Origin of the sequence: Rhizobium leguminosarum (genome assembly GCF_019798305.1) — a bacterium.
GTDB classification, from domain to species: Bacteria; Pseudomonadota; Alphaproteobacteria; order Rhizobiales; family Rhizobiaceae; genus Rhizobium; species Rhizobium leguminosarum_U.
The window spans coordinates 1-52,286 of record NZ_JAAXDD010000013.1; the positions used below are offsets into that span (position 1 = coordinate 1).

The 52,286-nt window shown below is 61.8% G+C and carries 39 protein-coding genes and 1 riboswitch; of the genes, 15 read left to right on the forward strand and 24 right to left on the reverse strand.

Going from position 1 to position 52,286, the window contains the following annotated elements:
- Positions 1-212, forward strand: a 212-nt coding sequence (locus HFO99_RS22465; protein WP_222358238.1) for a transposase, incomplete at its 5' end; no start/stop codon positions are given.
- 103 nt (positions 213-315) lie between these two features.
- Here the strand turns inward: HFO99_RS22465 and HFO99_RS22470 are convergent.
- The 5 genes from HFO99_RS22470 to HFO99_RS22490 all read right to left on the reverse strand — a co-directional run bounded on the left by HFO99_RS22470 (position 316) and on the right by HFO99_RS22490 (position 6,512).
- A complete protein-coding gene (locus tag HFO99_RS22470; protein ID WP_222363709.1) occupies positions 316-2,319 on the reverse strand; it encodes an aldo/keto reductase in 2,004 nt (667 codons plus the stop codon).
- A 38-nt stretch (positions 2,320-2,357) separates the two neighbouring features.
- Positions 2,358-3,440 (reverse strand): ABC transporter ATP-binding protein, encoded by a 1,083-nt coding sequence (locus tag HFO99_RS22475; protein ID WP_128401109.1) that lies wholly within the window; start codon positions 3,438-3,440, stop codon positions 2,358-2,360.
- A 20-nt stretch (positions 3,441-3,460) separates the two neighbouring features.
- On the reverse strand, positions 3,461-4,297 hold the full coding sequence (locus HFO99_RS22480) for a carbohydrate ABC transporter permease (RefSeq protein WP_063476083.1): 837 nt from the start codon (positions 4,295-4,297) through the stop codon (positions 3,461-3,463).
- On the reverse strand, positions 4,294-5,154 hold the full coding sequence (locus HFO99_RS22485) for a carbohydrate ABC transporter permease (RefSeq protein ID WP_017992298.1): 861 nt from the start codon (positions 5,152-5,154) through the stop codon (positions 4,294-4,296). Before HFO99_RS22485 ends, HFO99_RS22480 begins: the two co-directional genes overlap by 4 nt.
- 83 nt (positions 5,155-5,237) lie before the next feature.
- A complete protein-coding gene (locus HFO99_RS22490) occupies positions 5,238-6,512 on the reverse strand; it encodes an extracellular solute-binding protein (RefSeq protein WP_128401108.1) in 1,275 nt (424 codons plus the stop codon).
- 86 nt (positions 6,513-6,598) lie between these two features.
- Here HFO99_RS22490 and HFO99_RS22495 point away from each other — a divergent pair, with 86 nt between their 5' ends.
- The 8 genes from HFO99_RS22495 (at position 6,599) to atzF (ending at position 17,526) form a co-directional block, all read left to right on the forward strand.
- A complete protein-coding gene (locus HFO99_RS22495) occupies positions 6,599-7,516 on the forward strand; it encodes a helix-turn-helix domain-containing protein (RefSeq protein ID WP_128401107.1) in 918 nt (305 codons plus the stop codon).
- Positions 7,517-7,728: 212 nt separating this feature from the next.
- Positions 7,729-7,837: riboswitch (guanidine-I (ykkC/yxkD leader) on the forward strand.
- Positions 7,838-7,911: 74 nt separating this feature from the next.
- A complete protein-coding gene (locus HFO99_RS22500; protein WP_128401106.1) occupies positions 7,912-8,985 on the forward strand; it encodes a putative urea ABC transporter substrate-binding protein in 1,074 nt (357 codons plus the stop codon).
- 65 nt (positions 8,986-9,050) lie between these two features.
- Positions 9,051-9,869: an ABC transporter permease gene (locus HFO99_RS22505; protein WP_128401105.1), complete on the forward strand. Its 819-nt coding sequence runs from the start codon at positions 9,051-9,053 to the stop codon at positions 9,867-9,869.
- Positions 9,866-10,696 (forward strand): ABC transporter ATP-binding protein, encoded by an 831-nt coding sequence (locus tag HFO99_RS22510; RefSeq protein WP_128401104.1) that lies wholly within the window; start codon positions 9,866-9,868, stop codon positions 10,694-10,696. Before HFO99_RS22505 ends, HFO99_RS22510 begins: the two co-directional genes overlap by 4 nt.
- On the forward strand, positions 10,693-11,514 hold the full coding sequence (locus HFO99_RS22515) for an urea amidolyase associated protein UAAP1 (protein WP_128401103.1): 822 nt from the start codon (positions 10,693-10,695) through the stop codon (positions 11,512-11,514). The genes HFO99_RS22510 and HFO99_RS22515 overlap by 4 nt, the downstream gene beginning before the upstream one ends.
- Before the next feature lie 11 nt (positions 11,515-11,525).
- The gene (locus HFO99_RS22520) at positions 11,526-12,176 is read left to right on the forward strand and encodes an urea amidolyase associated protein UAAP2 (RefSeq protein WP_018516560.1); all 651 of its coding nucleotides are present in this window, start codon (positions 11,526-11,528) and stop codon (positions 12,174-12,176) included.
- Positions 12,177-12,179: 3 nt separating this feature from the next.
- Entirely contained in the window at positions 12,180-15,719 is a 3,540-nt protein-coding gene (gene uca, locus HFO99_RS22525) for an urea carboxylase (RefSeq protein ID WP_222363711.1), read from the forward strand.
- 1 nt (position 15,720) lies between these two features.
- Positions 15,721-17,526: an allophanate hydrolase gene (gene atzF, locus HFO99_RS22530; protein ID WP_222363713.1), complete on the forward strand. Its 1,806-nt coding sequence runs from the start codon at positions 15,721-15,723 to the stop codon at positions 17,524-17,526.
- 97 nt (positions 17,527-17,623) lie between these two features.
- Here atzF and HFO99_RS22535 read toward each other — a convergent pair whose 3' ends face one another.
- The 3 genes from HFO99_RS22535 to HFO99_RS22545 are packed head-to-tail and all read right to left on the reverse strand — an operon-like array spanning position 17,624 to position 20,171.
- Positions 17,624-18,034: a VOC family protein gene (locus HFO99_RS22535; protein WP_222363715.1), complete on the reverse strand. Its 411-nt coding sequence runs from the start codon at positions 18,032-18,034 to the stop codon at positions 17,624-17,626.
- A gap of 18 nt (positions 18,035-18,052) precedes the next feature.
- A complete protein-coding gene (locus HFO99_RS22540) occupies positions 18,053-19,150 on the reverse strand; it encodes a Gfo/Idh/MocA family protein (RefSeq protein WP_222363717.1) in 1,098 nt (365 codons plus the stop codon).
- Positions 19,151-19,160: 10 nt separating this feature from the next.
- Complete coding sequence (locus HFO99_RS22545; RefSeq protein WP_222363719.1) at positions 19,161-20,171, reverse strand: Gfo/Idh/MocA family protein; 1,011 nt, start codon at positions 20,169-20,171, stop codon at positions 19,161-19,163.
- A gap of 367 nt (positions 20,172-20,538) precedes the next feature.
- On the opposite strand from HFO99_RS22545, the gene HFO99_RS22550 reads away from it, so the two are divergent.
- Positions 20,539-21,699, forward strand: a complete 1,161-nt coding sequence (locus HFO99_RS22550; RefSeq protein ID WP_222363721.1) for a fumarylacetoacetate hydrolase family protein — start codon at positions 20,539-20,541, stop codon at positions 21,697-21,699.
- Positions 21,700-21,762: 63 nt separating this feature from the next.
- On the opposite strand, the gene scpA is transcribed toward HFO99_RS22550, so the two are convergent.
- The gene (scpA, locus tag HFO99_RS22555; RefSeq protein WP_168325072.1) at positions 21,763-23,901 is read right to left on the reverse strand and encodes a methylmalonyl-CoA mutase; all 2,139 of its coding nucleotides are present in this window, start codon (positions 23,899-23,901) and stop codon (positions 21,763-21,765) included.
- A gap of 231 nt (positions 23,902-24,132) precedes the next feature.
- On the opposite strand from scpA, the gene HFO99_RS22560 reads away from it, so the two are divergent.
- Positions 24,133-25,491: an LLM class flavin-dependent oxidoreductase gene (locus HFO99_RS22560; RefSeq protein ID WP_222363723.1), complete on the forward strand. Its 1,359-nt coding sequence runs from the start codon at positions 24,133-24,135 to the stop codon at positions 25,489-25,491.
- Position 25,492: 1 nt separating this feature from the next.
- Here the strand turns inward: HFO99_RS22560 and HFO99_RS22565 are convergent, their stop codons facing one another.
- The 5 genes from HFO99_RS22565 to HFO99_RS22585 all read right to left on the reverse strand — a co-directional run bounded on the left by HFO99_RS22565 (position 25,493) and on the right by HFO99_RS22585 (position 30,628).
- Positions 25,493-26,146: a methionine ABC transporter permease gene (locus tag HFO99_RS22565; protein WP_222281181.1), complete on the reverse strand. Its 654-nt coding sequence runs from the start codon at positions 26,144-26,146 to the stop codon at positions 25,493-25,495.
- The gene (locus HFO99_RS22570; protein ID WP_222363725.1) at positions 26,127-27,215 is read right to left on the reverse strand and encodes a methionine ABC transporter ATP-binding protein; all 1,089 of its coding nucleotides are present in this window, start codon (positions 27,213-27,215) and stop codon (positions 26,127-26,129) included. The genes HFO99_RS22565 and HFO99_RS22570 overlap by 20 nt, the downstream gene beginning before the upstream one ends.
- A gap of 360 nt (positions 27,216-27,575) precedes the next feature.
- Complete coding sequence (locus tag HFO99_RS22575; protein WP_222363727.1) at positions 27,576-28,415, reverse strand: MetQ/NlpA family lipoprotein; 840 nt, start codon at positions 28,413-28,415, stop codon at positions 27,576-27,578.
- 242 nt (positions 28,416-28,657) lie between these two features.
- The gene (msuE, locus tag HFO99_RS22580) at positions 28,658-29,218 is read right to left on the reverse strand and encodes an FMN reductase (protein ID WP_222363729.1); all 561 of its coding nucleotides are present in this window, start codon (positions 29,216-29,218) and stop codon (positions 28,658-28,660) included.
- A gap of 207 nt (positions 29,219-29,425) precedes the next feature.
- Positions 29,426-30,628 (reverse strand): MFS transporter, encoded by a 1,203-nt coding sequence (locus tag HFO99_RS22585; RefSeq protein WP_222363731.1) that lies wholly within the window; start codon positions 30,626-30,628, stop codon positions 29,426-29,428.
- 356 nt (positions 30,629-30,984) lie between these two features.
- On the opposite strand from HFO99_RS22585, the gene HFO99_RS22590 reads away from it, so the two are divergent.
- Both HFO99_RS22590 and HFO99_RS33555 read left to right on the forward strand, forming a co-directional pair.
- Positions 30,985-31,443 carry a helix-turn-helix domain-containing protein gene (locus HFO99_RS22590; RefSeq protein ID WP_222363733.1) on the forward strand — a complete coding sequence of 153 codons (459 nt, stop codon included), beginning with the start codon at positions 30,985-30,987 and terminating at the stop codon, positions 31,441-31,443.
- Between the two features lie 27 nt (positions 31,444-31,470).
- Positions 31,471-31,842: a hypothetical protein gene (locus tag HFO99_RS33555; RefSeq protein WP_261323282.1), complete on the forward strand. Its 372-nt coding sequence runs from the start codon at positions 31,471-31,473 to the stop codon at positions 31,840-31,842.
- A 302-nt stretch (positions 31,843-32,144) separates the two neighbouring features.
- Here the strand turns inward: HFO99_RS33555 and HFO99_RS22600 are convergent, their stop codons facing one another.
- Positions 32,145-32,291: a DUF1127 domain-containing protein gene (locus HFO99_RS22600; RefSeq protein WP_222363735.1), complete on the reverse strand. Its 147-nt coding sequence runs from the start codon at positions 32,289-32,291 to the stop codon at positions 32,145-32,147.
- A 711-nt stretch (positions 32,292-33,002) separates the two neighbouring features.
- On the opposite strand from HFO99_RS22600, the gene HFO99_RS22605 reads away from it, so the two are divergent.
- Positions 33,003-33,932: a TauD/TfdA dioxygenase family protein gene (locus HFO99_RS22605; RefSeq protein ID WP_222363738.1), complete on the forward strand. Its 930-nt coding sequence runs from the start codon at positions 33,003-33,005 to the stop codon at positions 33,930-33,932.
- Positions 33,933-34,689: 757 nt separating this feature from the next.
- Positions 34,690-35,895: an MFS transporter gene (locus HFO99_RS22610; protein ID WP_261323283.1), complete on the forward strand. Its 1,206-nt coding sequence runs from the start codon at positions 34,690-34,692 to the stop codon at positions 35,893-35,895.
- A 79-nt stretch (positions 35,896-35,974) separates the two neighbouring features.
- Here HFO99_RS22610 and HFO99_RS22615 read toward each other — a convergent pair whose 3' ends face one another.
- The 9 genes from HFO99_RS22615 to HFO99_RS22655 form a co-directional block, all read right to left on the reverse strand.
- Complete coding sequence (locus HFO99_RS22615; RefSeq protein ID WP_222363742.1) at positions 35,975-37,777, reverse strand: adenine deaminase; 1,803 nt, start codon at positions 37,775-37,777, stop codon at positions 35,975-35,977.
- A gap of 185 nt (positions 37,778-37,962) precedes the next feature.
- Positions 37,963-39,168 carry an L-2-hydroxyglutarate oxidase gene (lhgO, locus tag HFO99_RS22620; RefSeq protein WP_222335621.1) on the reverse strand — a complete coding sequence of 402 codons (1,206 nt, stop codon included), beginning with the start codon at positions 39,166-39,168 and terminating at the stop codon, positions 37,963-37,965.
- Positions 39,169-39,356: 188 nt separating this feature from the next.
- Positions 39,357-40,793 (reverse strand): HlyD family type I secretion periplasmic adaptor subunit, encoded by a 1,437-nt coding sequence (locus tag HFO99_RS22625; RefSeq protein WP_222335619.1) that lies wholly within the window; start codon positions 40,791-40,793, stop codon positions 39,357-39,359.
- On the reverse strand, positions 40,790-42,934 hold the full coding sequence (locus HFO99_RS22630; protein ID WP_064246387.1) for a peptidase domain-containing ABC transporter: 2,145 nt from the start codon (positions 42,932-42,934) through the stop codon (positions 40,790-40,792). Before HFO99_RS22630 ends, HFO99_RS22625 begins: the two co-directional genes overlap by 4 nt.
- A gap of 42 nt (positions 42,935-42,976) precedes the next feature.
- Positions 42,977-43,285 (reverse strand): hypothetical protein, encoded by a 309-nt coding sequence (locus HFO99_RS22635; RefSeq protein WP_222335617.1) that lies wholly within the window; start codon positions 43,283-43,285, stop codon positions 42,977-42,979.
- 57 nt (positions 43,286-43,342) lie between these two features.
- A complete protein-coding gene (locus tag HFO99_RS22640; RefSeq protein ID WP_222363744.1) occupies positions 43,343-44,575 on the reverse strand; it encodes a GTP-binding protein in 1,233 nt (410 codons plus the stop codon).
- A gap of 22 nt (positions 44,576-44,597) precedes the next feature.
- On the reverse strand, positions 44,598-49,937 hold the full coding sequence (locus HFO99_RS22645) for a DUF4082 domain-containing protein (RefSeq protein WP_222363746.1): 5,340 nt from the start codon (positions 49,935-49,937) through the stop codon (positions 44,598-44,600).
- A gap of 344 nt (positions 49,938-50,281) precedes the next feature.
- Positions 50,282-51,466 (reverse strand): GTP-binding protein, encoded by a 1,185-nt coding sequence (locus HFO99_RS22650; protein WP_222363748.1) that lies wholly within the window; start codon positions 51,464-51,466, stop codon positions 50,282-50,284.
- 106 nt (positions 51,467-51,572) lie between these two features.
- Positions 51,573-52,286, reverse strand: a 714-nt coding sequence (locus HFO99_RS22655) for a DUF4082 domain-containing protein (protein ID WP_222363749.1), incomplete at its 5' end; no start/stop codon positions are given.

A 52,286-nucleotide genomic window follows, 5' to 3' on the forward strand; every position in this document is an offset into this window, starting at 1 on the left:
GCAAGGCCGGCGCCCGATTGTTCTTCCTGCCGCAATACTCTCCCGATCTCAATCCGATCGAAAAGCTCTTTGCCAAGATCAAGCACGAGCTGCGTAAGGCGCAGGCCCGAACCCGACAGGCTGTCGATGACGCGCTGGCAGCCACCCTTCAAACCGTCTCGCCGAAAGAGTGCCAAAACTACTTCAGGGAAGCCGGATATGAACAGACCTAAAACAATCCCGCTCTAATGGACGACGCGGCCAGGAAGAAAGCTTCCGAGCCGCGCAAGTAGAAAAACAAAGGGCGCGGTTCAAACCGCGCCCTTTCCTGTTGCTTCAGCCTTCCAGCCACCTCACCTGATCGGGTGTCAGCTTGATGTCGAGCGCCGAGAGGCTGTCTTCCAGTTCGGCGACGGTGCGCGGCCCGATCAGCGGAATGACCGGGAAAGGCTGGGCGATCACATAGGCGAGCGCGATGTGGATCGGATTGCGGCCGAGTTTGTTGGCAAGCTCGATGGCACGGTCGCGGCGTCCGAAGTTGCGCTCGGAATACCAGACCCGGACGATCTCCTCGTCATCTCGCTTGTCGCGGCCGGCGCGGTCGGTAAAGAAGCCGCGGCCCTGGCTCGACCAGGCAAAGTTCGGGATCTGCTTCTCGTTCAGCCACTTTTTCCAGTCGTCATCGGAAGCGGCAACGCAGCCGGCCCAGATCGGATCGAGCATCTCGGCAAGCGAGAAGTTGTTGGAAAGTGCTGCTGGCGCCGTCTTGCCGGTCTTTTCGGCATAGGCGATCGCCTCGTCGAAGCGCGCCCGCGTCCAGTTCGAGCCACCGAATATGCCGCGGATGCGTCCACGCTTGACCTCGGCATCCATGGCATCGACGAACTCGCCGACGGGCACGTCGGTATTGTCACGATGCATGAAATAGATGTCAACATAGTCGGTCTTCAGCCTCGAAAGCGACTGGTCGAGCTGCTTTGCGATCATATCGGGATAGCAAAGCGGCGAATGCGCGCCCTTGCCGATCAGCACGATCTCCTCGCGCGGCACCTTGCGGCTCGTGTGCCAGTCGCCGAAGATCGCTTCCGTCTTGCCGCCGCCATAGACATAGGCCGTGTCGAAGGCGTTGCCGCCGGCCTCGTAGAAGGCGTCGAGCGTCAGCGAGGCGGCGGCGAAGTTCGGGAAGAACTCGAAGCCGAGCGTCACGACCGAGGCCGGCTTGGAAATGCCGGGAATTTGACGCTGCGGAACGCTGTTGCCGCGCGCGATCGCGCCGCCGGCAATGTTTGTCGTGCGTTTGCCGGCTTTTTCCACGCCGTATTCGAGGCCGACCGAGGCACGCCACTGGTCGAGTACACGCAGGTTTCCGATCGAATCTGCCCAGCTCATGCCGGGAGAGCTGAATTCGGTCTTGCCGGCGCGGATGGCATCGCCGGCCGCGTCCGCCTCGAAGGAATAGAGCCAGCGATCCTCCCTGAGTTCGACGGTTTCTCGGCTGCCGCCCTTGAAGATCTCGATCTTGCCGACGCCACCCTTGTGGCCGGAGGCAAACCAGAAGTCCTGGACCTCGATCCGGCCTTCCGAGCCGATGATGCGCAGCACATTGTCCTGCTGCGCCATGATCGAGCAGGAGACTTCGGCGATGATCTCGTTCGGGAACTTGAGCACGGCAGATGCCCATTCATCGACGCCGCTCTGGCCGAGATGGGCGACGCCCGAGACCTTCTCCGGTTCGAGGAAGGCCTTGCCCTCTGCAGCGCCGGCAATCAGCCTGGCCATCGAGACCGGATAACCGCCGACATCGAGAATGCCGCCGCCGGCGGTATCGTTGGCGAAAAGCCGGTGTTCCGGCTTGTAGCTGCCCATGTTGAAGCCGAAGCTTGAGCGGATGATGCGAACGGTGCCAATGACGCCGCTTTTGACGAGTTCGACCAGCTTCTCTGTCTGCGGATGCACGCGATACATGAAGGCTTCCCCGGCAAAGACGCCGGCTTTTTTCGCCTCGTAATAAACCGCTTCGGCATCATAGGCCGACAGCGCGATCGGCTTTTCCACCAGGATGTGCTTGCCGGCGCGTGCAGCCTTGATCGCCCATTCGGCGTGGCCGGTATGGGGCACGGAGATATAGACAGCATCAACCTCGGGGTCGGAAATCAGCGCCTCGTAGCCATTGACGATGCGGGCGCCGGGGAAGCTTTCGGCAAGGCCCGGCTTTGCCGGATTGCGGGTAGCAATCGCCACCAGTCTGCCGGTGCGTGAATGGGCGACGCCGTCTGCAAAGGTGCGGGCGATGGTGCCGGGGCCGATGATGCCCCAGCGGATCGGTTGATCTGAAGTCATGGAAAATCCTCTTTCGTCTTTCTGTCCTGGGATTTGGTTCAGCGAAGCCGTTTACCGGCGCCGTCGAAAAGGAATGTGCGGTTGGCGGGAAGGCCGACTGTCAGCGTTTCGCGATTGCCGGCGACGCGCGATTCCGGCCGCTCGATGATCAGTTGCTCGGGACCAATGGTGGCGTAGATGTAACTGGTATTGCCGAGGTGTTCGGCGACGTCGATGGTGACGGTGAGGTCGGCATCGCCCATGCCCGCATCGACGAAATGTTCGGGACGGATGCCGAGCGTCACCTTGGCGCCGGCAGCGACAGGATCGGCGACGGGCAGCGACAGGCGCGTATTGGGATCACTTTCCAGCCCGATCACCGCCCGGCCCGGCTGCGTCTCAACCACCACGGCCTTCAGGAAATTCATCTTCGGCGAGCCTACGAAACCGGCGACGAACTGGTTTGCGGGGTCGTCGTAAAGGTCGAGCGGCGCGCCGATCTGTTCGATATTGCCGGCGCGCAGCACGACGATCCTGTCGGCGAGCGTCATCGCTTCCGTCTGGTCGTGGGTGACGTAGATCATCGTCGTGCCGAGCTGCTTGTGCAGTCTTGATATTTCGACGCGCATCTGCACGCGCAACTCCGCATCGAGGTTCGACAAAGGTTCGTCGAACAGGAAGACCTGGGGTTCGCGGACGATGGCGCGGCCAATGGCGACGCGCTGGCGCTGGCCGCCGGATAGCTGCTTCGGCCGCCGCTTCATCAACTCGGTGATCTGCAGGATCTCGGCGACATGGCGCACGCGCCGCTCGGTATCGGCTTTCGGATTGCCGTTCATGCGCAGGCCGAAGCTCAAATTCTCCTCGACCGTCAGATGCGGATAGAGTGCATAGGACTGGAACACCATGGCGATGCCGCGATCGGCCGGCTCGACGTCGTTGACGACCCTGCCGCCGATCTGAAGCTCGCCTGAGGTGATATCCTCGAGGCCGGCGATCATCCTGAGCAGCGTGGACTTGCCGCAGCCGGAGGGGCCGACGAAGACGACGAATTCGCCGTCCTTCACCTCCAGATTGGCGCCGTGGATGATCTCAAAGCCGCCGAAGCGCTTGACAATGTTGCTGAGTGAAAGCTCTGCCATGCGGCCTCCCTATTGTTCGATTATTTGATTGCGCCGGCCGCGATGCCGGCGATGAAATGGCGCTGGAGAGCCACGAAGACGACGAGGATCGGCGCCGTCAGCAGCACCGCGCCGGCCATGATGCCGCCCCATGACACCTTGGTGAGGCCGATCAGCGTTCCGAGCGCCACCGGCGCCGTCATCATTCCCGGTTTGGAATTGATCAGCAGCGGCCAGAGATAGTTGTTCCACGAGGCGAGGAAGAGGATGATCGCCAGTGCCGCCATAGTCGGGCGTGCCAGCGGCAGGGCGATGCGCAGGAAGATCTGCCATTCCTTGACGCCTTCGACCCGGGCCGCATCAAAGAGCTCGCCCGGCATCATCGAGAAAGATTGCCGCATGAACAGCACGCCGAGCGAATTGAACAACGGCGGTACGATCAGCGCCACCCAGGTGTTTGCCAGCTTGAATTCGCGTGCCACCATGATGAATTGCGGGATGACGACCACCGAAAACGGCAGCGTGATCGTGCCGAGGATGATGGCGATAACGATGGAACGGCCGACGAAACGGTAACGCGCCAGCGCCCAGCCCGCCATCGAGGTCAGCAGTACCGACAGGACCGTATAGATGAGCGCGACGCCGACGGAGATCACCATGGCGCCGATGAAATCGGTATCGGCCTGCAGGTTCTTGAAATTCTCGACGAAATTGGTCGATGGCCAGAGCACGATGTCAGGGCTGAAGATGCCGTTGTCGGGCATGGTCGAGAAGACGAACATCATCCAGAGCGGAAACAGCCAGATGATCGCGAGCGGAGCCAGTGCGGCATGCAACGCGATCTGGCGCAGCAGAAGGGATTGCGATTTGGATTTCATTTCGGATCCCTCCCGACCCAGAGATTGAGAAGCGAGATCGCCACGGCAAGGGCAGCCATCGTATAGGCGATCGCCGAGGCATAGCCGAAGTTCAGCGAGGTGAAGCCCTGGCGATAAAGCAGCAGGCCGAGGGTCTCGGTGCCGCCGCCGGGACCGCCACGATTGGTGATCAGGAAGGGCTCGGTGAACAACTGCATGGTGCCGATCACCGAAAGAACCACGCAAAAGAGGATGATCGGTTTCAGAAGCGGCAGGGTGATATGAAAGAATTGCTGGATCTTGCTCACCCGGTCGAGTGTCGCTGCCTCGTAGACATCGTCGGGAATCGATTGCAGACCGGCGAGGATGATGATGGCGTTGTAGCCCGCCCAGCGCCATGTGACGGCAAGGATGATCAACGCCATGGCGGCGTTCGCGTTGTCGAACCAGGAGACCGGGCTGAGACCGACGGCCGAGATCAGCTTGTTGATGATCCCGAAATCGAGGCTGAACATCAGCCGGAAGACGGCAGCATAGGCGACCTCGCCGACGACGACAGGCGCAAAGAAGGCGAAGCGGAAGAGCGGCCGCGCTTTTAGCAGCGGCGAATTGAGCATTACGGCCATGACCGTCGCAAGCGCGATCATCACAGGCACCTGGATCAACAGGATGATCAGCGTATTGTAGAGAGCATTGTAGAAAGCCGGGTCATAGAAGAGCCGGCCCCAATTGGCCTGGAAACTGAATTTCCACGGATTGATTCGCGTGTTCTGAAACGAAATCAGGAACGAATTGATGATCGGCCAGACCCAGAAGGTGGCAAAGACCAGCAGATAGGGGGCGAGGAACGCATAGGCGCTCCGGGTTCTGAACGGCATCAAGCCTCCTCCTCACGAACGAATGACCGGCCGCTTTGCAAACCGGGGGAAAGCCGGGCGCCTGAAGCGCCCGGCATCGTCATTCATTGCGCGATCGGAAGGCCGGTCGCCGAAGCGATCTGCTTGGCGGCATCGTCGAGAGCCGCCTTCGCATCGGGATAGCCGCCGGAGAAGAACTTCGTCTGCGTTGCCTTGAAGATGGCTTCGGCATCACTTTGGAAGGCGGTGCCGCGGCTCGGCACGATCTTCGGCAGTGTCGCCAGGATATCGGCCCAGACCTTCTGGCCGCCCCAATAGGGCTGCGGCTCATTGACGAAGGGATCCTTCTCAGCCGAAAGCAGCGACGGGACCAGACCGAATTCCTTCAGCATGGTGATCTGGCCCTCATCCGTGCCGAGGGCGTAGTTGACGAATTTCCAGGCGGCTTCCTTGTTTGCGGATGTCGCCGAAATGGCGAGCGACGAACCGCCGAGATTGGCCGCATGCGGGCCATCGGCCGTCAGGCTCGGCATTCTATAGACGCCCCACTTGCCCTTGAGATCGGGAGAGGTCGAGCGCACGGTGCCCTCATACCAGCCGCCATACAGCTGGCTTGCGGCCTTGCCGGCGGTATTGGCCTGGATCTTTTCGTCCCAGTTGGCCGACGTCAGCGTCCCGGCATCCTTCATCTCCTTCACCTTTTGCAGCGAGGCGACGCAGGCCGGCTGGTTGATGGTGATATTCTGGCCGTCGGTCGAGTAGTAGCCGCAGCCCTGTTCGTTGGCGATCATGCGAAACCATTCGCTGTCGCCGTTGAAGTCGGCCTGCGCCATGACGACGCCGGGATTGGCGGCGGAAATCTTTTTGCCGGCAGCGATGAAATCGTCCCAGGTGCTGATCGTGCTCGGATCGACGCCGGCCTTTTCGTAGAGATCGCGGCGGTAGAAGACGGCGACAGGACCGGAATCCCACGGCATGGCATAGGCGACATCGCCGACTTCAAGCTCGGTGCGCTTGAAATCAGGGAATTTCGCCTGGATATCGGCCGTGTAGCCGAGCTCCTTCAGATTGGCGAAGCAATCCGGGAAACGGCTCCAGAAGATTTCAGCCTCGAAATTCTCGATGCTGACGATGTCAGGCAAGCCGTCTCCGCCGGCAGCACACGCTGCGAGCGTCTTGTCGAAGACCTGGCTGTTGCCGAGGTCCTCGACGGTGATCTTGATATCGGGAAACTGCTTGTTGAAGCCTGGAAGCGTGGACTTCAATGCCGATGCAGCGACATTCCAGCTCCAGATGGTGAGATTAGCCGACTGCGCGAATGCGGAGCCGGAAGCAAGCAATGCTACAGCTGCGGTCGCAGCGAGAAGTTTGAAGCGCATTGAAAATCCTCCCTTTTCAATTGCCGATCTTTCACGAACGCGGTTAGACTATCTGTAAGGGAGCGGGTGTCTCCTAAAAAGGGAACATGAATTTGGCGGAAAGTAAGGTCGGCACACGTGCAATCTATCAGCCCGGCGCGAGCAGCATCGAGGGTTTGCCGACAGCGCTGCAGATGTTTCATGCCCATCCACCTGTCATGGCCATGCCGCACTGGCATGCGCAGGTCGAGGTCAACTACGTGATGCGCGGCACCGTGCACTACCGGATGAGCGACCACGAATTCCGGCTGAACGCCGGCGAAATGTGCCTCTTTTGGGGTGGTCAGCCGCATCAGATGGACGAATCCTCGGATGATTCGCTCTATGCCGGCGCCCATCTGCCGCTCGTCTATTTCTTCCGGCTGCGCCTGCCGATCAACGTTTCCAGCCGGCTGATGAAGGGCGAGACGCTGCTGACCTCGGCAACGGATGCCGCCGACAGGGAGAACTTCACCCGCTGGTTCCGCTATGCCAACTCAGGCGATCCCGCCAAGGCCCAGCACGCCGTCGACGAACTGCTGCTGCGCATCGAGCGGATCGCGCTCGAACCCTATTCGATGACATCGCAGGCGGCCATCAATCTCGACGGCGATCACCCATATCCTCATTCCTCGCGCAGCGTCGCGCGCATGTGCGATTTCATCGCCGCCAATTTCCTGCACGACATCGATTCGGTCGACATCGCCCGCGCCGCCGACCTGCATCCGAAATATGCGATGAACCTGTTCAAGCGATCGACCGGTATGACGCTCAGCAAATATGTGACACTGCTGCGGCTGTCGCGCGCTCAGGCGATGCTGATGAGCGAGGGCGCCAACGTGCTGCAGGTGGCGATGGACAGCGGCTTCGGCTCGATCAGCGCCTTCAACAAATCCTTCCGCCACATCGCCGGCATGTCGCCGTCGGACTTCCGCCGCGATATCCGGCTGGTGACGACGGTCCCGGCCGGCGCTTTCCGGAACTAGCTCAGGGCCAGCCGCAATTCGGCGTTCTGTGCGTCTGCCTGCGACTTGTTTTTCACTGAGCAAAAAAGAACCAACGCCTAAGGTGGCGGCAGAATACGCACATTTTCTGTGCAAGTGCATGCACTATTGCATTTGCCAGGGAATTGGCGCCATCGCACCCTCAATAAAATCAATGATTTATAATTTGGCACACACTTTGCTTCGATAGTTGCAGAGTTGGTGGCTAGGGTTCCGGCGTCGCAAGGCGTGGCTGGTCCGAGAGCTACCACCGGCAGGGGAGACATCCCGCCGGGTGCACGGCGGGACAAAAGCCCGGGAGACCTCGTAAGCCAAGGGATTGGCGGCACGATGGTCATTGCCGATCCCTTTTGAAGAAAAGCAAAAGGGGAATTTCAATGCAGACTTTTTCGAAGATTCTATCGATTACCGCACTGACGGCGTCCCTGGCGCTGGGACTCGGCTCCATCGCGAAGGCCGAACAGAAAACTGACTTCAAGGTTGCCTGGTCGATCTATGTCGGCTGGATGCCCTGGGGTTACGCCGCCGATCACGGCATCGTCAAGAAATGGGCCGACAAATACGGCATCAAGATCGAGGTGACCCAGTTCAACGACTACGTCGAATCGATGAACCAGTATACCGCAGGCGCCTTCGACGCCGTGACCCTCACCAACATGGACGGCCTGTCGATCCCGGCTGCCGGCGGCGTCGATACCACAGCCGTGATTGTCGGCGACTTCTCGAACGGCAATGATGCCGTCATCCTCAAGGACAAAGCGAGCCTTGCCGACATCAAGGGACAGAACGTCAATCTCGTCGAATTTTCCGTCTCGCACTACCTGCTCGCCCGCGCACTCGAAAGCATCAAGCTGACCGAGCGCGACGTGAAAGTGGTCAACACCTCCGACGCCGACATGGTCGCCGCTTACAAGACGGCTGACGTGACCGCGGTCGTCACCTGGAACCCGCTGGTCTCGACCATCCTCGAGGATCCCACGGCCAAGAAGGTCTTCGACAGCTCGCAGGTGCCGGGCGAGATCATCGACCTGATGGTCGCCAATTCAGGCGTGCTGAAGGACAATCCGAATTTCGGCAAGGCGCTCGCCGGCATCTGGTATGAAACCGCAGCACTACTGACTGCCGACAGTGCCGACGGCAAGGCCGCACGCGAGGCGATGGGCCAGGCATCGGGCACCGATCTCAAGGGCTTCGAATCCCAGCTTGCCGCCACCAAGCTGTTTGCTAAGCCGGCCGATGCCGTTGCCTTCACTGCCTCGGGCAGCCTGCCGAAGACAATGGATCTTGTCCGCAACTTCCTGTTCGAGAAGGGCCTGCTCGGCAATGGCGCGCCGTCGGCCGATGTCATCGGCATTGAAATGCCGGACGGCAAGATCCTCGGCGACACCGGCAACGTCAAGCTGCGCTTCACCGAGACCTACATGAAGGCCGCCGCCGACGGTTCGCTCTGAGCGATGTAAAAGCCGCGGCGCGGCATTGACCGCGCCGCCTGACCTTCATCAGCGGAGCTTTCCTCATGCGCTGGATCAACACAAGGCCGAGCCGGGGTGCGCAACTTGCCCTGACGCTGCTGCCCTTCGTGCTGCTGATCGTTGCCTACACTTTCGGCTCGGCGGCACGATTGGCGGAAAATGCCAATGACAAGCTGCTGCCCGGTCTTGCCGGTTTTGCCGATGCGATCGACCGTATGGCCTTTGTTGCCGATCCGCGCACCGGCGAATACCTGCTTTGGTCCGATACCGGCGCGAGCCTGGTCCGCCTGTTTGCCGGCCTTAGCATCTCCACGATCACCGCGCTCGTCATCGGCATGCTGATCGGCATGCTGCCCTATCTCCGGGCGCTGCTCTCCCCTTTCGTCGCCGTTATCTCAATGGTGCCGCCGCTGGCGCTGCTGCCGATCCTCTTCATCGCCATGGGGCTTGGCGAAGCCTCGAAGATCGCGCTCATCGTCATCGGCGTTGCGCCGACAATGATCCGCGACCTTGCGCTAAAGGCGCTGGAACTGCCACGCGAACAGATCGTCAAGGCTGAAACGCTCGGCGGGTCCTCCTGGCAGATCGGCCTTCGCGTCGTGCTGCCGCAGATCCTGCCGCGGCTGATCACCTGCCTCAGGCTTCAACTCGGTCCAGCCTGGCTGTTCCTGATCGCCGCCGAAGCGATTTCGTCGGATTCCGGTCTCGGCTACCGCATCTTCCTCGTCCGCCGCTATCTCTCGATGGACGTCATCTTTCCCTATGTCGTCTGGATCACGCTGCTCGCCGTGGTCATGAATTATATCCTCGATCGCATCCGCATCGCCGTCTTCCCCTGGTCGGAACTGGAGAAGCAGGCATGAGCGAACTGGTGATCGAAAGGGTCTGGAAAGAGTATGGTGACCAGATCGTACTCGAAGATGTGTCGCTGACTGTCGCCGCGCGCGCATTCGTCGCCCTTGTCGGCCCGTCCGGCTGCGGCAAGTCGACGTTCCTGCGCATGCTGCTCGGCCAGGAGCGGCCAACGCGAGGGACCATCTTGCTGGACGGCGAAGCTCTGCCGCAGGAGCCAGGGCCGGATCGCGGCGTCGTCTTCCAGCGCTACTCGGTCTTCCCGCATCTGACCGTGCTCGGCAATGTGCTGCTTGGGCGGGAACTCTCAGCGTCTCGCTATAAGGCCAAGCTTTTCGGCGCTGCCCGTCGCAATGCCATCGACGAAGCCCGGCGACTGATCGGCGAGGTCGGCCTTTCCGGCGCCGAGGGCAAATATCCGGCGCAACTATCCGGCGGCATGCAGCAACGCCTGGCGCTGGCGCAGGCGCTGATCATGAAACCGAAGGTGCTGCTGCTCGATGAGCCCTTCGGCGCGCTTGACCCCGGCATCCGCACCGAAATCCACACATTGATGAAGCGCCTCTGGCACGAAACGCAGATGACCGTCGTCATGGTGACGCACGACATGCGCGAGGCCTTTACGCTGGCGACGCGGGTCGTCGCCTTCGAGCGCAAGCGTGACCGCCCGGAGGAAAAGGAACGCTACGGCGCGACGATCACCAAGGACATTTCCATCTGGCCGCCCAGGCTTGCCGGCGCGCCCACCGTCTTCAGCCCCGACCGGGACGGCCCGGTCATTTCTCTGGGCCTTCGCCGGGACGACCCGGCTTCCAGTCCGTCAGGAGAAAAACCATGATGCATGTCAGACGTTCGCCCGAAGAGATCGCCGCCAACCGGCAGCGTTATGAGGAACATCAGAAGAAGGGGCTGGAATTTGCGCCGAAGGCCCTGCCGGCGCCGAGCCCCCTGCCCGCCCCCGCAATCGATGCCACCGCGATCATCCATCAGGAGACCATCCCCGGCGGCTGGTACTGGTCAACCGCGCTGAAGCGCGGCGAGGCGCTCCGCATTGACCAGGGCGAAGGCGGATCGACCGTGGCGCTCGTTGCCTGGAACGCCACTGATACCAGCGAACGGCTCAATCTCGTCGATACGGTCAAGGTGCAGTGGACGACCGCTCTCGGCAAGGGCCGAGTCATCTTCTCAGACATGGGTCGAGTGATGTTTTCGCTGATCGAGGATAGTTCCGGCGCCCACGACTGCCTGATGGGCGGCTCGACCGCAGCTTCGAACGTCGCAAAATATCCCGGCGTCAAGACCCGTAACACCCGCGACAATCTCGTGCTCGTCGCCGGCAAGCTTGGTTTCACCAGGCGCGACATCCCTTCGATTCTCAATCTCTTCGCCCCCGTCCGCGTCGACGACGACGGTGGCTTCCACTGGCGCGGCAAACTCTCCAACAGCGGCGATTATGCCGAGCTGCGCGCTGAAATGGACATGATCGTCGGCCTTTCCAATTGCCCGCATCCACTCGATCCCGATCCGGTCTATGCGCCGAAGCCGGTGATCGTCACGCGCTTTCGCGCGCCCGCACCCGCAGTCGACGATCTGTCGCGCACGGCAACCGCCGAAGCCCTTCGCGGTTTCGAGAACAACGCCTCGATGCTGGCCTGAGGAGGATGACGATGACCGATTTCATCAAGACTTCAGCTTCGCGCAGCCTCGAAAACGCCGTGCAGGAACATTTCATCCCGGCCGAAGCGCCGTGGTCCGGCATCGTGCGCAAGGGTCAGACCATCCGCATCGAGGACAGCTACGGCCAACAGGCGATCGATACGCTGTTTTATCGCGCCGATGATTTTGCCGAACGTTATTCCAACCAGGATACGATGCGGGCACAAGGTGGCGCCTATATCGGCACCGGCACGAAGATCATCTCGAACGAAGGCAACGTCATGCTTGTCATGACGGCCGACAGCTGCGGCCGCCACGATACATCAGCCGGCGCCTGCTCCTGCGAGAGCAACACGGTGCGCTTTGGCCACGGCACCAAATACCTGCATGCCTGCCGCGACAATTTCGTGATCGAGGTGACAAAACACGGCATGAGCAAGCGCGACATCGTGCCGAACATCAATTTCTTCATGAACGTGCCGATCAAGCCGAACGGCGAGATGACCATCGTCGACGGCATTTCCGCGCCTGGCGACTATGTCGAACTGGTGGCGGAGATGGACGTGCTCTGCGTCATCTCCAATTGCCCGCAGATCAACAATCCCTGCAACGGTTTCGATCCGACGCCGATCCGGGTGCTGATCTGGGACGGCGAGGACTGATCAATGTTCACCAAAGTCCTTATCGCCAATCGCGGCGAAATCGCCGTCCGCGTCATCCGCACATTGAAGCGGATGGGCATTGCCTCGGTTGCCGTCTATTCCGATGCCGACCGGTTCTCGAAGCCGGCGCTGACCGCTGATGAAGCCGTCCGCCTCGGCCCGGCGCCTGCTGCCGAAAGCTATCTTGACGTCGATGCCGTCATCGCTGCCTGCAAGGCGACGGGCGCTGAGGCCGTGCACCCAGGCTACGGCTTCCTCTCGGAGAATATCGGCTTTGCCGAGCGGCTCGCCGCTGAAGGCATCGCCTTCATCGGCCCGCGCCCAGAACATCTGTCGGCCTTCGGCTTGAAGCATACGGCACGAGAATTGGCGAAAGTGAGCGGCGTGCCGCTGCTGCCCGGCACCGATCTCTTGCAGAGCGTCGACGAGGCGCTTTCGGCTGCTGAGACCGTCGGTTATCCCGTCATGTTGAAAAGCACGGCCGGCGGCGGCGGCATCGGCATGCAGCTCTGCGCCGATGCCGCCGGCCTCAAGGCTTCCTTCGAAAGCGTGCAGCGGACCGCGCGCGCCAGCTTCGGCGATGCGCGCGTCTACATCGAGCGTTTCGTTGCCGAAGCGCGCCATGTCGAGGTGCAGATCTTCGGCGACGGCAAGGGCGGAGTGATTGCGCTCGGCGAACGCGACTGCTCGCTGCAGCGGCGGAACCAGAAGGTCGTCGAGGAAACGCCTGCGCCCGGCCTTTCTGCGGAGACAAGGGCGCGCCTGCACAAGGCGGCGGTCGATTTGGGAAGCTCGGTCTCCTATGAATCGGCCGGCACTGTCGAATTCATCTATGATCCCCAGCGCGAGGAATTCTATTTCCTCGAGGTCAATACCCGCCTGCAGGTCGAACATCCTGTCACGGAAGCCGTCTTCGGCATCGACCTCGTCGAATGGATGATCCGGCAGGCGGCAGGCGAAGACGTGCTCTCGGGTGCTAAGGCCCTGACGCCGAGGGGTGCGGCGATCGAGATGCGGATCTATGCTGAGATGCCGCATGCCGATTTCCGCCCGAGTGCCGGCCTTTTGACCGAAGTCATTTTTCCGGAAAGCGCCCGCGTCGACGGCTGGGTCGAGACGGGTACCGAGGTCACGCCCTTCTATGACCCGATGCTCGCCAAGCTGATCGTGGCGGCGGAAGATCGTCCGGCGGCGATCGAAAAGCTGAAGGTAGCACTCGCCGAAACATCGATATCGGGCATCGAGACCAATCTCGATTATCTCAGGGCGATCGCCGCTTCCGAATTGCTTGCCAGCGCCAAGGTTAAGACGACGGCGCTACGCGACTTCGCCTTCGTTCCCGATGTCGTCGAGGTTCTTGCGCCCGGCGCGCAGTCAAGCATCCAGGAACTGCCGGGCCGGCTCGGCCTCTGGCATGTCGGTGTGCCGCCGAGTGGTCCGATGGACGAACGCTCCTTCCGCCATGCCAACCGGCTGGTCGGCAATGACGATGTGACGGCTGCGCTGGAGTTGACCGTTTCCGGTCCGACATTGCGGTTTTATGCCGACCAGACGATCGCGCTTGCCGGCGCGCGGATGCCAATGACATGCGACGGCATAAAATTGCCGCATGACGCCCAGGTGACAATCCGGGCGGGTCAGGTTCTGTCGATCGGTTCGATCGAAGGACCGGGACAACGCGCCTATCTCGCCGTCGCCGGTGGTTTTGCGGCTCCCGTTGTGCTCGGCTCGCGCGCGACCTTCGGCCTTGGCCAATTCGGCGGCAACGCCACCGGCACCCTGAAGACAGGGCATGTGCTGCATTTTGCTAGCCAAGTACCGGCCGAACCGGTGAGACCCGCGACGGAGGCGGCCGCCTTGACGCGCGAATGGGATGTCGGCGTCGTCTATGGCCCGCACGGAGCGCCCGATTTCTTCGAGGATAGCGATATCGAGACGCTGTTTTCGACGGCTTACGAGGTGCATTTCAACAGCGCCCGCACCGGGGTCCGCCTCATCGGCCCCGCCCCGCAATGGGCACGTAGCGACGGCGGTGAGGCGGGGCTGCACCCCTCCAACCTGCACGATAATGCCTATGCGATCGGGGCGATCGATTTTACCGGCGACATGCCGATTATTCTCGGCCCTGACGGCCCGAGCCTTGGCGGCTTCGTTTGCCCGGCGGTGATTGCCCGCGACGAGCAGTGGAAGATGGGCCAGTTCAAGCCCGGCGACCGTATCCGTTTTCATGCGGTGGCGCGGCCGGAAGACCCGATCGCCGGCCCGGCGGTGCGGCGGCCCTCGGAAGAAACAGGTTCGCCGATCCTCGGCATCAGCGAGGATGGCCCGGTTTCTGTCGTTTATCGCCGCCAGGGCGACGACAATCTGCTCGTCGAATATGGGCCGATGACGCTCGATATCGCGCTGCGGCTGCGGGTGCACCTGCTGATGCAGGCGGTCATCGAGGCCCGCCTCCCCGGCGTTGTCGACCTCACCCCCGGTATCCGCTCGCTGCAGATCCATTATGACGGCGCGCAGCTGACGCGCCGGCGCCTGCTCGGGTTGCTCTCCGAGATCGAGGCGACCCTTCCGGCAGCCCAGGAGGTCACGGTGCCGAGCCGCATCGTGCATCTGCCGCTCTCCTGGAACGATCCGGATGCGGAACTTGCCATGCGCAAGTATCAGGAGCTCGTGCGCCCGAATGCGCCCTGGTGCCCGTCGAATATCGAGTTCATCCGCCGCATCAACGGTCTTCCCGACGAGCAGGCCGTCCGCGATATCGTCTTTGATGCCAGCTACCTGGTGCTCGGTCTCGGCGATGTCTATCTCGGCGCGCCGGTTGCGACCCCGACTGATCCGCGCCATCGCCTCGTGACGACGAAGTATAATCCCGCCCGCACCTGGACGCCGGAAAATGCCGTCGGCATCGGCGGCGCCTATATGTGCATCTACGGCATGGAAGGACCGGGCGGCTACCAGCTCTTCGGCCGCACCATCCAAGTCTGGAACACATGGCGGGAGACGCCGGCCTTTGCTAAGGGAAAACCTTGGCTGCTGAACTTCTTCGACCAGATCCGTTTCTTCCCGGTCAGCAATCAGGAATTGACGGAGGCGCGCGCCGCCTTCCCGCATGGTGGCTATCCGATCAGGATCGAGGAGACGGAATTCTCCTATGCCGCCTACGAGAAGGAATTGCAGGCGAATTCGGCGTCGATCGGCCGATTCAAGGCAACGCAGCAGGCCGCCTTCGATGCCGAACGCCAGCGCTGGAAGGAAGCCGGGCTCGACAGTTTCGTCACCGACGAAGGCACGGGCGAAAGTCCGGATGGGGATATTCCCGATGGCTGCTTCGGTGTTGCCAGCGCCGTGCCCGGCAATATCTGGAAATTGCTGGTCGAGCCGGGTGCTTCGGTTGCGGCCGGCGATACACTCGCCATCATCGAATCGATGAAAATGGAAATCAACGTCACCGCCCATGCGGCAGGGCGCGTCCGCGATCTGCGCGCCGGGCCGGGAAGAAACGTCAAAGCCGGCGATATCATCGTCGTTCTGGAGGAATGCTGACATGCTGCCGACCATCCTCGATCTCTCAAGCCTTCGCGCCGCCTATCAATCCGGCCTGACACCGCTCGATGCCATCGAAGAGGTGATCTCCCGCCGCGCCGCCTCGAAAGATCCGGCAATCTTCATCACCCCGGTGCCGGATGAGGAACTGCGTGCTGCCGCGAAAGCGCTGATGGCACGTGCGCCCGAGGCAAACAGCCTGCCGCTCTGGGGCGTTCCCTTTGCCGTGAAAGACAATATCGATGCCGCCGGCCTGCCGACGACTGCCGCCTGCCCGGCCTATGAGTATCGGCCGGAGGCGGACTCCACCGTCGTTGCCCGCTTGAAGGCGGCCGGCGCCATCATCATCGGCAAGACCAATCTCGACCAGTTCGCGACCGGCCTGAACGGCACGCGCTCGCCCTATGGCGCGCCGCGATCGGTCTTCGATGCGGCCTATATCTCAGGCGGTTCGAGTTCCGGATCGGCGGTCACGGTGGCCTCCGGCCTTGCGGCCTTTGCGCTCGGCACCGATACGGCGGGCTCCGGCCGCGTTCCGGCTGCCTTCAACAATCTGGTCGGCATCAAGCCGACGCCGGGCCTTTTGGCGAACACCGGCGCGGTTCCGGCCTGCAAGAGCGTCGACTGCATCACCATCTTTGCCGCGACCGTCTCTGACGGTGTTGCGATCCGCAAGGTCGCCGAAGGCTTCGATGCCGCCGATCCTTTCTCGCGTCGCGCCAAGCCGGCGAACCTGCCTGTGTCGGGCTTGCGCATCGGCGTCCTCACCGACGCTGAGCGGGAGTTCTTTGGCGACAGGGAGGTGGAGGCGCTCTACGACCAGGCCATCGAACGTGCCAAAGCGCTCGGAGCGACCATCGTGCCGTTCGATTACGCGCCATTCCGAGAGGCTGCCGCCCTGCTCTATGACGGGCCGTGGGTTGCCGAACGTCTGGCGGCGGTGGAGACCTTCCTCGCCACCAACGCCGCCGATTTCGATCCAACCGTCAGAGGGATTATCGAGGGCGCCAAAGGCAAGACCGCGGTCGAGGCCTTCAACGGCCGATACCGACTGGAGGAACTGCGCCGCAAGACCGAGGCCGAATGGGAAAAGGCCGACGTGCTTCTGCTGCCGACCGCACCGACCACCTACACCGTCGCCGACATGCTGGCCAATCCCGTCGTGCTCAACGGCCGCCTCGGTCGCTACACCAATTTCGTCAACCTGCTCGATTGCGCGGCGATCGCCGTTCCGGCCGGCTTCGGAAAAGGTGGCCTGCCGGGCGGGGTGACGGTGATTGCGCCTGCCTTCACCGACGATGCTCTGGCGCCGCTTGCCGATGCGCTGCACCGTGCAGCAGGTTCCGGCATGGGCATCGACCGGCAGGCGGCAATACCGGAAGCGAGCCGTGTCGTGCCTGGCGATGACGGTTTCATCGAAATCGCGGTCGTCGGTGCGCATCTGACCGGCATGCCGCTCAATCACGAACTGGCAGGCTCGGGCGGGCGTCTGGTCAAGACCTGCCGCACGGCCGGGGATTATCGCCTCTTCGTCTTGCCCAATACCACGCCACCGAAACCGGGGCTGCTGCGCGAACCCGGCCATAAGGGTCAGGGGCTGGAGGTCGAGGTCTGGGCACTGCCGGCCGATGCTTTCGGCAGGTTCGTCCAGAAGATTCCGGCACCCCTCGGCATCGGTAAGCTGGCGCTCGAAGACGGTTCCAGCGTCTCCGGTTTCGTCTGCGAGGCCCATGCGGTGAAAGGTGCCGAGGAAATCACCGCACTTGGCGGCTGGCGCAACTATATCAGCGCCAAGCTGGCGAGCTGAGGGGAGCTTTCCATGGCAGCAAAGCTCATCCGGCGCCTGATCGATCTGCTGCGGGACGGTCTGACCGCCCGCAGCGAAGCGATCGGCAGCACCTGTGTCAGCCCTTGCGGTTCTGAGAGCGTTCGGCAAGCTCGACGATAATGCCGTCTGGATCGCGAACGAAGGCGATCTTGTTCAGCATCTCGGAGTGGACGGCGAAGCGCGGCCGCTCCTTGGTCTCGACGCCCGCCTGTTCAAGGCGGGCGAAGGTCTCTTCGACATTGTCGAAATGGAAGGTGAGGTGCCGGACGCCGGCCGTATCGTCAGGCACGTCGACCGCCCTCGACGCGCCGCCGGGCGGCGCAAAGACCTCCAGCATGCCGCCGCCTGCATCGAGGAACGCGACCTGCATGCCATTCGCCATCGTCTTGCGCAGCACGAGGCTGAGGCCGAGCAGGCCACAGTAGAAATCGACGGTGCGGTCCATGTCGCTGACCGTCATGCCGACATGCTCGAAGGATTTCAGCATCGGAGCGCCCTTCCCGGTTCAGACGGTGGCCGCAGCACGCCATTCCCCTGCCGGAAGCCAGGAACGATAGAGCGGATGATCGGCGGCGATCGGCATCGGCGTCGGTTGTCCGGTTCGCTGCGAGGAATAGGCGGCCGTTACCAGTTCCAGCGAATTGCGGGCATCCTGCAATGTCACCGGTGGGTCGGTGTCCTCGACGATCGCCTTGTGGAAGAGCTCGAACTGACGGGTGTAGCCATCCTCGCCAGGCACATAGGCGGCGAGCACTTCGTCGATCCGCGCCTGGTGTTCCTCTGTCCCGGCGACGAACGTCCACGGATCACGGCCCATCGTATAGGGTTCGATGATGCTTTCGGCGACGAGGTCATTGAAGCAGAAGCGCAGCCGCGAGATCTCCTTGCGCGAGCCCAGCGTCATCGACAGCGTCGCCAGCGAGCCGTTCTGCATCTTCACCGAAAGGGCTGCCGTATCCTCGACCTCAATCGGATTGACCAGCGTCGCCCCATAGGAAAACACCTCGGCGCAGGGGCCATGCACATAGTTCAGCATGTCATGAGCGTGGATGGCGTGGCCGAGAAGGCCGCCGCCGAGCTCACTCGCCCATTTGCCGCGCCACGGCACGGCATAATAATCCGGGCCGCGCCACCAATGGGTTTCGATCGTCGTCAGGAACGGCTTGCCGGCCAGGCCGCGTTCGATCAGCAGCTTCAGCTTCTGCAGACCGGAACCGTAGCGGTACTGGAAGATCGGCATCAGCTTCCTGCCGGGGTAACGATCGAGGATGCGCCCCATCTCGTCGACCTCGGCAATCGAGCCGAAGAGCGGCTTCTCGCAGATGACGTGCTTTCCGGATTCGATGCCCTTGCGGCAAAGGTCGAAATGCGAGCTCGGCGGCGTCGAAATGTCGATGATGTCGAGATCGTCGCGGGCAAACAGCGCATCCGCCTCCTGCGTGTATTCGCCAATGCCGTACTCCTCGCACAGCGCCCTGCCGCGCTCCTCGTCGAGCGAGCAGAGCACGGGAACTTCGAAAAGCTCCTTGTTCCAGCCAAAGCCGGCCAGATGCCGCGCAGCGATGCCTGCGCCGATGACGCCGACGCGCAATTTCCTGGTCATGATATCCTCCTCAGCGGGCGCCGATGCGCGCGGCTTTCGTCTGGGCTTCCAGCGAAAGACGGCAGACTTCAAAAACGTGATCCTGCGTCATCGCCGTCTGCGTGCGGTTGCCGACGTCAGCGGTGAACGCGTCGAAATAGTCAAGCTTTTCGCCGCTGCAATCGATATGGGTCATTTCCTTGCCGTTGACCAGGAAGAGATGATCCTTGCCCGGCCGGCCGGCAATGTCGATATATTTGCGCAGTTCGATGTAGCCTTCGGTGCCGAGGATGGTCAGGCGCCCGTCGCCCCAGGTCGGCAGCGCCTCCGGCGTGAACCAGTCGACACGGACATAACCCGCCGCCTTGTCAGAACGCAGAAGCACCTCGCCGAAATCCTCGAAGGCGGGCTTGTCGGGCATGCCGAAATTGCCGATCGAGCTTGCGATGACCTCGCCTGTGGTCGAGCCGGTATAGAACAGGAACTGGTCGACCTGGTGTGAAGCGATATCGACGATGATGCCGCCGAAGGCTTCGGGATCGAAGAACCAGTCCGGCCGGGTCGGCAGTTGCAGCCGGTGTGGACCGACGCCAAGCGTCTGGATCACCTTGCCGATCGCGCCTTCGGCGACGAGCTTGCCGGCCTTGACGGCGGAGCGCACGCAGTGGCGCTCGGAAAAGCAGATCGAAAAGATCTTGCCGCTCTCGGCAACGGTGCGCCTGACCTCCTCGAGCTGGGCGAAGGTCGTCACCCCAGGCTTGTCGGTCATCACGTCCTTGCCTGCCTTCATCGCACGGATGGCGAGACCGGCGCGATCGCGCGGGATCGCCGAGATGCAGATGACGTCGATCGACGGATCGTCGAACAGCTTTTCCCGGTCGATCTGCGGCGCGTCAGGATAGGTCTTCTCAAAGGCCTCGCGCAGTGCCGGCACCGAGGTCTGCGGGCAATAGCCGACGAATTCGCCGCCTGCGGCCAGCAATCCCTTCACGTGATCGAACGTGTGCCCATGGTCGATTCCGACGACGGCAAATCTCAACATTGCTGCAATATCCTCCTGGGATTTTCGTTCGGCCGGCCGGTGCCAGCCTCCTCCATGTCGGGCAAAACAGATAACGAAAGCCGGCTTCTGTCAAGGCGAGATGGAGGGAAAAATCGCCACGGCCTATACTTAAATATTTGAAATCAAACAATTATTTTGTATCTAAATAGTTATTTTGTGGGCTTTTGCAATTGGATTCCCGAGGAAGCCAGCCGCCCGATCCGATCAGGCGAAAGTCTTTTTCCCCGACGCATCTTGCCCCGTCTCCGTGAATGTGATCGATTTCGGTTGCCGCCGGGCTGGAGGGCGGCAACACCCCGCAATGTTTTGAAGAGCGCTCCCCGCTCGCCTGTGACGGAAGATCACCATGTCTCAACCTCTGCTCGATTTCGCCGCTTCGGATGGTCTTTTTGTCGGCCGCGCCTGGAATCCCGAGGTTGCTGGGCCAAGTATCGTGACGCTTCGGGAGGGGGTGCTGGTCGACATCACGTCGCGCGAAGCGCCGACGCTGAGCGCCCTGCTCGAGCGGCAAGATGCTGCCGCCTTCGTCCGTGCGGCAAGCGGCAAGGCGGTTGGCTCGCTGGCGGGTATCGTCGCCAACAGTACCGGAACTCCGGATCAAACGCGCCCTTATCTCCTAGCGCCCGTCGACTTGCAGGCAGTCAAGGCCTGCGGCGTTACCTTTGCGCAGTCGATGATCGAGCGCGTCATCGAGGAGAAGGCGGCCGGCAATCCGGAACGCGCCGCCACGATCCGCGAGCGTGTTAGCACGCTGATCGGCGGCAGCCTCACCAATCTCAAGGCGGGCTCGCCGGAGGCTGCCAAGGTCAAGCAGGCGCTGATCGACGAGGGCATGTGGTCGCAATATCTCGAGGTCGGCATCGGGCCGGATGCCGAAGTCTTCACCAAGTCGCCGGTGCTTTCCTCCGTCGGCTGGGGTGCGGATGTCGGCCTGCATCCGATCTCGACCTGGAACAACCCAGAGCCGGAAATCGTGCTCGCGGTCAACAGCCGCGGCGAGATCAAGGGGGCGGCACTCGGCAACGACGTCAACCTGCGCGACGTCGAAGGCCGCTCGGCACTGCTGCTCGGCAAGGCCAAGGATAACAACGCCTCCTGCTCGATCGGTCCTTTCATCCGCCTGTTCGATGCCGATTACAGCCTGGATGACGTACGCAAGGCCGAACTCGACCTGAAAGTCACCGGCCAGGACGGTTTCGTGCTGCACGGCAAGAGTTCGATGTCAAAGATCAGCCGCGACCCGACCGATCTCGTCAAACAGACGGTCGGCGCCCATCATCAGTATCCTGATGGTTTCATGCTTTTCCTCGGCACGTTGTTTGCGCCGACGCAGGACCGCGACGCGCCGAAGCAAGGCTTCACCCACAAGATCGGCGATGTCGTCGAGATTTCCTCGGCAGGCCTCGGCGCGCTCGTCAACACCGTGCGCCTTTCCACCGAATGCCCGCCTTGGACCTTCGGTATTTCGGCGCTGATGAGCAACCTCGCAAAGCGCGGGCTGCTCTAATTCTTTGATTTTGCGCATTTCCGGGCGGAAAACCGCGTCGCACTTTTCCTGGAAATGCTTCAGCTACTGGTTTCGCCGCCTGCCCTGCAGCAGATCGAGGACGGAGTTTGCCGCCTCGAGAACATTTGTCCCAGGACCGAATACGGCTGCAACGCCGTGTTCGTGCAGGAATTCATAGTCCTGACGCGGGATGACGCCGCCGCAGACGACGATGATATCGCCACCGCCCTGTTCCCTCAGCCTGTCGATCAGTTGCGGTAGCAGCGTCCTGTGACCGGCCGCCAGCGACGAGACGCCGACGACGTTGACCTTTTCGCTGAGTGCGACGTCGGCAGCTTCCGCCGGTGTCTGGAAGAGGGGACCGGCGAGTACATCGAAGCCGATGTCGCCGAAGGCCGAGGCGATCACCTTGGCGCCTCGGTCGTGTCCGTCCTGACCGAGCTTGGCGACCATGATCTTCGGCCGGTGCCCCATGGCTTCCGTCACCTCAGTCATGCGGGTCTTGAGCACAGCGAGTTCCGGCTCGTTTTCATACGCCTCGCCGTAGACGCCCTTGATGACTTCAGGGGTCGCGGCATGATCGCCGAAGGCAGCGCGCATGGCGTCCGATATTTCGCCAACCGTGGCGCGGGCGCGGGCCGCCGCGATGGCGGCTTCCAGCAGGTTGCCCTTGCCGCTCTGTGCGATCTCTACCAGGGCCGCCAGCGCCTCGCGCACGGCTCCGCCATCGCGGCGGCGCTTGGTTTCCTCGATACGTCTGATCTGCGCTTTGCGCACCGCGCTGTTGTCGATCTCCAGAATGTCGATCGGCTGCTCGTTGTCGAGCCGGTAGCGGTTGACACCGACGATGACCTCTTCACCCTTGTCGACCGCCGCCTGGCGGCGCGCGGCCGCTTCCTCGATCAGCCGTTTCGGCAGGCCATCGGCCACGGCCTTGGTCATGCCGCCCAGTGCCTCGACCTCCTCCATCAAGGCCCAGGCCTTGTCGGCAAGCTCGGCCGTCAGGCTTTCGACATAGTAGGAGCCCGCCAGGGGATCGACCACTTTTGTCACGCCGGTTTCGTGGCTCAGGATCAGCTGCGTATTGCGGGCAATGCGTGAGGAGAATTCCGTCGGCAGCGCGATCGCCTCGTCGAAGGAATTGGTGTGCAGCGACTGCGTACCGCCCAGCACTGCCGACATCGCCTCGAAGGCCGTGCGTATGATGTTGTTGTAAGGGTCCTGCTCCTGCAAGGAGACGCCGGAGGTCTGGCAATGGGTGCGCAGCATCAGCGAGGATTGTTTCTTCGGGTGAAACCCTTCCATGATCCGCGTCCAGAGCAGGCGGGCGGCGCGCAGCTTGGCGGCTTCCATGAAGAAGTTCATGCCGATGGCGAAGAAGAAGGACAGGCGGCCGGCGAACTCGTCGACGCTCAGGCCTTTGGCAATGGCGGCGCGGACATATTCGCGGCCGTCGGCCAGCGTGAAGGCCAGTTCCTGCACCAGCGTCGCGCCGGCTTCCTGCATGTGGTAGCCGGAGATCGAGATGGAGTTGAACTTCGGCATCTCGCGGGCGGTATAGTCGATGATATCGGCAACGATCCGCATCGATGGTTCGGGCGGATAGATATAGGTGTTGCGGACCATGAACTCCTTGAGGATGTCGTTCTGAATGGTCCCCGAGAGCTCGGCCCGTGGAACGCCCTGCTCCTCGCCGGCCACGATGAAGGAGGCAAGGATCGGGATGACGGCACCGTTCATGGTCATCGACACCGACATTTCGCCAAGCGGAATGCCGTCGAACAGGATCTTCATGTCCTCGACGCTGTCGATTGCCACACCCGCCTTGCCGACATCACCCTCGACGCGCGGATGATCGCTGTCATAACCGCGGTGGGTGGCAAGATCGAAGGCGACCGACAGGCCCTTCTGGCCGGCCGCCAGATTGCGGCGATAGAAGGCGTTCGATTCCTCTGCCGTCGAGAAGCCGGCATATTGGCGGATCGTCCAAGGCCGGCCGGCATACATCGTCGCCCGCGGGCCGCGGGTGAAGGGGGCAAAGCCGGGAAGCGAACCAAGGTGCCCGGCGCCGTCGAGATCCTCGGCCGTATAGAGCGGCTTGACGGCAATGCCTTCCGGCGTCTGCCAGGTCAGCGTTTCGGGCGAGGTGCGCAGTTCCTTTTGCGCAAGCTCCGCCCAATCCGACAGCGTCTTCTTCGTCATGCGGTTCCTCCGGCTTTTTTCATCCCACCCTACCATTTCACCGGCTCCTCGTGCGATAGAGCCGAACAGGATAATTTTAGGCCGAGCCGGCCTAAAATATGAATCCTGTTCTAGATTATATAGTTAGAGCATGGTGTCGTCCTTAAACCGCTCACACTTTTCGGCATCATGCTCCAGGATAATTAACGCGGCAAATCCTTGATTTCTATTGCCGGCTTTGGGACCCGCCTCATGAAGACCATGCAGATCTATGCCTTCGACATGAACTGTGTCGGGCATATCAACCACGGCCTGTGGACGCATCCGCGCGACCGCTCAGCGCACTATACCGATCTCGACTACTGGACAGAGTTTGCCAAGACCGCCGAACGCGGCAAGCTGGACGGCATCTTCCTGGCCGATATCGTCGGTGTCTATGATGTCTACAAGGGCAGTCCGGCACCGGTGATCGAAACGGCGGCGCAGTTTCCTGTCAATGATCCGCTGATCCCGATTTCGGCGATGGCCTATGTTACGAAACATCTGGGTTTCGGCGTGACCGTCAACACCACCTACGAGCCACCCTTCCTGCTGGCGCGGCGCATGTCGACGCTCGACCACCTGACCAAGGGACGGATCGGCTGGAACATCGTCACCGGCTATCTCGACAGTGCCGCCCGCAGTATGGGCTTCGACAAGCTGCCCGAACATGATGCGCGCTACGATGCGGCCGAGGAATATCTCGAGATCCTCTACAAGCTCTGGGAAGGGAGCTGGGACGACGATGCGGTACTGCGCGACAAGACAGGCGGCACCTATGCCGACCCCTCCAAAGTGCGCACTGTTCGTCACGACGGCAAATATTATCGAATGGAGGGCATCCATCTCTCCGAGCCCTCTCCGCAGCGCACGCCCCTGCTCTTTCAGGCCGGCGCCTCGGCACGCGGGCAGGACTTTGCCGCCCGCCACGCCGAATGCGTCTTCATCGCCGGCCCGAATCCCAAGGCGGCCAGGCCGACCATCGATGCGCTGCGGGCGAAGGCGGAGGAATTCGGCCGCGGCGCCGACGCATTGAAGATCCTGAGCCTGATCACTGTTGTTGTCGGGCGGACGGAGAAGGAAGCACGGGACAAGCTGGAGGAGTACCGCCGCCATGCGAGCGTCGAGGCTTCGCTTGCGCATTACTCCGCCTCCGTCGGTATCGACTTTTCGAAGTATGGATTGGACGACGTCATCGACCAGAGCTCGACCAACGCCAATCAGTCGGCCCTCGCGGCCATTACGAAACAGACGACGAAGCCAGTAACGCTGCGTGACATTATCGATCAGATGGTGCTCGGCAGCCGGATGAAGCCGATGGTCGGCTCGCCCGAGCAGATCGCCGATCATCTCACAACGTGGATCGAAGAGGGTGGCATCGACGGCTTCAACCTGGCGCGGACCGTGGCGCCGGAAAGCCTGCGCGATTTCGTCGAGCTGGTGGTGCCGGTGCTGCAGGAGCGCGGCGTCTTCAAGGCGGACTATGCTGCAGGACCGTTGCGGCAGAAACTTTTCGGCGGCGGGAACGGCAGATTGCCCGCCGCTCATCCCGCAGCCCAGTTCCGGCGCTGATTTATCGGTGGTCCAGCCTGGTAACCAGCCGGTCGCCGAGCCACTGGATGCCGCAGACGAGCACGATGAGCACGGCCACCACCGCGATCATCACACTGGTTTCGAAACGCTGATAGCCATAGCGGATGGCGAGATCGCCGAGGCCGCCGGCGCCGATCGCGCCGGCCATGGCCGAGGCCCCGATCAGCGTCACCAGCGTGACGGTGAAACCGGAGACGATGCCCGGCAGCGCTTCAGGCACAAGCACCTCACGGATGATCGTCCAGCGATTGCCGCCCATGGCGCGCACGGCATCGATCAGCCCGCGGTCGACCTCGCGCAGCGACACTTCGGCGATGCGGGCGTAATAAGGGGTTGCGGCGATGGCGAGCGGCACGATGGCCGCCCAGGTGCCGAGCGCCGTGCCAACGATCAGCCGCGTCAGTGGGATCAGCGCCACCAGCAGGATGATGAAGGGTACCGAGCGGAAGCCGTTGATGACCCCGCCGAGCACGCGATTGATCCAGAGGTTTTCGGCGATGCCGCCGCGCGCCGTCGCGACCAGAGCAAGGCCGAGCGGCAGGCCGGCGACGAGCGAGATCAGTCCCGAGGCGACAGTCATCAGGATCGTCTCCCAAAGGGAGCGAATGAGCAGTTCAAGCATGATCGGTGTCATAACCAAGCACCTCCACCCGGGCGGACCGGGCCGTCAGGAATTGTTCGACCTTTCCGGCAAGCGCGGGGTCGCGCGCGGGAACGGCAATGAAGAACCGCGCCACCGGCTGGTTCTGGATGTGGTCGATGCCACCATGGACGAGGCGGAAGGAATGCGGCAATGCTGCCGAGAGTTCGGCAAACAGCGCGCCCTGCGCCTGAGGCCCGGCGAGATCGACGCTGAGGATCGCTTCGCTGCCCGCCGTCGCCGACAGTCGGCCGGCGATATGCTCAGGAAGCTGCGGGCGGATGCCGCCAAGCAGGCTCCCGGTGATTTCAGCCTGCGGATTGGCGAAGACCGACCAGACCTGCCCTTCCTCGACGATCCGCCCTGCATCGATGACCGCGACGCGATCGGCAATGCCGCGTACCACTTCCATCTCGTGGGTGATGAGCAGAATGGTCAGTCCGAGCTTACGGTTGATGTCCTTCAGCAATGCCAGGATCGACCGGGTCGTTTCCGGATCGAGCGCCGATGTCGCCTCGTCGGACAACAGCAGCGCCGGGCGTGCCGCCAACGCCCGGGCAATGCCGACGCGTTGTTTCTGGCCGCCGGATAGCGATACGGGATAAGCCTTCGCCTTGTCGGCAAGGCCGACGAGTTCGAGCAGCTCATGCGCCCGTTTCAGGCGCTCGCTCTTTTCAAGACCCTCGATCTTCAGAGGCAGCGCGACGTTTTCTTCGACGGTTTTGGCAGAAAGCAGATTGAAATGTTGGAAGATCATGCCGATGCGGCGCCGCAGCGGCTGTAATTCCTGTTCTGAAAGTCCGGTGATATCTCGGCCTTCGATGAGGATCTCGCCGCTATCGGCACGCTCCAGGCCGTTCAGGCATCGGATCAGCGTCGATTTTCCGGCGCCGCTGCGGCCGATGATGCCAACGATCTCGCCTCTTTTCACCGTCAGCGAAATACCGTCGAGGGCTGCAGTGGTTCCGAACCGTCGCTTCACGTCGGTCAGCCTCACCACCTCTTCGGAAGCCGCCGCTTGAGACTGTGCCTCGATCGCAGTGGTGGAAACAAGGGAATTCATGTGGTTTTCCTTACAAATACTGAAGGCGGTCCAGGCAGAGAACGCCCGGACCGCCTCTCGGCAGGCCTTAGAGCCTTTCCGGGTTAGATTGAAGCATTCTGCCGGAGCAGGTTTTCGTCAGGGCAGAGGCGATTGGCGAAGGGCATACCCCTTGGTACGTCCGAGCCGATCGCCTTTGATCCTGGCGGAAAGATGCCCGGCCCTTCGGGTTGGCTGAAACGGGCCGGCTGATCGACCGACCGGCTTGGCCGTAGAGCCGGGCTACGACGCGCGCCGGCCGGTCGAACATCCGACTCCGTTTGAGCCAACAGAATGCTTCAATCTAACCCGGAAAGGCTCTAACCCCAGCCCTGCCCCGGATCAATAGGCGCTGAGACCCGTCCCCTTGTAGACCTTGTCGAACTCGGCTTTGACGGTCTCGTTCTGATAAGAAGACACAAGCGTCTTGACCCAGTCGGCATCCTTGTTGTCGTCCTTGACGGCGATGAAGTTGCGGTACGGATTGTCGGCGATCGGCTCCTGGGCGATGCGTTCGGCCGGCGAAAGACCACTTTTCAACGCCCAGTCGGTGTTGACGATACCGGCATCCAGATCGTCGATTGACCGGCCGACGATGCCGGCGTCGAGTTCCTTGATCTCGATCTTCTTCGGATTATCGGTGACGTCGGCGACAGTCGCCAGAATACCAGTGTCGTCCTTCAGTTTGATCAGGCCTTCGTTCTGGAGAACGCGCAGCGCACGGCCTTCGTTCGAAGGATCGTTCGGCACGCCGATGACGGCACCTTCCGGGATCTCGGCGACGGACTTGTATTTCTTGGTGTAAAGGCCGATCGGCCAGACCCCGGTATAACCGACACGAACGATGTGATAGCCGTGCTGCTGGATCTGGTTGTCGAGATAGGGCTGGTGCTGGAAGGCGTTGGCATTGATTTCGCCGCGCTCCAGCGCTTCATTCGGCTGAGTGTAGTCGTTGAAGATGACTGTCTCGATCTTGAGACCCTTCTTGGCCGCCTCGCTCGCGACCACGCGCCAGATGTCCTCCTCCTCGCCGGCCATGATGCCGACCTTGATCGACTTGTCCTCGGCATGGGAAGGGGCGGGTGCTGCAAAGGAAAAGACTGCGGCCGCCGAAATAGCGACGGCGGCAAGAGCCGCCCGGCGCGAAAGGTGGAAGCCGTGAAGATTTTTGTTCTTGGTCATTGTATATCCCGTCTGACTGAATGAGGCCAAGCGCCCCGAGCAGGCTGATCATGGCAAATGCGCGTATCGGGAGCGAAGCACGAATGTCTGATGTAGAGGAAGGGCCGGAAAAACTCTTGCCCTGCCATCGATATCGGCAGGATAAATTTCCATCAAATTAGTGGATTATACTTGGCAGCGAGGATGGCACGAAAGCAAAAACGGCGCCTCCGCGGCGCCGTTTCAAGTGTATCCCGCACGCTTCACTCGGCGGCGATAAGCGCTTGATTCCGGCTGGGAAAGAAGGCCGCGAGCTCGCTGATGACCTCCCCGATCCGCTTGGAAAGCGGGTCGGATGAGACACGGTAATCGGTGAAGTCGCGGTCGGACGCGTAGACGGCCGTCGGCAGCGTGTGTGACATGAAAAAACCGAAGAGCGGGCGAAGCTGGTGCTCGACCATCAGCGCGTGCCGGTCGCCGCCGCCGGTCGCGGTGATGATGATCGGCTTGGCGCGCAGCTCATGTGGGTCGATCAGGTCGATCAGATGCTTGAAGAGGCCGGGATAGCTGCCCTTGTAGGTCGGCGCTCCGATGACCAGCACATCGGCATTGACGATGTCGTCGATGACTTCCCTGGCGCGACTGTCGAGATCGTCACGGCGCAGCGCCTGGCCAAGCGAGGGGCCGACATCGGTCAGATCGTAGATGGTGTTGTCGAAGCCGTATTTCTCACCGGCGAGACCGGCAACGTTTTCGACAAGCGCAAAGGTCTTCGAGGGGCGGTTGAAGCTACCCGCAAGGCCGACCAGTTTGTGAGCAGACATGCCATTTCCTTCCAATATCGTGCCGAGACCGACGTCACTATTGGACGAATATTATCTATAAAAATAGTGGATTAAAGGAATGGTGATCCCTCTTCCCCATAGCAGGAGAAAAATACGTTCGGGCCTATGGGCGAAGGCGACGTGCGAAATCGGGCCGGAGTGTCGGTGACATTCCGGCTCGATCGATTGTCCGTAAGCGATGTCGCCTCAGACTGGTTTCTGCTTGGGAATACGCGGCAGGAAGACCGTGAGGAGACCGAGCAGCGGCAGGTAGGAGCAGATCCGGTAGACGAAATCGATTCCATGGGTGTCGGCGAAACTGCCGAGCAGGGCTGCACCAAGCCCCCCTGCCCCGAATGCGAAGCCGAAGAAGACCCCGGCAATCAGCCCGACGCGCCCGGGCACCAGTTCCTGCGCGAAGACGACGATTGCAGAGAAGGCCGAAGCGAAGATCAGGCCGATGACGACGCTGAGCACACCCGTCCAGAAGAGGTTGGCATAGGGAAGCAGGAGCGCGAAGGGAATGACGCCGAGGATCGAGAACCAGATGACGAAACGCGCGCCGAAGCGGTCACCGATCGGCCCACCGAGGAAGGTGCCGACGGCAACCGAGCCGAGGAACAGGAAGAGCATCAGCTGTGCCTGCTGCACGCTGAGCTCGAACCTGTCGATGACATAGAAGGTGAAGTAGCTCGATACGCTGGCCATGTAGACATTCTTCGTTGCCGTCAGCAGCACGAGAATCAGCAGCGCCCAGATGACCCGGTTCTGCGGCAGCGGCAGGGTCCGGCTGATTGCCGGCTTGCTGGCATTCTGGCGCCTGTGACTGATGTACCAGTTGCCGACCCAGCTCAGCACGATCATGCCGACCATGGCGATGGCGGCGAACCAGGAGACGCTGTGCTGGCCGAGCGGCAGCACGATGAAGGCGGCAAGCAGCGGACCGATCGCCTGGCCGGCATTGCCGCCGACCTGGAAGAAGGATTGCGCGAAACCGTGGCGACCGCCGGAGGCAAGACGGGCGACGCGTGAGGATTCCGGGTGGAAGACCGCCGAGCCGAAGCCGATGAGGCTTGCGGCAACCAGCAGCAGTTCGAAGCTGCCGGCATTGCCGAGCAGAATGAGGCCGCACAAGGTACTCGCCATGCCCACAGGCAGCGAATAGGGCATCGGCCAGCGGTCGGTGACGATGCCGACCAGCGGCTGCAGCAGCGAAGCCGTGACCTGGAAAGTCATGGTGAGGAGACCGATCTGCACAAAATCGAGATCGTAGTTCGCCTTGAACAGCGGATAGAGAGAGGCGAGCAGCGATTGCATGATGTCGTTCAGCATGTGGCAGAAGCTGACCGCCACGAGGATAGACATGGTTGTTTTTTCGAAACGGGGCGCGCTCTCGGCAACGGTTGCCATCAATATTTCTCCTGCACAGGCACGGCCGGTGCCGTGCGATGTCGCTTTTTTTCGATGGATTTTCGGGCGATCGGGGCTGGGAAGACTCTCGTGCGACGGTCGCTGAATGGCATTTAGCGTAAGCCGAAACGCAATTACAGCCCAGTTTCATCCGTATTGGTACGGCTTTTGCTCGATTTGCGCTGCCGCCGAGTGATTTCTGCGTGATTTCACGTCTTTGGACGGGGGCTTTCATATCACAGTCGGCCGTGATCGTCGCATATCCGCTGTGCTATATGAAAACAACCATGGAAAAGCCATGCGGGGGATACTACAGCTGCGCCGATTGAAAATGCGATCGAGGCTGAAAACACGCGATGAATGTCAAGACAGCGAATGCAATAGACAGCTATGTCGGAGCGCGCATCAGAATGCGCCGGCAGTTGCTCGGGATGAGCCAGGAACGGCTTGGCGAGCAGATCGGCGTGACCTTTCAGCAGGTTCAGAAGTACGAGAAGGGCATCAACCGCATCGGCGCCAGCCGGCTGCAGCGGATTGCCGAGGTGCTTCAGACGTCGCCAAGCTTCTTCTTCGAGCAGGAGAAGTCCGAGCCGTTGATGCTGCAAGGGCTGGATCTATCCGCAAATATGGACCCGGTCGCTGAATTCCTGCGAACGAAAGAGGGATTGGTGCTCAATCGCGCCTTTTTCAAGATTGCCGACCGCAATATCCGCGAAACGGTCATCGCATTGGTGAAGGCGATGGCACAGGCGGAAAGTCGCGGCGTAACATTGGGAGCCGCCGGAGCGGATATCACTCTTCCGCTCGGAGAATAGCCAGGGATATCGGCAGGCAGTATCCGCATGAAGCTCAGGCTCGAGTCATTTGGTGAGCTGCGGCTGATCGATCTGACCGGGCAACCCGTGGCGCATGCGGCGGCGATGAAGTCATCTTGGCCGAGCGTTTCAGCCTCGAGAAATCACCGGCGCGACATCGCGCGGCGGATCGCCAGGGAGCTTGCCGGGCAGGTCCGCCGGCATGAAACCATGTCCACTCCTTCGCGGGCAATTCGGCCGCTATCACAGCTACCTTCTCGGTCTGCGGGATGTGAAGTGAAGCGGCTTTCTCTCCCGATATTCGACGTGGGAACAGCCGCACTCGATCTCGATCTGCAGCAGGGAAGGTTCAGGATACGAAAAAGCCTGCCGCGGGAGGAGGTGCGGCAGGCTTTCTGAAAGCCGAACAGCGACTTGGAGGAGGAGTGCCGCTGTTCCGACAGACGTCCCCTGGGAGGAGGAGTGGGCCGTCTGAGATTCGAAGCGTTGCGGGAGGAGGTGCATTGCTTCGATTGCCTTGATCATACACCGACCGCGGATGATGCCAACGTCTTATGCTGCACTGCAGCTATGCAAGGACTACAAGGCGGAGGCTTATAATACGAACGAGGATCCCAACGAGCTCAGCCACGGAGTCCAACGCAAAAACGCCCGCGTCAGGAGCGGGCGTCAAGCGGTGATAGACATCAAGTGCTGTGCGGTTAGCGCGCGATCGATGCGCGGGCAACGCTGCGAATATCAGCGCGGTCGATGCCGAGGTCCTGGAGTTCACGGCTGGACATAAGGCCGAGTTCGGTGACGGTCTGACGGAACTTGCGCCAGTTGTTGAAAGAGCGTGCTACGTTCATGATAATCCCCTTTCCTGAGGGCTGTCTGACGTCAGCAACCTTGCTCGGCTCCGGCGTCGTTTCGATGATTGGAATATAGGCGGTTCAATCGGTTTAAAACAGCGACAATCTCTCACCTCAGCTATGCGATAAACGCATAAGCCGTTTCTTTTTTGCGCGAAATGCTCTCTTTTTTAAGGCGCGGAGGTGAAAGCCGTCGGATCGACGGGTTCGTGTCTCGCGTCACAGAGTGAATGCTGCGAACAGTACTTAATGACACGTGTTGAGTTCCGAGCCCCTAAGTATCCGACATATCCGGACGGAAGCGCTCAGCGGCATATCCCAACGCCACGGCGTGACGATATCGGGGCCCAAATTCTCCGAAAAAACAAGGAGGATCCCTGCCACGCTGAGCGTCTTGCTGAACAAAATCGGTTGGCCAAGGCACTGCTGGTCCGCGGACCCTGATTTGCGGAAGCGCACCAGCGCCTTCGGTGAAACAATACATCGCTGAAGGCCCCCAAGTGAGGAATTCGTTGGGAAGAAGAGACTATCGAAGGCGGCTGTTTCGGGCAAACGGCTAAAATTAGAAAATTCTATCTATGGATTTTATAGATTATATCGTTCCATAGCTCTGTCGATTTTAACAATGAGACTTTCGAACGCCCGGCGGATGCATCGCTGGGCGCATGTGACTTGCCGTCTTCTTCCAAGATCAACCAGGAGATTTCCATGAGCAATCCAGTTCTCGTCAATCAGATCATTCCCGAGTCCGATGTCGTGCCGCTGACTGGCCGCGTCGGCGCCGAAATCAGGGGCGTCCGCCTCGGCGGAGACCTTTCGGACGCAACGGTGGCGGCCATCAACCAGCTTCTCCTGAAGCACAAAGTCGTCTTCTTCCGCGACCAGGAACATCTTGACGATGCCCAACAGGAATTATTCGCACGCCGCCTGGGCGACCTTGTGCCTCATCCAACCCAGGGTCCGGTGACCGGCACGGCCTCCATCCTCAATCTCGATTCCAGCCGCGGCGGCGGCAGGGCGGACCAATGGCACACCGATGTCACCTTCGTGGATGCCTATCCTAAATTCTCGGTCCTTCGTGGCGTCGTCATTCCGGCAGCTGGAGGTGATACGATCTGGTCCAACACCCATGCCGCATACGAAAGTCTGCCGGCATCGCTTAAATTGCTGGCGGACAATTTATGGGCGATTCACAGCAATGCCTATGACTACGCAGCCGTGCGCCCTCGTGCCACCGCTGAAGAGAAGAAGCATTTCGAGGACGTTTTCACCTCGACCATCTACGAGACCGAGCATCCAGTCGTGCGTGTCCATCCCGAAACCGGCGAACGATCGCTGCTGCTCGGCAACTTCGTTCAGCGCCTGGTCGGCTTGTCGAAAAGCGACTCCACGAAACTCTACGAGGTGTTCCAGTCCTACGTTACCGCCCCGGAAAATACCGTGCGCTGGCGCTGGAGAGCCGGGGATGTGGCGATCTGGGATAATCGTGCGACACAGCACTATGCTGTCAACGACTACGGCGACCAGCACCGGGTCGTGCGCCGCGCCACCGTTGACGGCGACGTCCCTGTCAGCGTCGACGGCCGCCGCAGCATAACCCACGTCAAGGCCGCCAAGCCGAAAGCAAAGGCCGCGTGAGCGCGGCCGGACAGGGGGCGACATGCAGCTTCATATCGCGCGGTGCTTGCCGCCGCTTGCGCCACCGACAGTCATCCAGGCATCGCGAACAGCCTGACGGCACTCCATTCGCGACCCCCTGCTGCATTGCCCAGCGCGGCGATGCAGCAGGGGGTCAGCTGTTGCCATCCATTCACAGGTTGGGACAATAACTCTCACACGTCGTCACAGGCTTTGACGACGTGTGCCTTTTAGCCACATCACCAATCCAGCTGTTAAGCAACGACGCTGCCGCATGGCTTTGCACAACGATCTGAGGCACCAGATCGATATCAGGAAGGCTGCCCAGGCCGAGTGGTCCCATCGCAAACAGCCCAAGTAACGCGCTCGCCTTGGTCCGCCCGCATTCATCTACGACGATACCGATCTCGAGTTCGTCACGCGTTGCAAGCCCCGCAACGATAAGCGAACGGACAAGCGGGCTATCGGTCCCGGACGGCCGAAGCGGCAGTCTATCGTCAGATCCGCGGGAAGGACCTCGAGCCCGGCCGGGGCCGAAAACAGCACGCCGTCCGTGGCGATGCAATTCACTTTTCCCTTCCTCAGGTGTTTGCCATCATGGCTCGAAACGCATTATATGGCCGAAGCCTCCGGTGAGCTCGAGTGCCGGCAATATCGGCGGCCGGCGTCGCAGACCCGACAGTCCTTCGGCTGCCCATGCTAGATGATCATCGTGTCGAACAGCCGTGACCGCGATTGCCAACAGAGGCCGATCATCATGACTAGCGTGCGTCTCCCGGGTAACGTTCTCGTCGCCGTCATGATCGCCTGCGTCGCCACGTGTTACGGCTTCGGCCTCAGCCTGTTTCCCCAGATCATCCCCGACATGCGGAAAGATCTTGCCTTCGACTATGCGTTCGTCGGCACTGTCACCGGCTTGGTCCAGTTTTCCACGGTGGCATTCGCCGTGCTCGGTACCTGGCTCGTCCATCGCATCGGTGCGGCACGGACGGTGGTGGCGTCCGTGTCGCTTTGTGGGCTTTGCCTGTCGGGCATCCCCATTATCGACAATCTCTATGTTGTTGCCGGCCTGCTGATGGTCGCCGGCGCGACGGGCGCATCGACCTTCGTGCCGATGATTAACCTCGCCTCGCGGGTGGTGAGAGCAGAACAACGCGGCTTTGCCATGAGCCTGATCTCTAGCGCCCCGGCCTTTGGCGTCCTCATCAACAGCGCACTCGTGGCGGCATACGCCGGAAGCGGTCACTGGCAGATGGTCTGGTATCTCACAGGGGCGGCCACGATCACACTGGCCATTGTCACCCACATCCTCTTCGGGCGGGCCGGCCTCTTCGACAGCGGGGCAAGTCACGAAACGCTCGCGTCAACTGCCGGCGCTTCAGCAAGCCTGCGCTCCATCATGCCATGGATAGTGCTGATCTTCGCACTCGGCTTCATCAACGGCCTGATGCCCTATCCCTATCTCACCTACCTGTCGCCGTTCCTGCGCGAGGAACTCGGCTATTCCGTCGGCTTTGCCTCGTGGCTCTGGGCAACGATCGGGGTGGTGGGGATCAGCGCAGGCTTTGCCATTGGCACAATATCCTCACGCCTCGGATCGCGCTATGCCATGCTCGCCTGTTACTCAAGCTTCCTCGCCGCCGGCGCCCTCGTCGTCCTCGATCCCTCGATGCAACTCTCGATCCTGTCAGGTATCTTCTTTTCGCTGGGCTTTTATCCGATCTATGGCTTGCTGCCGGCCTACGTTTCACATCGCGCCACGCCACGCCTTGCGGTGACCGTCTTAGGCATCTGCACCGTGTTCCAAGGCATCGGCGGCACTACAGGGAACTTCTTTGGCGGCGTGATCAAGACATCGACGGAGAGTTTCAGCGGCATCTATCTTGCCGTTGCAGTTACGGCCGCCGTCGCGGCGGCGATGACGATTTTGCTGCCGAAGGATCAAAGGGTGCAGGCCGAGTAGCGTCTGCCGATGCTGCCTTTGGCGCAAACGCTATTATATGTTGGCATCCTCGCCGCAGGCGCCGGCTGTTTTTTGCCGATCAGGCCTTTTCGAAGAGTGGCGAGATGACCATTTCCGGCACCAGCACCAGGCCCTTGTCGGTTATCCGGATTTCCGGGATGACCGACAGCGGGATGAGGTTGAAGCCCATATAGGCGATGGTGCAGCCTGCCTTTTCCCATTCGAGCTTCAAGGCCTTTACCTCGTCGGCGACCTGGTGCACGCGCTTGTCGGACAAAAGCCCGGCGATCGGCAGTGGCACCATCGCCGTCACCTTGCCGTCCATGACGACACAGACGCCGCCCTGCTTTTCTTCGATCGCGTCGAGCGCCACCTGCATGTCCGCTGCATTGGTGCCGGCGACGATGATGTTGTGGCTGTCGTGGCCGACCGACGATGCGACCGCGCCTTGTCTGAGGCCGAAGCCGTTGAGCAGCCCGTGGGCGACATTGCCGGCAGACTTACCGTGACGCTCCACCACCGTCACGAAGCAGAGGTCGTGCTTGTCGAAATGCGCCTGCCAGTCATTGGCCGGCTCCAGCGTGACGGTGACATGGCCGAGGGTGATGCCAGGCAGCTCCGTCTTGATCGTATGAGCGACGACGGTCTCCGTCGGCAGGTCCGGTGTCAGTTTGAGGTTCTTTGGCAGCTTGACCGTGTGGTAGGCAGCATCGGGATAGCGGTACGGTTTCGACAGGGCTTCGTCGAGGATTGGTGTGATCTTCCTGCCGTCGACGACGAGTTCGCCACCATACCAGGTGCTGACCGGCGCAAGGTCGTCGCTGAGAAGCACCAGGTCGGCGCGGCGTCCGCCGCCCAGACCGCCGATTTCGCCTTCCATGCCGAACCGCGTCGCGCCGTGCAGCGAACCCATCGCCCAGGCCTGTTCCGGCCTCATACCGTATTTCACCGCTTCGCGAGTCACCCAGTCCAGGCCGAAGGCGAGCAGATCTTCCGCATCACGGTCGTCGGTGCAAACGGCAACGCGCTTGGGGGAAGCGCCGAGCTCGGTGATCGTCTTGATCGCCTGCGGCAGCGAATGCCAGGGTGTCGTCGGCGGGCCGCCGCGCAGGAAGATCCACACGCCGGCTTCCAACAGGTCGTCGGCAATGTCGCGGTCGATGGCTTCATGCGTGTCGGTAACGCCGGATGCGGCATAGGCGGCAACAAACTCTCGTCCGTAGACATGGCCCGACACCGGCCTGCCGCGCTCGAGTGCTGCAGCCAGGATCGCATGGCTGCGCTCGTCGCCCATCGCAACGGGGACGAAATCCATCTTCTCACCGAGAGCCACGGCTTCCGGCCATTTGTCGAACAGGGCGGCGATCTTGTCCGGCGTCAGGTCGCCGCCGGCTGTTTCGAGATCAGGCGTCGTCGCCGGCACGGTGCTCGGCACGGTCAGGAAGATCGACAGCGGCGCCTGCCGTGCATCCTCGAGCATGGCCTCGACGCCGGCGACGTCCATGACATTGCCGATCTCGTGGCTGTCGCAGAAGATCGTCGTCGTGCCGTTGAGGAGCGCCGCTTCGGCATAGGCGCAGGCCGTCACCATCGAGGATTCGATATGGATATGCGGATCGACCAAGCCCGGGGCGATGATGCCGCCCCTTGCGTCGTAGAGCTTGGCGTTCCCGCCTCTGTAGCTGCCGGCCGGCTTCACGGCCGCAATGCGGCCCCCCGAAATCCAGACTTCGCGTCCGTCGAGAAGGCGCTCCGAATAGGTGGACAAGATGCGTGCGCCCTGGATAACCAGGTCGGGTTCGCGACGAGCGGAGGCGACATCCGCAAGACGGCGAGTCATGGTCGAGAGCGGCTGAACGGAGAAGCGGGTAAGCGTGCTCATGTAAACCTCATTTCCAGGGCTCGGGGAGGACAGGCAAGATTGTAAGGAACGCCGTCGAGGGAAGGAAGCACCAATAGTTCTTGTCTCTGGCGTAGGCCTACCGAACGGCGCAACAGGCAGGGATACTCCACCGCTCAGTGCGCCCTGACCGACATCGTTCATTCCGGCTTCCCTCACGGCTTCGTCTAGCCGGCGGAAAAGCACCTGTCGGCAATATCCCGGCCGATCGGGATCGACGATGTGGCTGCCGGCGACGGCGCATTGCAGACGTGCAGCATGCGACCCGTCCTTAGGAACAGGAAATCATGCTCCAGGCGCCCGTCCCGCATCACGGCCTGGGCCCGGATGCCCGCCTCCATCGGCTGAAGGTCTTCGAGTGTCAGCGATGGGCAGTATTTGCGGCACGCTTCCAGATAGTTTTTCCGCCACAGCGAGTCCCTGAATTCGTGCACGGCGCCCCCTGCGTTCTTCCAGAGAAGCCGCCATAGGCCCGGAAACGAGAGACACTCGCTGAGATCCCGGACGTTTATGCTGAATTTCGGATATCCCTCGCGCGCCATTCCCAGAACCGCATTGGGTCCGACGGTAAGGCTGCCGTCGATCATCTTGGTGACGTGAATGCCAAGGAACGGAAGCGACGGATCAGGCACCGGATAGATCAGGTGCTTGACCAGTCCATTCCGCGACGGTGGCAGACGGAAATATTCGCCCCTGAACGGTATGATCTGATGATCGATCTTGAGGCCCGCAAGTTTGGCGATGCGGTCGGACTGCAGGCCGGCGCAGGCGATCAGCTGTCTGGCCCGCCATTGGCGCTCACCCGCTGAAATCTCCACGAGATCAGAGGTTTCGCGGATCGCGGAAACCTGCGTATTCAATTCGATTTCCACGCCCTGAGCGGTCAGATGAGCGCCCATGGCGACGCACACAGCCTTGTAGTCGACGATACCCGTCGCCCGAACGAAAATTGCCGCGACGCCTTCGACCATAGGCTCCCGTTGTTTCAGCGTATTCCGATCGAGCCATTCGATATCGATGTTGTTGATCCTTGCCCGTTCGGCCAAGTCCTTCAGGCGGCGGTGTTCGAGCTCGTTGGTGGCAACCACCAGTTTTCCACATTGTTCATAGGGTACGGCCTTCTCCCTGCAGAACACCTTGATGGCATCGGCCCCCTCCCGACAAAGGCGCGCTTTCAAGCTGCCTGGCGCATAGTAGATTCCCGCGTGGATGACGCCGCTGTTGTGCCCTGTCTGGTGGACGGCCAAGCCAGGCTCCTTTTCAAGGAGAACGACACTTGCACCGGGGCGCTTTTCCAGAACGGCCATGGCGGTGGCAAGACCAACTATGCCGCCGCCTATAATGCAGACGTCGTGAACCATTGCGACACTCATTCCCAATCGATCGAAATTAACGCTGAGCGAATGCTTGGCGCGTTCGGCGATTCGTTGATAGTGCGAGCCGCCAAAAGCCGGGCAAATCCGCCTTCACGAACATGCGGGCGACCGCAGCTATGGGACGCGAAATCTCTGCCTTGAACCTCACTCGGGATCTCGTTCGGGGCGAACTGATCCGTCACGTCCTACGGTTCGCGTATTGCGTTGTCGAGACCGCGCAGCAGCGGATACAGGAAATAGGAGATCACCGTACGGTTGCCGACCTTGATTTCCGTGGTCACAGTCATGCCGGGAAGCAGCCGCACCGGCACATCTGTGGCATTCAGCCGGGTATCGGCAAGCAGGATCCGCGCCTTGAAGAAGGGAGCGGCCGGCTGGTTGGTGGGGGCCTCCTGCTGGCCCGTGAGGAAGGTGTCCTGGCTGATGGTCCTCACCTCGCCTGTCGCGGTTCCGTATTTCTGGAACGGATAGGCATCGAGCTTGATACGGGCTTCCTTGCCGACGGCGACGCGGCCGATATCGCGCGTGTTGATCGAGACTTCCGCTTCCAGCGGCACGTTGATGGGCACGAGTGTGACCACCGGCTCCGCCTCCCGCACCACTGAGCCGACCGAGCGCTGCGCCAGGTCGAGCACGACGGAATCGGCCGGCGCCGTCAGCGCGACCATGTTGCGGCGCAGTGCCATCTTCTTCAGTTCCTCGTCCGCCATGTCACGCTGGCCGCGCAGCTCGACCAGTTGCTCCATCGCCGCCCGGCGGAAATCCTCGATGAAGGCCTGCCGGTCGGCCGTCAGCTTGGCATAGGCGTGCGCGGCCTCGTCGGCCCGGCCGCGAACGGCCGTCAGATCGGACTCGACGTCAAGTCGGGCGTCGCGCGAGCCGAGCAGCGTGATCAGCGAGCCGCTCTGCTTGTTATAGAGCCGCTCGCGCGCTGCCTCGATCTGCGAGAGCCCATCACGCCTGTCGTCGAGCACGGCCTCCTGGTTCTTACTCGCCAGAAGGGCCGCCGACTGTCCGGCCATCTGCTGCTCGAAATTCTGCAACTGCGCCACGTAGAAGGCCCGTCGCTGGCCGAAGAGCTGCGCCTGCAGTATCTGGTCGGGCGTATCTCCCGCCATCTTCGTGTAGTCGTCGCCGGCAAGCTCGGCCTCGATGCGCCGCACCTGGGCGTCGAGCGCGGAGAACTTCGCCTGCTGCTGGTCGACATCGGCCTGGCTGAAAGTAGCGTCGAGGGTCGCGAGCGTTTGGCCGGCATGCACCACTTCGCCGGCCTTCACCTCGATCGTGCGGATGATCGAGGTTTCGAGCGGCTGGACGACGATGGTCGGCTGGGTGGTGACGAGCTTGCCGGGCGCGATCACCACCTCGTCGATTGACGAGACCGAGGCCCAGATGATCGCCGCAGCAATCAGCGCCGTCACGCAATAGAGCGTCATGCGCGCAACTCTGGGCGGAGCGCGTTCCTCGAGCTCGACGGCATCGGATTGGAATTCTGCAATTGCCGGCGGCAGCGGCAGGCGGGCGGTCAGTTCCCTTCCCTTGTGTGAGGGCGCCTTGTCTGAAGGGCCTTTGCCCGAAGGGACCGGCAGGTTCTCGCTGGGTTTTCTGGTGTGCGCATTCATGCGACCTGCCTCATCTGCTGGGCCCACAGGTGGCGATAGGTCATGCAGCGCGATACAAGCTGATCGTGCCGGCCGATATCGGCGACCTTGCCACGCTCGATGACGAGAATGGCATCGGCATCGACGAGCGTCGAAAGCCGGTGCGAGACGATGATGACGGTGCGGCCGGCGGCGATGCGGCTCAGATTGTCTCGGATGATCGCCTCACTGTCGGGGTCGAGCGCGCTCGTTGCCTCGTCGAAGATCAACAGCTTCGGATCGGTGATGAGCGCGCGGGCAATGGCAAGCCGCTGCTTCTGGCCGCCTGACAGGTTGGAGGCGTTTTCCTCCAGCATCGTGTCAAAGCCGCGCGGCAGGCGCTCGATGAACTCCTCGGCGCCGGCGATGCGGGCGACTTCCATGATCTCCTCGATGCTGGCATCGGGCTTGGCGGCGGCAATATTTTCGCGCACCGAGCCGCGAAACAGGAAACTGTCCTGCAGCACGACGCCGATGCTCGTTCTCAGATGCACGAGGTCGATCTCGCGGCTGTCATAGCCATCCATGCGCACGAGGCCTTCCTGGCTCTGATAGAGCCCCTGGATGAGCCTGGTGATCGTCGTCTTGCCCGAGCCGCTCTTGCCAACCACGCCGAAGAGGCAGCCCGCCGGAATGGCGAAGGAGACATTGTCGAGCGCCGGTGCGCTATCCGGGCCGTAGCGGAAGCTGACTCTGTCGAATTCGATACGGCCCTGCAGATGCGGCCGAACACCTCGCCCGCGGCCCGCCTGCTCCGGCCGCTGGTTCATGATCTCGCCGAGCATGCGCACGGAGAGCGCGACTTCCTGATATTCGTGCACCATGGTGACGATCTGCACCAGTGGTCCCGAAACCCGGCCGGCGAGCATGTTGAAGGCGACCAGCGCGCCGATCGTCATCGCGCCGCTGAAGACATCGAGCGCGCCGAGACCGATGATCGCGACGCTCATCAGCTTCTCCAGCAGTCCGGTCATCGCCTGGGCGATGGTCGAGATCTTGTCGACCCGGAAACGCACGGAGATCGACTGGGCCGAATAATCGTCCCACACCTTGCGCTGGCGCGGCTCCAGCGCCAGCGATTTGACGGTTCGCATGCCGTGCACGGTTTCCACCAGCAATGCCTGCCGGTCGCCTTCGGCCTGGTAGAGCGCCTGCAACCGGCGCTGGAACGGCCCGACGAGCATCATCACCACGAGCCCGACGAGGGCGGCAAAACCGAGCACGACAAGCGTCAGCTTGACGCTGTAGAGAAGCAGGATCGGCACGAAGACCAGCAGCGAAACGCCGTCCAACAGTGTGAGAAACAGCCGGCCGGTCAGGAATTCGCGGATGCGCCCGGTCTGCTGCATATGCTTGACGAGAACGCCGGCCGAGGCCTGCTCGAAGAGCGCGATCGGCAGGTTGAGCAGATGGCCGAAAGTGCGGGTCGCGACGCGGATGTCGATCCTGTTCGTCGCATAGAGGAGCAGATAGCGGCGCAGGAAGGTGAAGGTCGCGTCGAAGACCAGGGCAATCGCAATGCCCACTGTCAGAACCGTCAGCGTCGCATAGCTCTGATGCACCAGCACCTTGTCGATGACGAGCTGAAAGAAGATCGGCGTCGTCAGCCCCAGCCCGTAGAGCACGAAGGCGGCGAGCGCGACATCGCGGAAGAAGCTGCGCTGCTTGATGATCTCGGGGACGAACCAGCGGAAGCCGAAGGGCCGGTCCTCATCGGACATGCGATAGTTGCGCTTCAGCAGGATCACCGATCCGAGCCAGGCCTTGGCGAACTGCTCTTCGCTGAGCATCATCACTTCGGCGCGTGATGCCAGCGGGTCGAGAACGCGGATTCTTTCATCCTCCCCGCTCCCGACAGCGCCGGCGATGACCACCCAGTTGCCGTTCGTCAGCTCGGCGAGCACCGGGAATGCCTCGCCGAGTTGGAACAGGGATCGCCAGTCGAGCGTCAGATGCCTTGCCCTGAGGCCGGCATCCTTGGCCATGCGCAGCAGCTGCCGCAAGGCAACAGGATCGTTGCCGACGGCATAATCGTGCTGCAATCGTTCAGGAGCAAGGTCGACGCCGTGATGACGCGCGACCAGTGCAAGACAGTGCAGGTTGGTATGCAGAAAACCACTCATGGCCCACCCGAGACAGTACGAGACCGAGGCATATTTGTTTTGTCAGTTGAAGTTCGGCGAGGCGTTCGAAGCGCCCGCCTGCGCCGACTGGTTATCGGCAGCCGCCGCAGCTGGCATATCGCCCATGCGACGGATCGCACCCGCCTCCACCAAACCGCCAAGCGCCTTCTGCATGAGATCGACCGCGTTGGCGAAGGCATCGACCGGCATGATGATGCGCTGGCGGAAAGCCGGCTTCGGATTGTTGTTGGCGTCACGATCGGTAGCCGAGAGCGACATCAGGTCGATCCGCACGATCGTTCCCGTGATGGTGATTTCGCCGATGCCATCTGCGTAAAGTTCGTTGCTCATTGTTCTCTCCTCCGGTTGATAATCAAAACGTCTTCATCTTAGGGCGTCTTACGTCCATTAGGATGCTCTAAAACTATCTGAATGTGCGTGCTGCCAGGCCGGAAACGGGTCCCGAAGCCCGGCGGCGGTCTGCGGATCGAAGCCCGTCTCCTCACCGGTCAGGCAGTCGCCGAGCGCGGTGCGGATTGCGTTTTCGTCGAAGCCGGCGCCGATGAAAACGAGTTCCTGGCGGCGGTCGCCCCAGACCTTGTCCCAATGCCGGTCGATGAGCTGGCGGAACTGCGGATAACGCGGCCATTGCGCCTTCGGCACGGACGCCCACCAGAAGCCCTTGGTGTCGATGCGGCACTGCGTGCCGGTAATCGACAGCAGGCCGATCTCGTCGGGCCTTGTCGCCAGCCAGAAATGGCCCTTTGCGCGGATGAGGCCCGGCCATTTCCGGTCGAGAAAATCCCGCAACCTGGAGGGATCGAACGGCCGGCGGCTGCGATAGACGAAGCTCGAAATACCGTATTCCTCCGTCTCCGGCACATGGTCGCCCCAACCGAAGAGTTCCTTGTGCCACAGCGGATGGCGGGCAGCTCTCGCTTCGCTGAAGAGGCCTGTATTCAGGATTGCGTCGAGCTGCAGCCTGCCGAAGCCGGTCTCGATGACGCGGGCATCAGGGTTGAGTGCGGCAACGATGCGGCGAACCTCGGCAAGCGCGGCAGGCCGCACATCCTGCGCCTTGTTGATGACCACGACATCGGCAAATTCGATTTGCTCGACGAGCAGTTCCACCAGCTTGCGCTCGTCTTCTCCATCCCGGCTCTCGCCGCGATCCCTCAGGAACTCCGCGCTCGCGTAATCGGCCAGAAGATTGACCGCATCGACGACGGAAACCATCGTGTCGAGCCGCGCGACGTCGCAGAGGGCTGCCCCGCTCTCGTCGCGGAAGGAGAAGGTCGCTGCGACCGGCAGCGGCTCGGCGATCCCGGTGCCCTCGACCAGCAGATAGTCGAAACGGCCGGCGGCGGCGAGGCGGCGCACTTCGCTCAGGAGATCGTCGCGCAATGTGCAGCAGATGCAGCCATTGGTGAGCTCCACCAGTGTCTCGTCCGTCCGCGACAGGTTCGCCCCCCCGTCGCGCACGAGATCGGCATCGATATTCACCTCGCTCATGTCGTTGACGATGACGGCGACCCGGCGCCCCTCGCGATTGCGCAGGACATGGTTGAGGATCGTCGTCTTGCCGGCGCCGAGAAAACCGGCAAGGACCGTCACCGGAAGTCTGTTGTCTCCACTCGTCATCGGTACTCCCCGCTCGCTTTCTTTACGCCGCGAGCTGCGGCCTGAACGCTATGTCCACATAGTAGTTTGTGCTGTTGTAGCTGGCACTCGGGAACAACCCGCTCGACCCATAGGCATAGACGCCGTTGGTGCCGCCGAGCGCCCTCAAGTCGCCGTTCGTCACATCGGCGCTGAAGTAACTGCCGGTCGCCGAATAATTGCCGTTGGTGCTGTAGGAAACGACATAGGTCGTATCCGCGGCGACCGCGACCTGCTGCGTGAGCATCGCGGTCTGCCAGCCGCTTGCCGTTTCGTTGCTGAAGCTGACGCTGCCGAGCAATGTGCCCGAGGCGGTCCAGAGATAGCCGTTGTGCGGGCCAGTATTGTCTGCCCCCTTGTAGAAGCGGATGCCGGTGACCCAGCCTGCCGTATCGGCCTGGAATTTCATGCCTAGATTGACCGGCTGGTTGTCGTTCACGGAGACGATTGAAGGCGTCGCATTGGCGGCAAAGAGGTTCTGCTCCGGCCCTGCCGTCTGGCCGCCGTTGATGGTGAGCGCAACCTGCGCCGACGCCGTGCCGCCCTTGCCGTCTGCAATTGCGTAGCTGAAGCTCGCCGGTCCCGAATAGCCTGCCGTCGGCGTGAAGGTCACCGTCTGGGCCTGGGCATCGTAGGCGACCGAGCCGTTGACCGCGCCGCTGACGCCGGTGATGACAAGCGGGTCGCCATCGGCATCGGTGTCGTTTGCCAGGAGCACTGAGGCCTGGATGGTGATCGGCGTGCCGGTATTGGTCGACAAGCCGCTGTCATTGGCGGCGACCGGAACCGCATTCTGCGCGCCGCCCTGCTGATAGAGCACGTCGACCCAGTAATTGCTCGCATTGTAAGAAGCGGTCGGGAACAGGCTGCCCGAGCCATAGGCATAAAGGCCGTTGCCGCCGCTCGCAGCACTCGACGGTGCCGTCAGCGCGCCGCTCGTATGGTCGGTCGTGAAATAATTGGCCGATGCCGAGTAGAAGCCGTTGGAATGATAGCTCGCCACATAGGTGGTGCCTGAGGTGATGCTGATCGGTTGCGTGAAGCTCACCGTCTGCCAGCCGCTCGCCGTCTCGTTGATGAAGGTTGCTTGCCCGAGCAACTGGCCGCTCGCGGTCCAGAGCGAGCCGACATGCGTGCCGGTATCCTGGGCGCTCCTGTAATAGGTGAGCCCGGTGATCTGGCCGCTGGCGGAAGCGATGAACTTGACGCCGAGTTCGACCGAGTTGGCATCATTGGCGGGGGTAACACCCGAGGTGTCGGCGCCGGTGAACAGGCTCGACGTCGTGCCTCCGCCGGGCGGCGTGCCGACAGTGAGGCTGACCGTGGCCGACGCCGTTCCGCCAAGCCCGTCCGAGATCGAATAGGAGAAGCTTGCCGCACCCGTATAACCCGCCGTTGGCGTGAAACTGACGGACTTGGTCTGGCCGTTGAAAGTCACCGTTCCGTTGACCGCACCATTGACGCCGGTGATGCTGAGCGGGTCGCCATCGGCATCGGTGTCGTTTGCAAGCAGGCTGGCTGCGGCAATCGACAGCGCCGTGTTGGAATAGGTCGTGTAGCCATTGTCATTGGCGGCGACCGGCACCGCATTGCTAGTCTGATTGTAGACGACATCCACCCAGTAATTCGACGACTGGTAGCTGGAGGTCGGGAAACCGGAGCCATCGGCAAAGACGCCGTTGCTGCCGGCAAGCGCCGTCAGCGAGCCGTTACTATGGGCTGATGTGAAATAGTTTGCCGTCGCCACATAGCTGCCGGTCGTATGGTAGGAGGCGACATAGGTCGTGCCGGCCAGAATATGCACCGGGTTCGAGAATGTCGCGGTCTGCCAGCCGCTCACCGATTCGCTGCCGGCGAAAGTGACGGTTGCAACCAGCGTGCCGTCGGCCGTCCACAGCGAGCCGGTATGCGAGCCGGTATCGCCGGACGCCTTGTAGAAGCGGATGCCGGTCACCATGCCGCTGGACGAAGCGAAGAACCGCATGCCGAGTTCCAGCGACTGGCCTTCGTTGAAGCTTGCACCCGTCGGCCCTTCGCTTGAGGTGAACAGCGTTTCCCCGGCAGGGCCCTGGTTTACGGTGAGGCTGACATTGCCCTGATCCGTGCCGCCGCGCCCGTCCGACAAGGTATAGGCGAAGCTCGCCGGCCCCGAATAATTGTTGGTCGGTGTGAAGGTGACGGTGCCGTTCTGCTTGTTGAGCGTCACCGTGCCGTTGACGGCATTGCCGACGGCCGAAATCGTCATCGCATCGCCATTGGGATCCGTATCGTTTCCGATGAGCGAGGCGATCGAGATGACGACGCTGTCGTTGCGGGTGATGGTTAGCCCCGTGTCGTCGGTCGCAACCGGCGCGCCGTTGGGCCCGGCATCAAAGACTACGTCGACCCAGTAGTTGGTGCCGGTGCCGGGGCTCTGGCCGGGGAATGTGCCGGCATTGTCGCCATAGGCATAGACGCCGCCGCCATCGACGGCCTTCAGCGCGCCGCTGGCATAGGGGCTGCCGAAGTAATTCTGGGTGGCGGAATAGTAGCCGCTGCTGTGATAGGAGGCCACATAGGTTGTGCCGGCGACAATCTGGATCGGCGAGGAGAATATCACGGTCTGCCAGCCGGAGAGCGATTCATTCACCGATACGCCGGTCGCCAGTAGCGTTCCGTTGGCGCTCCAGAGGCTGACGACATGGTCGCCGATATTGTAGAAGCCTTTGTAGAAGCGGATGCCCTGCACGGAACCCGCGGTCGTTGTCTGGAAGCGCAGGCCGAGCTCGACGGAATCGCGATCGATCGCCACTTCGGTCGCGGGCTTTTCCGCCAGCGTCCACAGGCCCTGTGTGCCCGGCAGGGTAACCGTGACCTGCTTGCCGGCCGATGGCGCCTCCAGATTGACGCTGTCGTCGACGGCCCGTGACATGACCGTGTAGGTGCCGCTCGCCTGGACGACCCAGTTATAGCTCCAGCTCTCGCGGCCTGACGCCTTGAACCAGTGCTGGCCGCCATCGGTCGAGACTTCCACGCCGGCAATGATGCCGCCGCCGAAATCCTGCGCCGTGCCCGTGATCGTCACGTGCTGGCCTTCGAGGAAGCTTGCCCCAATGATGGGAGACGAGATCGACGAAGTCGGCTTCAGTATGTCGGTCGATTTGGTCGCGAGGATCAGGCTCGCATCCAGCGTCGTCGGCTGAATGCCCATGTCCGCGAACATGTTGACCATCGCCTGCTGCACGTTGCGATCGGTTGACGTGGCCGGGCCCTGGTGGTTGTCGCTCAGCCCCCATGACCAGAAGACTGTGCCGGCGCCGAAGACCAGCGCGCCGCTTGTCGCCCGGTACATGGTCAGGCTGTGGGTCGCCACCGCATCGCCGACCGTCGTGCCGTAGTCGCGCAGATACGTGCTCACCGAGACCGAGGAGAGCGACAGGTCGATCAGTCCAGCCGGACGGAATCCGTTCTCGACGTCGGAATCCCACTCATAGCCGAGCAGGTTCTGCACCAGATTATAGGTCTCGCCTTCATTCAGCTCCGAAACGTCGGTATTGCGCCAGAAGCGCAGGTTCGAATAGTCGTAGGGGATGGAGATCGTATCCTGGCGGTAGCTGTCCACCTGGAACATCGTGCCCGTCAGCGCATTCTCCGGCTGCTGCCCCGAATCGGCATAACGCGGATCGCGCCAGGTGCCGGTGCCGACATTGCTCGGATCCGTGCTCGTGCCCCAGGTTTCCTTGTAGCAGACCATGGTGCGGTAGGCCTGGCCGCTGCCGTCGATGCTGCTTTGCCAGCGGACCTTCCAGTAGCACTCGTTACCGCTCCAGAAGGCGAGGTTGACGCCGGCATCGCGCGCCGCCTCGACATTGGCGCGCTGTTCGGCAGACCAGTATTCGTCATGCCCGACGGAGAGATAGGCATCGTGGTTGAGCAGCAGCGCGCCGTTGCGCGTCGCATCGACGCCGGAGATATAGGAAACGTCGTAGCCGTTCTGCTCCAGCCACGAGATGGCGGAGGATTCGACGCCGAAGATGTAATCGTGCGAACCGCCGATCGGGCTCGTATTGGTGATGATCGGCCTGTTATAGCTGACGGCCGAGGCGCGGCCGATCGCGGTCAAGCCGCAGCTGCAGTTCGGCGGCAGGTAGCCGATCATGTCGGCGGGATCGACCGGCACTTGGCCATAATAGAGGCTGGCGCCGCCCCAGGCATTATAGGCCTGCCATGTCGTATCCGAGGTCTGGAAGACGACATTGCTGGTGGAGGCGTCGTCACGCACGACGAAGGGGATGATGCTTGCGTCCGCGGTGCTGTCCTCGCGCACCAGCTTGGCGAAATAGACGCCCGAGACGGCATCGGCAGGGATCTGCCAGCTGGCGGACACCGACCAGTTGCCGCAATCGATGAGACCGAGCGACATGTCGACGATCGGGTGCGGCTGGATTTGTGCCGTGGTCAGCGATTGTTCGATCGAGTCGACCTTGCGCGCGCCGGCCCCGCCATAATAGCCCATGCGGTAGATATCGATGCGGTAATGGGTGGAATCCGTGGCGATCTTGAAATCGACCGTCTGGCCGATATTGGTGCTGATTTCGGTGGCAAAGCCCTGGATCGTGCCTTTGCCATCGCCCTCCAGTCCCCATTCGCTGATGGGGTTGCCCTGCTTCATGTTCTCGAGCGCGATCTTGTTGGGCGTCGCAGCAGTTGCAGCAGCTGCGGCCGCCGCCACCGGTGCTGCAAGCGCAGTCGGGGCCGCGGTCGTATTGGCGGAAGCGTCCTGGCTTGGCTCCAGCGAGATGGAGGCTATCGAGGTCTGAAGGCGCAATGACGTCGTGCCGGAACCGGCGGCAGGATCGGCCGGCGGCGTGGTAGCGCCTCCCGTGCCGGCATCGCTGGTAACACCCGTCAGCACGGGCGCGGCAGGCAGCGTCGCAGCCTCCTCGTACGGGTCCGGGCCGAGCACGGTGCGCTCGGATGACGTGGTCGTCGTCTGCAACACCGTCGCAACCGATGCCGTCTCGGCGGACGTGTCCTGTGCGCTGCCGTCGCCTGCAGGCGCGGGCATCGCCGTTGGTGGAATCGAGGCAGTCTGCCCGCCGCCTGCTGAGATCAGCGCGGCGGGCAGCATGATATTGCCTGTGTGGGAGGACGGGACAGCGCCGCCGTCGAGATTGGCGAAGCTGCCCTTACTGGCAAAGCTTAGGGAACCACCGGTACTCGTGGAAGATACAACCGTCGCGGTTCCCAGCACTGCGCTCCAGGCTGAAGGTGCACGACAGATACTCAACGCTCCACCAAATGTACTCAAATACTCACGATTACTGACATGAATTCTCCGCATCAGCGGCGTCCCCTCCCGCATCGGCCGGCCCTTCGACCGCTATAGCAAGGCGTGTATTCTGGCACCTTTGCTAAGGGAATGTACGACAGCAATCTGGGGTATGTGGGTGGTACTCCCATACGCCGATATGATGACCCTCACCGCATACCCGACCGACAAGGCCCCAAAGCTGCCTGCGCATAACCCCGAAAATCGAGATCGATTTTCGGAGAGAATTATGCGCCCATTCAAAGTGTTAGAGCGTCCTTAGCGCGTCTGAAAAGACGCGCGGCGCTCTCAGTGGCTGACGCTGGTTGAAAAGGAATTCTGGGCCGGTCCGGCTGGTCGAGCCGGTTAACGCGGCGGTTGTCCTGCGCCACCCCGCACTACCACGCCGGAAACGGATCTTCGAGGGTGGCCCAGTCGCGCGGATCGGCGCTGGCGAGACATCCGTCCAGAGCGGTCCGCACACCCCCCTCGTCCATACCCACGCCAATAAAGACCAATTCCTGCCGACGGTCGCCCCAAGCGCTGTCCCACCGGCTCTCGAGATGCTGACGAAACTGCTGGTGGTTCGGCCAGTCTTGTCGGGGTACGGCCGCCCACCAGAGCCCCATGGGTTCACAGCGCCGTTGCACCCCGGCAGCCGACATCAGACCCACGTGACGCGGGCGCGTGGCAAGCCAGAAATGGCCTTTGGCGCGGATGACCCCCGGCCAGGGCTCGTCCAGGAATGATCGAAACCGCATGGGGTCGAAGGGACGCCTCGTGCGATAGACAAAGCTCGAGACCCCGTATTCCTCCGTTTCTGGAACATGCTCATCCGGGCAGTACAATTCCTTGTGCCACAGGGGATGCGCTGCGGCCTTTGCTTCATCGAAGAGGCCCGTATTGAGGACAGCTGAAAGAGAAATCTTGCCGAAATCCGTCTCCACCTGGCGCGCATCCGGGTTGAGCGAAGCAACTATCTTGCGGACTTCCGCGCGGATCTCTTCGGTCGCGTCCGAGATCTTGTTGATCACGACAACATCGGCAAACTCGATCTGATCCACCAGCAGGTCGATGAGTGTGCGCCGGTCCTCACCGTCGCGCTGCAGGCCACGGTCGGCAAGCAGATCGGCACTGCTGTAGTCGGCCAACAGGTTTGCAGCGTCGACCACGGTGACCATCGTGTCGAGGCTGGCAAAATCGGCGAGCGAGACACCATTCTCGTCGCGGAAGGAAAAGGTTGCCGCGATAGGGCATGGCTCGGCAATGCCGGTGCCTTCGATCAACAGATAGTCGTATCGCCGCTCTTCGGCCAGCCGCCGCACCTCCGTCAGGAGGTCGTTGCGCAGAGTGCAGCAGATGCAGCCATTGCTGAGCTCGATCAATGTCTCCGTCGTATGCGACAGGTTGCAACCACCGTCGCGAATGAGACTGGCGTCTATATTCACTTCGCTCATATCGTTGACAATGACGGCGACCCGCAGGCCTTGACGGTTGTTCAGGACGTAACTGAGGAGCGTCGTCTTGCCAGCACCGAGAAAGCCGGCCAGCACGGTCACCGGGAGCCGCTCGACCTTGTTCATCGACATTCCTTGAATGCGGGCGGTCGAAGCGCCCTTCGCCGCGACCAGCATTTGCGTCGTATTGGTCTCATTCGAAACCGATCCCTACCTAACCTTATACTTTGCGTCATGCGACGAGCTGCGGCCGGAAGACGACGTCGGCATAGTAATTGGTTGAATTGTAGGTGTTGGTCGGGAAAAGACCTGTGGTGGCGGAACCGCCATAGGCATAGAGGCCATTGCCAGTGGCCGGAGCCGTCAGCGGACCGCTGGTAACGGCGGTCGTATAGAAATTGCTGGTCGCCACGTAGCCGCCGGTCGTGTGATAGGAGGCGACATAGGTGGTATTGGCGGCGATCGTGACCGGGGCTGCGAAGTTTACCGTCTGCCAGCCGCTCGCGGTGGTGGTGGTGAAGGTGGCGGTGCCGAGCTTGGTGCCAGTCGCGGTCCAAAGGTCGACGACGTTCTGGCCGTTGTCATTGGCGCTGCGATAGAATCTGATGCCTGTGACATCCCCGGCAACGTTCGACGTAAACTTGACGCCGAGCTCGAGCTGCTGACCATCGTTGAGGTTGGTCAGGGTCGGCGTGCTGGAGGCAGAGAACAGGCTATAGGTCGTCGGCGCCGTCGACACGGCGATGTTGAAGCTTTCGTTGGCGGCAAGGCCGCCAAGATCGGTTGCCGTCACCTTGACGCCGTAGGTTCCTGACGTTGTCGGCGTGCCGGAGAAGGTCCTCGTCGAGGCGTTGAAGCTCAGCCAGGAAGGCAGCGCCGTGCCGTCGGCAGCGGTTGCCGAATAGGCCAGCGTCTCGCCGCTGTCGACATCGGTAAAGGTCGTCGT

Excerpts from the sequence above, each read along its gene's own strand:
- scpA (WP_168325072.1), bottom strand. The coding sequence starts at position 23,901 with ATGACGAAGAAGACGCTGTCGGATTGGGCGGAGCTTGCGCAAAAGGAA.
- HFO99_RS22490 (WP_128401108.1), bottom strand. The coding sequence starts at position 6,512 with ATGCGCTTCAAACTTCTCGCTGCGACCGCAGCTGTAGCATTGCTTGCT.
- HFO99_RS33555 (WP_261323282.1), top strand. The coding sequence starts at position 31,471 with ATGAAGCTCAGGCTCGAGTCATTTGGTGAGCTGCGGCTGATCGATCTG.
- HFO99_RS22640 (WP_222363744.1), bottom strand. The coding sequence starts at position 44,575 with ATGACGAGTGGAGACAACAGACTTCCGGTGACGGTCCTTGCCGGTTTT.
- HFO99_RS22585 (WP_222363731.1), bottom strand. The coding sequence starts at position 30,628 with ATGGCAACCGTTGCCGAGAGCGCGCCCCGTTTCGAAAAAACAACCATG.
- HFO99_RS22545 (WP_222363719.1), bottom strand. The coding sequence starts at position 20,171 with ATGTTGAGATTTGCCGTCGTCGGAATCGACCATGGGCACACGTTCGAT.
- HFO99_RS22510 (WP_128401104.1), top strand. The coding sequence starts at position 9,866 with ATGAGCGAACTGGTGATCGAAAGGGTCTGGAAAGAGTATGGTGACCAG.
- HFO99_RS22550 (WP_222363721.1), top strand. The coding sequence starts at position 20,539 with ATGTCTCAACCTCTGCTCGATTTCGCCGCTTCGGATGGTCTTTTTGTC.
- HFO99_RS22645 (WP_222363746.1), bottom strand. The coding sequence starts at position 49,937 with ATGCGGGAGGGGACGCCGCTGATGCGGAGAATTCATGTCAGTAATCGT.
- lhgO (WP_222335621.1), bottom strand. The coding sequence starts at position 39,168 with ATGAGTGTCGCAATGGTTCACGACGTCTGCATTATAGGCGGCGGCATA.
- HFO99_RS22470 (WP_222363709.1), bottom strand. The coding sequence starts at position 2,319 with ATGACTTCAGATCAACCGATCCGCTGGGGCATCATCGGCCCCGGCACC.
- HFO99_RS22485 (WP_017992298.1), bottom strand. The coding sequence starts at position 5,154 with ATGCCGTTCAGAACCCGGAGCGCCTATGCGTTCCTCGCCCCCTATCTG.
- HFO99_RS22535 (WP_222363715.1), bottom strand. The coding sequence starts at position 18,034 with ATGCTGAAATCCTTCGAGCATGTCGGCATGACGGTCAGCGACATGGAC.
- HFO99_RS22505 (WP_128401105.1), top strand. The coding sequence starts at position 9,051 with ATGCGCTGGATCAACACAAGGCCGAGCCGGGGTGCGCAACTTGCCCTG.
- atzF (WP_222363713.1), top strand. The coding sequence starts at position 15,721 with ATGCTGCCGACCATCCTCGATCTCTCAAGCCTTCGCGCCGCCTATCAA.
- msuE (WP_222363729.1), bottom strand. The coding sequence starts at position 29,218 with ATGTCTGCTCACAAACTGGTCGGCCTTGCGGGTAGCTTCAACCGCCCC.
- HFO99_RS22570 (WP_222363725.1), bottom strand. The coding sequence starts at position 27,215 with ATGAATTCCCTTGTTTCCACCACTGCGATCGAGGCACAGTCTCAAGCG.
- HFO99_RS22540 (WP_222363717.1), bottom strand. The coding sequence starts at position 19,150 with ATGACCAGGAAATTGCGCGTCGGCGTCATCGGCGCAGGCATCGCTGCG.
- HFO99_RS22515 (WP_128401103.1), top strand. The coding sequence starts at position 10,693 with ATGATGCATGTCAGACGTTCGCCCGAAGAGATCGCCGCCAACCGGCAG.
- HFO99_RS22565 (WP_222281181.1), bottom strand. The coding sequence starts at position 26,146 with ATGACACCGATCATGCTTGAACTGCTCATTCGCTCCCTTTGGGAGACG.
- HFO99_RS22520 (WP_018516560.1), top strand. The coding sequence starts at position 11,526 with ATGACCGATTTCATCAAGACTTCAGCTTCGCGCAGCCTCGAAAACGCC.
- HFO99_RS22605 (WP_222363738.1), top strand. The coding sequence starts at position 33,003 with ATGAGCAATCCAGTTCTCGTCAATCAGATCATTCCCGAGTCCGATGTC.
- HFO99_RS22495 (WP_128401107.1), top strand. The coding sequence starts at position 6,599 with ATGAATTTGGCGGAAAGTAAGGTCGGCACACGTGCAATCTATCAGCCC.
- HFO99_RS22560 (WP_222363723.1), top strand. The coding sequence starts at position 24,133 with ATGAAGACCATGCAGATCTATGCCTTCGACATGAACTGTGTCGGGCAT.
- HFO99_RS22600 (WP_222363735.1), bottom strand. The coding sequence starts at position 32,291 with ATGAACGTAGCACGCTCTTTCAACAACTGGCGCAAGTTCCGTCAGACC.
- HFO99_RS22480 (WP_063476083.1), bottom strand. The coding sequence starts at position 4,297 with ATGAAATCCAAATCGCAATCCCTTCTGCTGCGCCAGATCGCGTTGCAT.
- HFO99_RS22575 (WP_222363727.1), bottom strand. The coding sequence starts at position 28,415 with ATGACCAAGAACAAAAATCTTCACGGCTTCCACCTTTCGCGCCGGGCG.
- HFO99_RS22630 (WP_064246387.1), bottom strand. The coding sequence starts at position 42,934 with ATGAGTGGTTTTCTGCATACCAACCTGCACTGTCTTGCACTGGTCGCG.
- HFO99_RS22500 (WP_128401106.1), top strand. The coding sequence starts at position 7,912 with ATGCAGACTTTTTCGAAGATTCTATCGATTACCGCACTGACGGCGTCC.
- HFO99_RS22590 (WP_222363733.1), top strand. The coding sequence starts at position 30,985 with ATGAATGTCAAGACAGCGAATGCAATAGACAGCTATGTCGGAGCGCGC.
- HFO99_RS22615 (WP_222363742.1), bottom strand. The coding sequence starts at position 37,777 with ATGAGCACGCTTACCCGCTTCTCCGTTCAGCCGCTCTCGACCATGACT.
- HFO99_RS22625 (WP_222335619.1), bottom strand. The coding sequence starts at position 40,793 with ATGAATGCGCACACCAGAAAACCCAGCGAGAACCTGCCGGTCCCTTCG.
- uca (WP_222363711.1), top strand. The coding sequence starts at position 12,180 with ATGTTCACCAAAGTCCTTATCGCCAATCGCGGCGAAATCGCCGTCCGC.
- HFO99_RS22610 (WP_261323283.1), top strand. The coding sequence starts at position 34,690 with ATGACTAGCGTGCGTCTCCCGGGTAACGTTCTCGTCGCCGTCATGATC.
- HFO99_RS22635 (WP_222335617.1), bottom strand. The coding sequence starts at position 43,285 with ATGAGCAACGAACTTTACGCAGATGGCATCGGCGAAATCACCATCACG.
- HFO99_RS22475 (WP_128401109.1), bottom strand. The coding sequence starts at position 3,440 with ATGGCAGAGCTTTCACTCAGCAACATTGTCAAGCGCTTCGGCGGCTTT.
- HFO99_RS22650 (WP_222363748.1), bottom strand. The coding sequence starts at position 51,466 with ATGAACAAGGTCGAGCGGCTCCCGGTGACCGTGCTGGCCGGCTTTCTC.